Source organism: Actinoplanes sp. NPDC089786 (assembly GCF_040684855.1).
Taxonomy (GTDB): domain Bacteria; phylum Actinomycetota; class Actinomycetes; order Mycobacteriales; family Micromonosporaceae; genus Actinoplanes.
The window spans coordinates 1,637,072-1,694,742 of sequence record NZ_JBFBGU010000001.1; the positions used below are offsets into that span (position 1 = coordinate 1,637,072).

At 71.2% G+C, this 57,671-nt stretch carries 48 protein-coding genes (1 of these 48 cut by a window edge); 38 read left to right on the plus strand and 10 right to left on the minus strand.

What is annotated here, in order from left to right; all coding sequences use genetic code 11:
* The 6 genes from AB0O15_RS07930 to dapB form a co-directional block, all read left to right on the plus strand.
* Window positions 1-491: the 3' portion of a bifunctional riboflavin kinase/FAD synthetase gene (locus tag AB0O15_RS07930; RefSeq protein ID WP_364315517.1), read on the plus strand. It extends 442 nt beyond the left edge of the window; 491 of the gene's 933 nt are visible here — the last part of the coding sequence; its start codon lies beyond the left edge, outside the window; its stop codon occupies window positions 489-491.
* 157 nt (window positions 492-648) lie between these two features.
* Window positions 649-918, plus strand: coding sequence for a 30S ribosomal protein S15 (gene rpsO / locus AB0O15_RS07935; RefSeq protein ID WP_221378653.1), 270 nt, complete (start codon window positions 649-651; stop codon window positions 916-918).
* 172 nt (window positions 919-1,090) lie between these two features.
* The gene (locus AB0O15_RS07940) at window positions 1,091-3,436 is read left to right on the plus strand and encodes a polyribonucleotide nucleotidyltransferase (RefSeq protein ID WP_364315520.1); all 2,346 of its coding nucleotides are present in this window, start codon (window positions 1,091-1,093) and stop codon (window positions 3,434-3,436) included.
* Between the two features lie 5 nt (window positions 3,437-3,441).
* Window positions 3,442-4,776, plus strand: a complete 1,335-nt coding sequence (locus tag AB0O15_RS07945) for a pitrilysin family protein (RefSeq protein WP_364315522.1) — start codon at window positions 3,442-3,444, stop codon at window positions 4,774-4,776.
* Window positions 4,773-5,717, plus strand: coding sequence for a phosphatase PAP2 family protein (locus AB0O15_RS07950; RefSeq protein WP_364315525.1), 945 nt, complete (start codon window positions 4,773-4,775; stop codon window positions 5,715-5,717). The genes AB0O15_RS07945 and AB0O15_RS07950 overlap by 4 nt, the downstream gene beginning before the upstream one ends.
* A gap of 10 nt (window positions 5,718-5,727) precedes the next feature.
* Entirely contained in the window at window positions 5,728-6,483 is a 756-nt protein-coding gene (gene dapB / locus AB0O15_RS07955) for a 4-hydroxy-tetrahydrodipicolinate reductase (protein ID WP_364315527.1), read from the plus strand.
* A 99-nt stretch (window positions 6,484-6,582) separates the two neighbouring features.
* Here dapB and AB0O15_RS07960 read toward each other — a convergent pair whose 3' ends face one another.
* On the minus strand, window positions 6,583-7,356 hold the full coding sequence (locus AB0O15_RS07960) for an aminoglycoside phosphotransferase family protein (RefSeq protein WP_364315530.1): 774 nt from the start codon (window positions 7,354-7,356) through the stop codon (window positions 6,583-6,585).
* 461 nt (window positions 7,357-7,817) lie between these two features.
* Entirely contained in the window at window positions 7,818-8,378 is a 561-nt protein-coding gene (locus AB0O15_RS07965) for a GNAT family N-acetyltransferase (protein ID WP_364315531.1), read from the minus strand.
* Between the two features lie 56 nt (window positions 8,379-8,434).
* On the opposite strand from AB0O15_RS07965, the gene AB0O15_RS07970 reads away from it, so the two are divergent.
* The 14 genes from AB0O15_RS07970 (at window position 8,435) to AB0O15_RS08035 (ending at window position 23,247) form a co-directional block, all read left to right on the plus strand.
* Window positions 8,435-9,667 carry a crosslink repair DNA glycosylase YcaQ family protein gene (locus AB0O15_RS07970; RefSeq protein WP_364315534.1) on the plus strand — a complete coding sequence of 411 codons (1,233 nt, stop codon included), beginning with the start codon at window positions 8,435-8,437 and terminating at the stop codon, window positions 9,665-9,667.
* Between the two features lie 5 nt (window positions 9,668-9,672).
* On the plus strand, window positions 9,673-10,164 hold the full coding sequence (locus AB0O15_RS07975) for a DUF2752 domain-containing protein (protein ID WP_364315536.1): 492 nt from the start codon (window positions 9,673-9,675) through the stop codon (window positions 10,162-10,164).
* Window positions 10,165-10,178: 14 nt separating this feature from the next.
* Window positions 10,179-10,979, plus strand: a complete 801-nt coding sequence (locus tag AB0O15_RS07980; RefSeq protein WP_364315539.1) for a thymidylate synthase — start codon at window positions 10,179-10,181, stop codon at window positions 10,977-10,979.
* 56 nt (window positions 10,980-11,035) lie between these two features.
* Entirely contained in the window at window positions 11,036-11,518 is a 483-nt protein-coding gene (locus tag AB0O15_RS07985; RefSeq protein WP_364315541.1) for a dihydrofolate reductase, read from the plus strand.
* Between the two features lie 24 nt (window positions 11,519-11,542).
* Window positions 11,543-12,436, plus strand: a complete 894-nt coding sequence (gene dapA / locus AB0O15_RS07990; RefSeq protein ID WP_364315543.1) for a 4-hydroxy-tetrahydrodipicolinate synthase — start codon at window positions 11,543-11,545, stop codon at window positions 12,434-12,436.
* A 17-nt stretch (window positions 12,437-12,453) separates the two neighbouring features.
* Complete coding sequence (locus AB0O15_RS07995) at window positions 12,454-14,142, plus strand: ribonuclease J (RefSeq protein WP_364315546.1); 1,689 nt, start codon at window positions 12,454-12,456, stop codon at window positions 14,140-14,142.
* Between the two features lie 76 nt (window positions 14,143-14,218).
* Window positions 14,219-15,745: a S1 family peptidase gene (locus AB0O15_RS08000; protein ID WP_364315549.1), complete on the plus strand. Its 1,527-nt coding sequence runs from the start codon at window positions 14,219-14,221 to the stop codon at window positions 15,743-15,745.
* Between the two features lie 120 nt (window positions 15,746-15,865).
* Window positions 15,866-18,352: a DNA translocase FtsK 4TM domain-containing protein gene (locus AB0O15_RS08005; protein WP_364315551.1), complete on the plus strand. Its 2,487-nt coding sequence runs from the start codon at window positions 15,866-15,868 to the stop codon at window positions 18,350-18,352.
* A 24-nt stretch (window positions 18,353-18,376) separates the two neighbouring features.
* Entirely contained in the window at window positions 18,377-19,828 is a 1,452-nt protein-coding gene (gene rimO, locus AB0O15_RS08010) for a 30S ribosomal protein S12 methylthiotransferase RimO (RefSeq protein ID WP_364315553.1), read from the plus strand.
* On the plus strand, window positions 19,825-20,400 hold the full coding sequence (gene pgsA, locus AB0O15_RS08015) for a CDP-diacylglycerol--glycerol-3-phosphate 3-phosphatidyltransferase (protein ID WP_364315556.1): 576 nt from the start codon (window positions 19,825-19,827) through the stop codon (window positions 20,398-20,400). The genes rimO and pgsA overlap by 4 nt, the downstream gene beginning before the upstream one ends.
* Entirely contained in the window at window positions 20,397-20,879 is a 483-nt protein-coding gene (locus tag AB0O15_RS08020; RefSeq protein ID WP_364315558.1) for a CinA family protein, read from the plus strand. Before pgsA ends, AB0O15_RS08020 begins: the two co-directional genes overlap by 4 nt.
* A gap of 166 nt (window positions 20,880-21,045) precedes the next feature.
* A complete protein-coding gene (locus AB0O15_RS08025; protein WP_364315561.1) occupies window positions 21,046-21,435 on the plus strand; it encodes a helix-turn-helix transcriptional regulator in 390 nt (129 codons plus the stop codon).
* 165 nt (window positions 21,436-21,600) lie between these two features.
* A complete protein-coding gene (locus AB0O15_RS08030; protein WP_364315563.1) occupies window positions 21,601-22,473 on the plus strand; it encodes a PspA/IM30 family protein in 873 nt (290 codons plus the stop codon).
* 6 nt (window positions 22,474-22,479) lie between these two features.
* On the plus strand, window positions 22,480-23,247 hold the full coding sequence (locus AB0O15_RS08035; protein ID WP_364315565.1) for a hypothetical protein: 768 nt from the start codon (window positions 22,480-22,482) through the stop codon (window positions 23,245-23,247).
* On the opposite strand, the gene AB0O15_RS08040 is transcribed toward AB0O15_RS08035, so the two are convergent.
* Window positions 23,233-24,030 carry a DNA-formamidopyrimidine glycosylase family protein gene (locus tag AB0O15_RS08040; protein ID WP_364315568.1) on the minus strand — a complete coding sequence of 266 codons (798 nt, stop codon included), beginning with the start codon at window positions 24,028-24,030 and terminating at the stop codon, window positions 23,233-23,235. The two genes, AB0O15_RS08035 and AB0O15_RS08040, sit on opposite strands and share 15 nt — an antisense overlap.
* An 18-nt stretch (window positions 24,031-24,048) precedes the next feature.
* Between AB0O15_RS08040 and AB0O15_RS08045 the strand changes: the two genes are divergently transcribed.
* The gene (locus AB0O15_RS08045; RefSeq protein WP_364315571.1) at window positions 24,049-24,783 is read left to right on the plus strand and encodes an N-acetyltransferase; all 735 of its coding nucleotides are present in this window, start codon (window positions 24,049-24,051) and stop codon (window positions 24,781-24,783) included.
* 18 nt (window positions 24,784-24,801) lie between these two features.
* On the opposite strand, the gene AB0O15_RS08050 is transcribed toward AB0O15_RS08045, so the two are convergent.
* Window positions 24,802-25,590: an SAM-dependent chlorinase/fluorinase gene (locus AB0O15_RS08050; protein WP_364315574.1), complete on the minus strand. Its 789-nt coding sequence runs from the start codon at window positions 25,588-25,590 to the stop codon at window positions 24,802-24,804.
* A gap of 72 nt (window positions 25,591-25,662) precedes the next feature.
* On the opposite strand from AB0O15_RS08050, the gene AB0O15_RS08055 reads away from it, so the two are divergent.
* The gene (locus tag AB0O15_RS08055) at window positions 25,663-26,595 is read left to right on the plus strand and encodes a TIGR03560 family F420-dependent LLM class oxidoreductase (RefSeq protein WP_364315577.1); all 933 of its coding nucleotides are present in this window, start codon (window positions 25,663-25,665) and stop codon (window positions 26,593-26,595) included.
* Between the two features lie 415 nt (window positions 26,596-27,010).
* Here the strand turns inward: AB0O15_RS08055 and AB0O15_RS08060 are convergent, their stop codons facing one another.
* On the minus strand, window positions 27,011-27,505 hold the full coding sequence (locus AB0O15_RS08060; protein WP_364315580.1) for a hypothetical protein: 495 nt from the start codon (window positions 27,503-27,505) through the stop codon (window positions 27,011-27,013).
* A 313-nt stretch (window positions 27,506-27,818) separates the two neighbouring features.
* Window positions 27,819-32,384: an ATP-dependent helicase gene (locus tag AB0O15_RS08065; RefSeq protein ID WP_364315583.1), complete on the minus strand. Its 4,566-nt coding sequence runs from the start codon at window positions 32,382-32,384 to the stop codon at window positions 27,819-27,821.
* 204 nt (window positions 32,385-32,588) lie between these two features.
* Here AB0O15_RS08065 and AB0O15_RS08070 point away from each other — a divergent pair, with 204 nt between their 5' ends.
* The 6 genes from AB0O15_RS08070 to AB0O15_RS08095 all read left to right on the plus strand — a co-directional run bounded on the left by AB0O15_RS08070 (window position 32,589) and on the right by AB0O15_RS08095 (window position 41,150).
* Window positions 32,589-33,440, plus strand: a complete 852-nt coding sequence (locus AB0O15_RS08070) for a DUF4397 domain-containing protein (protein ID WP_364315586.1) — start codon at window positions 32,589-32,591, stop codon at window positions 33,438-33,440.
* A gap of 700 nt (window positions 33,441-34,140) precedes the next feature.
* Window positions 34,141-34,788: a sortase gene (locus AB0O15_RS08075; RefSeq protein ID WP_364315589.1), complete on the plus strand. Its 648-nt coding sequence runs from the start codon at window positions 34,141-34,143 to the stop codon at window positions 34,786-34,788.
* 61 nt (window positions 34,789-34,849) lie between these two features.
* The gene (locus AB0O15_RS08080; RefSeq protein WP_364315592.1) at window positions 34,850-36,844 is read left to right on the plus strand and encodes a protein kinase; all 1,995 of its coding nucleotides are present in this window, start codon (window positions 34,850-34,852) and stop codon (window positions 36,842-36,844) included.
* Window positions 36,845-36,940: 96 nt separating this feature from the next.
* Window positions 36,941-38,449 carry a M28 family peptidase gene (locus AB0O15_RS08085; RefSeq protein WP_364315594.1) on the plus strand — a complete coding sequence of 503 codons (1,509 nt, stop codon included), beginning with the start codon at window positions 36,941-36,943 and terminating at the stop codon, window positions 38,447-38,449.
* Window positions 38,450-38,736: 287 nt separating this feature from the next.
* On the plus strand, window positions 38,737-40,098 hold the full coding sequence (locus AB0O15_RS08090) for a hemolysin family protein (RefSeq protein ID WP_364315597.1): 1,362 nt from the start codon (window positions 38,737-38,739) through the stop codon (window positions 40,096-40,098).
* Entirely contained in the window at window positions 40,095-41,150 is a 1,056-nt protein-coding gene (locus AB0O15_RS08095) for a hemolysin family protein (protein WP_364315599.1), read from the plus strand. The genes AB0O15_RS08090 and AB0O15_RS08095 overlap by 4 nt, the downstream gene beginning before the upstream one ends.
* Window positions 41,151-41,212: 62 nt before the next feature.
* On the opposite strand, the gene AB0O15_RS08100 is transcribed toward AB0O15_RS08095, so the two are convergent.
* A complete protein-coding gene (locus AB0O15_RS08100) occupies window positions 41,213-42,517 on the minus strand; it encodes a bifunctional pyridoxamine 5'-phosphate oxidase family protein/GNAT family N-acetyltransferase (protein ID WP_364315602.1) in 1,305 nt (434 codons plus the stop codon).
* 76 nt (window positions 42,518-42,593) lie between these two features.
* On the opposite strand from AB0O15_RS08100, the gene AB0O15_RS08105 reads away from it, so the two are divergent.
* Window positions 42,594-43,940, plus strand: a complete 1,347-nt coding sequence (locus tag AB0O15_RS08105) for an aminotransferase class I/II-fold pyridoxal phosphate-dependent enzyme (RefSeq protein WP_364315605.1) — start codon at window positions 42,594-42,596, stop codon at window positions 43,938-43,940.
* A gap of 67 nt (window positions 43,941-44,007) precedes the next feature.
* Window positions 44,008-44,673, plus strand: coding sequence for a UdgX family uracil-DNA binding protein (locus tag AB0O15_RS08110; RefSeq protein ID WP_364315607.1), 666 nt, complete (start codon window positions 44,008-44,010; stop codon window positions 44,671-44,673).
* Window positions 44,674-44,719: 46 nt separating this feature from the next.
* Here the strand turns inward: AB0O15_RS08110 and AB0O15_RS08115 are convergent, their stop codons facing one another.
* Window positions 44,720-45,466, minus strand: a complete 747-nt coding sequence (locus AB0O15_RS08115; protein ID WP_364315610.1) for a TetR/AcrR family transcriptional regulator C-terminal domain-containing protein — start codon at window positions 45,464-45,466, stop codon at window positions 44,720-44,722.
* Between the two features lie 76 nt (window positions 45,467-45,542).
* Between AB0O15_RS08115 and AB0O15_RS08120 the strand changes: the two genes are divergently transcribed.
* The 8 genes from AB0O15_RS08120 to rny all read left to right on the plus strand — a co-directional run bounded on the left by AB0O15_RS08120 (window position 45,543) and on the right by rny (window position 56,000).
* Window positions 45,543-46,493, plus strand: a complete 951-nt coding sequence (locus tag AB0O15_RS08120; protein ID WP_364315613.1) for an ATP-binding cassette domain-containing protein — start codon at window positions 45,543-45,545, stop codon at window positions 46,491-46,493.
* Window positions 46,490-47,269, plus strand: a complete 780-nt coding sequence (locus AB0O15_RS08125) for an ABC transporter permease (protein WP_364315616.1) — start codon at window positions 46,490-46,492, stop codon at window positions 47,267-47,269. The genes AB0O15_RS08120 and AB0O15_RS08125 overlap by 4 nt, the downstream gene beginning before the upstream one ends.
* Window positions 47,270-47,498: 229 nt before the next feature.
* Window positions 47,499-47,699, plus strand: coding sequence for a DUF3046 domain-containing protein (locus AB0O15_RS08130; protein WP_364315619.1), 201 nt, complete (start codon window positions 47,499-47,501; stop codon window positions 47,697-47,699).
* A gap of 213 nt (window positions 47,700-47,912) precedes the next feature.
* Window positions 47,913-48,959, plus strand: a complete 1,047-nt coding sequence (gene recA, locus AB0O15_RS08135; RefSeq protein ID WP_364315622.1) for a recombinase RecA — start codon at window positions 47,913-47,915, stop codon at window positions 48,957-48,959.
* Between the two features lie 923 nt (window positions 48,960-49,882).
* Complete coding sequence (locus tag AB0O15_RS08140; RefSeq protein WP_364317128.1) at window positions 49,883-50,374, plus strand: regulatory protein RecX; 492 nt, start codon at window positions 49,883-49,885, stop codon at window positions 50,372-50,374.
* 207 nt (window positions 50,375-50,581) lie between these two features.
* A complete protein-coding gene (locus AB0O15_RS08145; protein ID WP_364315624.1) occupies window positions 50,582-51,298 on the plus strand; it encodes a hypothetical protein in 717 nt (238 codons plus the stop codon).
* Window positions 51,299-52,805: 1,507 nt separating this feature from the next.
* A complete protein-coding gene (locus AB0O15_RS08150; RefSeq protein WP_364315627.1) occupies window positions 52,806-53,444 on the plus strand; it encodes a hypothetical protein in 639 nt (212 codons plus the stop codon).
* Window positions 53,445-54,299: 855 nt separating this feature from the next.
* Window positions 54,300-56,000, plus strand: a complete 1,701-nt coding sequence (gene rny / locus AB0O15_RS08155; RefSeq protein WP_364315629.1) for a ribonuclease Y — start codon at window positions 54,300-54,302, stop codon at window positions 55,998-56,000.
* On the opposite strand, the gene AB0O15_RS08160 is transcribed toward rny, so the two are convergent.
* The gene (locus AB0O15_RS08160; protein WP_364315632.1) at window positions 55,997-56,965 is read right to left on the minus strand and encodes an amino acid ABC transporter permease; all 969 of its coding nucleotides are present in this window, start codon (window positions 56,963-56,965) and stop codon (window positions 55,997-55,999) included. The genes rny and AB0O15_RS08160 overlap by 4 nt on opposite strands.
* Window positions 56,962-57,669 carry an amino acid ABC transporter permease gene (locus AB0O15_RS08165; protein ID WP_364315635.1) on the minus strand — a complete coding sequence of 236 codons (708 nt, stop codon included), beginning with the start codon at window positions 57,667-57,669 and terminating at the stop codon, window positions 56,962-56,964. The genes AB0O15_RS08160 and AB0O15_RS08165 overlap by 4 nt, the downstream gene beginning before the upstream one ends.
* Window positions 57,670-57,671: the final 2 nt, after the last annotated feature.

Here is a 57,671-nt window from a genome sequence, read left to right on the forward strand (position 1 = left end):
TCGCCGTGGAAGAGGCGCCGCTGGTCGCCGACGACGACGTGGTGTTCTCGTCGACGTACATCCGCAGCTGTGTCGACGCCGGCGACGTCCGGGCCGCGGCGGCCGCGCTGGGCCGGCCCCACCGCCTCGGCGGCGTGGTTGTCCGTGGCGATCAACGGGGCCGTGAGCTGGGCTTTCCCACCGCCAACCTGATGTGTCACCGGTACGCGGCGATCCCGGCCGACGGGGTCTACGCCTGCTGGCTGGTGCGCGGCGGGGTGCACGCCGGCCGGCAGATGGCCGCGGTCTCGGTCGGCACCAACCCGACCTTCTCCGGCCGCGAGCGCCGGGTCGAGGCGTACGTGCTCGACTTCGACGGCGACCTCTACGGCGAGCGGGTCTCCCTCGACTTCGTCGACCACCTGCGCGAGCAGCGGGCCTACGAGGGCATCGAGCCACTGGTGGCGCAGATCCGGGACGACGTGGAACGGACCCGCGCGCTGTTGAGTTAGGCGCTTCAGTCCGGTTTCGGGCGGCGGGCGGGGCGGTCGGATGGGGCTGGTAATGTTGGGTGCGCTGGGTTCACCAGCGACCGGTCTCGCCTGCCTGCCCGACGCCGCGGGCCGCGAGAAGATCCGGCAGAATCGGCAACACAGAATCACGGAGATTATGGCGCTCGATCAAGAGACCAAGACCAAGATCATCGACGAGTACAAGGCGCAGGACGGCGACACCGGGTCGCCCGAGGTGCAGGTCGCGATGCTGACCAAGCGGATCGCCGACCTCACCGAGCACCTCAAGGTGCACAAGCACGACCACCACAGCCGCCGTGGGCTGCTGCTGCTGGTCGGCCGCCGCCGCCGACTGCTCAACTACGTGCAGAAGAAGGACATCGCGCGCTACCGGACGCTGATCGAGCGTCTCGGCCTGCGCCGATAACTTCGCCGGGGGAGCGACCCACACGGGGTCGCTCCCCCGCTCTACAACACCCACGGACCCGCCGCGGCCGGTCCTCGGTAGTGGTTCCCGAGCTCGCCTCGGGCACTTCGATCGAAGACCGGCGGAGAAAACAACCCCGTCGGGTCCTTTGACGAAGGAGTTCCACACCAACATGCCAGAGCAAAACACCGCTCTCGGGACCGAGTCCCGCACCGCCGTGATCGACAACGGGGCCTTCGGCACCCGTGAGGTCACGTTCTTCACCGGCCGGCTGGCCCAGCAGGCCGCCGGTTCGGTCATCGTCCAGCTCGGCGAGACGACCGTCCTGTCCGCCACCACGGCCGGCAAGACGCCCCGCGAGGGCTTCGACTTCTTCCCGCTCACGGTGGATGTCGAGGAGCGGATGTACGCCGTCGGCCGGATCCCCGGCTCGTTCTTCCGCCGTGAGGGCCGCCCCAGCGAGGACGCCATCCTCACCTGCCGGCTGATCGACCGGCCGCTGCGCCCGTCCTTCACCAAGGGCCTGCGCAACGAGGTCCAGGTCGTCGAGACCGTGCTGGCGCTCGACCCGCAGCACCCGTACGACGTGGTCGCCATGAACGGCGCCTCGATGTCCACCAAGCTCTCCGGCCTGCCGTTCTCCGGCCCGGTCGGCTCGACCCGCGTCGCGCACGTCGAGGGTCAGTGGGTCGCCTTCCCGACCCTGGAGGAGATCGAGCGCGCCACCTTCGACATGGTCGTGGCCGGTCGCGTCACGGCCGACGGCGACGTCGCCATCATGATGGTCGAGGCCGAGGCCACCCCGCACGCCATCAAGCTGATCCAGGCCGGCGCCACCGCGCCGACCGAGGAGGTCGTGGCCAGCGGCCTCGAGGCGGCCAAGCCCGCCATCCGCGAGCTGTGCCGCGCGCAGAGCGAGCTGGCCGAGATCGCTGCCAAGCCGATCGCCGAGTTCCCGGTCTTCCTGGACTACCAGGACGACGTCTACTCGGCCGTGTCCGACCTGGTCCGCGAGGAGACCGCCGAGGCCCTCAAGATCGCCGGCAAGGCGGAGCGCGAGGAAGCCCTCGACCTGATCAAGGCGAAGGCGCACGACCAGCTCGACGGCCAGTTCGAGGGCCGCGAGAAGGAGATCTCGGCGGCCTTCCGTTCGGTCACCAAGACCGAGGTCCGGCAGCGGGTGCTGCGCGAGCAGGTCCGCATCGACGGCCGCGGCCCGCGTGACATCCGCCCGCTGAGCGCCCAGGTCGGCATCCTGCCGCGGGTGCACGGCTCGGCGCTGTTCGAGCGGGGCGAGACCCAGATCATGGGTGTCACCACGCTGAACATGCTGCGGCTGGAGCAGGCGCTCGACACGTTGGCGCCCGAGAAGTCCAAGCGCTACATGCACAACTACAACTTCCCGCCGTACTCGACCGGTGAGACCGGCCGGGTCGGTTCGCCGAAGCGCCGCGAGATCGGTCACGGCGCGCTGGCCGAGCGGGCCCTGGTGCCCGTGCTGCCGACGCGTGAGGAGTTCCCGTACGCGATCCGTCAGGTCTCCGAGGCCCTCGGCTCGAACGGCTCCACCTCGATGGGCTCGGTCTGCGCCTCCACCCTGTCGCTGCTGTCCGCCGGTGTGCCGCTGAAGGCGCCGGTCGCGGGCATCGCGATGGGCCTGATCTCGGACGAGGTCGACGGCAAGACGCAGTACGTCGCGCTGACCGACATCCTGGGCGCCGAGGACGCGTTCGGTGACATGGACTTCAAGGTCGCCGGCACGGCGGAGTTCGTCACCGCGCTCCAGCTCGACACCAAGCTCGACGGCATCCCGTCGGACGTGCTGGCCGGCGCTCTGCAGCAGGCGCACGACGCCCGCACCACCATCCTCGAGGTGATGGAGCAGGCGATCAACGCCCCGGCCGAGATGTCGGAGTACGCCCCGCGGGTCACCTCGGTGAAGATCCCGGTCGACAAGATCGGCATGGTGATCGGGCCGAAGGGCCAGACGATCAACGCTATCCAGGACGAGACCGGCGCCGACATCTCCATCGAGGACGACGGCACGATCTACGTCGGCGCGACCAACGGCCCGTCGGCCGAGGCCGCGGTCGAGCGGATCAACGCGATCGCCAACCCGACGCTGCCCAAGATGGGTGACAAGTTCCTCGGCACCGTGGTGAAGACGGCCGCGTTCGGCGCGTTCATCTCGCTGCTGCCCGGCCGCGACGGCCTGCTGCACATCTCCAAGGTGGGCGACGGCAAGCGGGTCGAGAAGGTCGAGGACTTCCTCAACGTCGGCGACAAGGTCGAGGTGTCCATCGCGGACATCGACGCCCGCGGCAAGATCTACCTGGACAAGGTCCGGCCCGAGGGCGCCGAGGCGCCCGCGGCCGAGGCGGCGTCGGGCGAGTCCCGGCCGCCGCGCGAGGACCGTGGTCCCCGCGAGGACCGTGGCCCGCGTGAGGGTGGCGGCGAGCCCCGCCGGCGCCGGCGGTCCCCGGGTGGTGGCGGCGGAGACCGCGGCCGCGACAGCTGACCGGAATGACAACAACTGACCGCGGGCCGGCCGGCAGGCCGGCCCGCGTTCTTACCAAGACCCTCACCGACGGCATACGCCGGACGGTGCTGCCCAGCGGCCTGCGCATCGTCACCGAGAGCATCCCGACCACCCGCAGCGCCTCGGTCGGCGTCTGGGTCAACGTCGGCTCCCGGGACGAGACCGCGACCATGTCCGGCGCCTCGCACTTCCTCGAGCACCTGCTGTTCAAGGGCACCGCGAAGCGCACCGCGCTGGACATCTCGGCCGACATCGAGGCGGTCGGCGGCGAGACCAACGCGTTCACCACCAAGGAATACACCTGCTTCTACGCGCGGGTGCTGGACGCGGACCTGCCGCTGGCCGTCGACGTGCTGTGCGACGCGGTGGCCTCGTCGGTGCTCGCCCCGGCCGACGTCGAGGTCGAGCGTGGCGTGATCCTCGAAGAGATCGCCATGCACGAGGACGAGCCCGGCGACGAGGTGCACGACGTCTTCACCGAGACGGTCTTCGGGGCGGGCAGCCCGCTCGGCCGGCTGATCTCCGGCACCGAGGCGACGATCTCGCCGATGACGCGGACCCAGATCAACGGGTTCTACCGCAAGCGCTACATCGCGCCGCGCATCGTGATCGCGGCCGCCGGCAACCTCGACCACGCGGTCGTCGTCCGGCTGGTCCGCAAGGCCCTGGCCGGCACCGCGCTGGACACCCCGGCCGCGTCGCCGGAGAGCCGCCGCTCCTCGGCCAAGAAGGTGAAGACCCTCCCGGTCCGCACCGAGGTGCGGACCCGCGACACCGAACAGGCCCACCTGGTGCTCGGCGGCGTCGGCATCGGCCGGACCGACCAGCGCCGGTTCGCGCTGGGCGTGCTCAACAACGTGCTCGGCGGCGGCATGTCCAGCCGGCTGTTCCAGGAGATCCGGGAGAAGCGCGGGCTCGCGTACTCGGTCTACTCCTACGACACGCAGTACGCGGACGCCGGCGTCTTCGGCGTCTACGCGGGGTGCGCGCCCGGCAAGGTCGACGAGGTGCTCGACCTGACCCGCACCGAGCTGGCCGCGGTCGCCACCAAGGGTGTCACCGTCGAGGAGGTGGCGCGCGGCAAGGGCATGGTCAAGGGCGCGTACGTCCTGGGCCTGGAGGACACCGGCTCGCGGATGAGCCGGATCGCCAAGTCCGAGATGCTCTACGACGACCTGATGCCGGTCGACGAGCTGCTGGCCCGGGTCGACGCGGTCACCATCGACGACGTCAACGAGGTCGCGCTCGAACTGCTCGCCCAGCCGATGTCGCTCGCCGTGGTCGGCCCGTTCGAGGCGGGTGCCTTCGGCGACCGATGACGACGACCCTCCCTCCCCCCGACACCAAACCCGATCTGCGCCGGCGCCGCATCATCGGCATGGCCGTGCTGGCCGTCGTGTTCGCGGTCGGCACCTACTTCATCGGGGTGCCGACCAGCGACCCGCTGATCGCCTTCGGCTGGCTGTGGCTGGCCACCGTCGCCTGGAACAACCACTGGCCGCTCAAGCGGCACCTGTTGTTCCTGCGCGACTGGCTGCCGATCTCGCTGCTGCTGATCGTCTACAACGTCTCCCGGGGCTACGCCGACAACCTGTTCGCCCCGCACGTGCACGAGCTGATCGACGCCGACGAGTTCCTGTTCGGCTGGCTGACCGGCGGCCAGGTGCCGACCCAGTGGTTGCAGGAGCACCTGTACCAGCCGGGTGTTGTGCAGTCGTGGGAAGTGGTCGTCTCGATCGTCTACTTCTCGCACTTCCTGACCGTGCCGACCATCGCCGTGCTGCTGTGGATGCGCTCGCGGGAGCAGTGGGCCCGGTTCATGCGCCGGTGGTTCACGCTGTGCGTGTTCGGGCTGATCACGTACTTCCTCTACCCGGCCGCGCCGCCGTGGTGGGCGGCCCTCCCCGAGAACGGCTCGCTGATCCAGGCCACCCGCATCTCCACGAACGGCTGGGACGCGATCGGGCTGCACGGCGCCGGCAACACGCTGAACGCGCTCCAGGTCGAGGCGTCCAACCCGGTCGCCGCGATGCCGTCGCTGCACACCGCGTTCGCGATGATGGCGGTGGCGTTCTTCCTGCCGTACGTGAAGAGGCGCTGGTGGCCGCTGCTGCTCGCCTACCCGCTGGCGATGACCTTCACGCTGGTCTACACGGCCGAACACTGGGTGATCGACGTACTGGTCGGCTGGGCGTACGTCGGCCTGGTCTTCATCGGGGTGGGGCTGGCCGAACGCTGGTGGCGGTCGCGGGCTCAGTAGGATCGAGCCCGTGACGGACGTGCAGCAACCGATCCGCGTCGGGGTTCTCGGCGCCCGCGGCCGCATGGGCCTCGAGGTGTGCAAGGCGGTGGACGCCGCCGACGACCTCGAACTGGTCGCCATGATCGACCAGGACGACTGGCGCTTCAACGCGGCCGACGCCGGCGCCCAGGTGCTGGTCGACTTCACCACCCCCGACGTGGTCATGGACAACCTCCAGTGGGGCATCGACCAGGGCATCAACATGGTCGTGGGCACGTCCGGCTTCACCGAGGAGCGCCTCGGCGAGGTCCGCGACCGGCTGTCCGGCAAGCCCGGGGTGGGCGTGCTGATCGCCCCGAACTTCGGCATCGGCGCGGTCCTGATGATGCAGTTCGCGGCCCGCGCGGCGCGGTACTTCGAGTCGGTCGAGATCATCGAGCAGCACCACCCGCGCAAGCTGGACGCCCCGTCCGGCACGGCCACGCACACCGCCCGGCTGATCGCGGCGGCGCGGGCCGAAGCCGGGTGCGCGCCGATGCCGGACGCGACCAAGGAGTCGCTTCCGGGGGCGCGGGGCGCCGAGGTCGACGGGGTGCGGGTGCACGCGGTGCGGGCGGCGGGGTTGGTCGCCCATCAGGAGGTGTTGTTCGGCACGGCCGGCGAGACGCTGACCATCCGGCACGACTCGCTGGATCGCGCTTCTTTTATGCCGGGCGTTCTTCTGGCCGTGCGAGCGGTGGTTTCCCGCCCCGGCCTCACAGTTGGGCTGGATTCACTTCTTTAACGATGTCGTAGCGGGGTGGGTGGTGCTGACCGTCGCTCCCGCCGAGGCCGGGCGCGCGGCTCCAAGGCCGTGACCGGCCAGAACAGAGCCGCCCACCCTTCATTCTGATTGCAACTCACCCTCGAAAAGAGCGCGGTGGGTGTCGGTCCATTTGATGCGCGCGGCCCATTCGGTGTGGACTTCGGGGCCGTAGGAGGCCTGCGGCTGGTAGCCCTGCTTGCCCAACAGGGTGGAGCGGGCGATGACCTCCCGCTGCTGGGTGCGGACGGCGTCGTAGAGGCCTTCGGTCGAGGTCAGGCCGTAGGCGGTGGCGAAGGTCTCGACGCGTTCGCGGCGGTCGGGCGGCTCGGGATAGCGCAGCCAGCGGAGGCTCTCGGCGTCGGAGCGGAACGGGGCCACGTATTCGAGGGCGTAGGCCACGTCGTGCAGGGGTGGTTTCGGCCAGGCGTAGTCCCAGTCGAGGATGCCGACCGGGGTGGTGCCCCGCCAGACCAGGTTCCACGGGCCGAAGTCGCCGTGGCAGATCAGCTCGCCCTCGGCCGGTGCGCCGGAGGCGCCGGCCCAGTCGGTCGCGGGCCGGTAGGTCGCGATCGCCTCGTGGTAGTCGCGCAGCAACCGGGCCATCGCCACCAGCCCGGCCGCCGGCACCACCGACGACCAGCCCTCGGGCCCGGAGTCACCCTCGAGGTAGGTGAGGATCTCGCGGCCGTGCTCGTCGATGCCCAGCACCCGCGGCGAGTAGGGGAAGCCGATGTCCGCCAGATGTCGCAGCAGCGCGTGGACACTGCTCGACCAGGCGTGCAGGGGCCGGCGCACGGTGTCACCGACGCGTTCCACCCGCCGGTGCGGGTCGTCCTGCAGCACCTCGTTCACAGCTCGCGACCGTACCGGCCCGCCCGATGACCGGCCGCCCATTTCCCACCGGCGCGGCACAATGGCCAACGAGCCGCACTTACCGTCATGGTCTGGCCTACGTCTCCGACCAGGACTACGGCTTCCACGCCGAGGCATGCGCGCCGGGGATCCTGCCCGGCCCGCCCGCTTGAGTTGCGTGTCGGCCTTGGCTGCGTGATCGGCTGGGCCGACAGAGTGGGCTTGGGAAGGGTGACCACTTACACAGAATGAAGCGTTGCCGGCTCGTTCTGGACGCGTCAGCGGCCAGAGCCGGTCACGCGGCCTCGGGGGAGCGACGGTCAGCACCACCCGGTCAGGTGCGACATGAAGTTCTTGACCTTGATCTGGGTTGGGAAGAGGAAGGCGCCTCGGCGGGAGCGACGGTCGGCACCACCCACCCGGCTACGACATCCGGATCTTGATCTTGGTTTTACAGAACGTCAGGGTTCCAAGGAGACATGCATCCTGAGCTGCGGAACCAGCATGTCGTCGACATCCAGGGCGCGGCCGGCGCCGTCGGGTTCCCAGCCCGTCGTGGTGAGGAACTTGCGCATCGCCGGATCGGCCTCGTAGACCCAGGCGACGGCCGATTTGAAGCCGTCTTCCTTCCATAGGTCGACCGTGGCGGCCAGCAGCCGGCTGCCGTGGCCCCGGCGGCCCCAGCGCGGCTCGATCAGGATGTCGGTGATGGCGGCCACGTCGTCGCCCAGCGGGGGCTCCTCGGGGGACAGCGCCTGCTCGTCGGCGGGCCCCGCGGCGGCGAAACCGACCGTGGTCGTGGCCGAGTCGCCCTGCTCGATGGCGATCAGCACACGATGACGGGGCGACGGCGGCGCCTCGATGGCCTCGGTCCAGCCGCGCGTCAGATAGGCCTCGTCCAGGTTGGCCAGGACGTGCGCCGGGAACATCCGGCGGTAGGCCGTACGCCAGGTGGTGAGCTGAACGCGGGCGATGTCCGCGGCGTCCGACGGGCGTGCGGGACGGACGTAGCCGAGTGCCATTCTCTGAGCCTACCGAGGGCCCCCAATGTGTCGTACCCCCGCACTAGATTTCCAGGGTGACCATCCCCGACACCTTGAGCGTCGCGCAGGCCCGGCGAATCACGCTGGCCGCGCAGGGCTTTCTCGACCCCAGGCCGGGCGGCGCCACCGACATGCGCCACCTGCGCCGGGTGCTGCGCCGGCTCCACCTGATCCAGATGGACTCGGTCAACGTGCTCCAGCGGGCCCACTTCATGCCGCTCTATTCGCGGCTCGGGCCATACCCGGTCGAGCTGATCGACCGGGCGGCCTACCGCCGGCCGCGCGAGCTGTTCGAGTTCTGGGGCCACGAGGCGTCGCTGATCACCACCGATCTCCAGCCGCTGTTCCGGTGGCGGATGGCGCGGGCCCGCGACTTCGCCTGGGGCAACATGACACGCATCGCCCGTGAGCAGCCCGAACTCGTGCAGTGGGTGCTCGACGAGGTGCGTGCTCGCGGGCCGATCACGGCGGCCGAGATCGAACACGACGCGCCGCGGACCAAGGACAACTGGGGGTGGAACTGGTCGGTGGTCAAGCAGGCGCTCGAGTGGCTGTTCTACTCGGGGCAGGTGACCGCGGCGGAACGGACGACGTCGTTCGCGCGCCGGTACGACCTGACCGAGCGGGTGCTGCCGCGGGCGGTGCTCGACGCGCCGACCCCGGCCTATGAGGACGCGATCCGGGCCCTGGTGCGGCTCTCGGCCCAGGCCTTGGGCGTGGCGGCCGAGGGTGAGCTTCGTGACTATTTCCGGCTGCCGGTGGCCGGGTTCAAGCAGGCGGTGGCCGAGCTGGTCGACGACCAGGTGCTCCAGCCGGTGGCCGTGCAGGGCTGGAAGCAGCCGGCCTACCTTCATCACGAGGCGCGGCGGCCCCGCTGGGTGCGCGCGTCGACGCTGGTCAGCCCGTTCGACCCGCTGATCTGGGAGCGTTCCCGCACGGAACGGCTGTTCGACATGACCTACCGCATCGAGATCTACGTGCCGGCGCCGCAGCGGACATACGGCTACTACGTGCTGCCGTTCCTGCTGGGCGACCGGTTCGCCGCCCGGGTCGACCTCAAGGCCGACCGCAAGGCCGGTGTGCTCCAGATCCCGGCGGCCTGGATCGAGCCGGCGGCCGACCAGGCCGAGACGGCCGTGGCGCTGGCCGCCGAGCTGCGCCGGCTGGCCGGCTGGCTGGGGCTGACCGAGGTCGCGGCGCCCGAGCGGGGCGACCTCGCCGGCCCGTTGGCGGCCGCGCTGGCCAGCAGCCCGGCGGGTGTACCGTGACGACCATGACGACCGAGACGGCGCAGCCGCCGCCTCCTTACTATGGCGGCCCCGACCGGGGCTCCCGGTTCCTCAACAAGCTCTGGTACCGGTCGCCGGTGTGGATCGCCCCGGCCGCGATGCTGGTCTGCATGGCCAGCGCGCTGGCCTACACCGAGGTCACCCATCCGACCGCCGCCGGCGCCGGCGACCCGCCGAGCTGCCTGTTGAAATACACCACCGGCTTCGTCTGCCCGGGCTGCGGCGGCACCCGCGCGGCGTGGTACCTGATGCACGGTGACGTCCCGGCGGCCGCCCGTCATCACGCGCTGTTCGTCTTCGCGGTCCCGTTCCTGCTCTACATGTATGTGGCGTGGGCCGGTCGGCGCGTCTTCGGCTGGAAGCTGCCCCCGCTCACCCTGGGGCCTAAGGTGCTCGGAGCGTTCCTCGCGGTGTGGTTCGTCTGGAGCATCCTCCGCAACCTGCCGTGGGCGCCGTTCACCTGGTTCTACGTCTGATTGCGGGGGAGTCGATGACGGTCGACACGCAGTACGAGCAGTTGCTGCGCAAGGTCCTGGAGACGGGCACGCCGAAGGGTGACCGCACCGGCACCGGGACGGTCAGTCTGTTCGGCGAGCGGCTCCGCTACGACCTGTCGGCGAGCTTCCCGCTGATCACCACCAAGCGGGTGCACTTCAAGTCGGTGGCGGTCGAGCTGCTCTGGTTCCTGCGCGGCGACCAGAACACGGCCTACCTGAAGGAACACGGCGTCAAGATCTGGGACGAGTGGGCTGACGAGAACGGCGACCTCGGCCCGGTCTACGGCTATCAGTGGCGCAACTGGCCGACGCCGGACGGCGGCCACATCGACCAGATCAGCAAGCTGCTCGACACCCTGCGGAGCAACCCTGACTCGCGGCGCATGGTCGTCTCGGCCTGGAACGTCGCCGACCTGCCCGAGATGGCGCTGGAACCGTGTCACGCGATGTTCCAGTTCTACGTGGCCGACGGGCGGCTGAGCTGCCAGATGTACCAGCGCAGCGCCGACATGTTCCTCGGCGTGCCGTTCAACATCGCCAGCTACAGCCTGCTCACCCGGATGATCGCCGACCAGGTCGGGCTGCGGCCGGGCGAGTTCGTCTGGGTGGGTGGCGATTGCCACATCTACGCCAACCACGTCGACCAGGTGCGCGAGCAGCTGACCCGCGAGGCCTACCCGTTCCCGCGGCTCGCCCTGGCGCCCCGGCCGTCGCTGTTCGATTACTCGTTCGACGACTTCGAGCTGGTCGACTATCAACACCACGCCACGTTGAAAGCGCCTATCGCGGTCTGACCGGGCGAAGCGAGGGTCAGATCCGCTTTCCCGGTTTCGGCCTCTGGAGACACAGCATGACAATTCACATGATCTGGGCCGAGGCCCGCGACCATGTGATCGGCGCCGAGGGCGGCATCCCGTGGCGGATTCCGGGCGAGCAGGCGACGTTCAAGCAGCGCACGATGGGCGCGACCGTGGTCATGGGCCGCGGCACCTGGGAGTCGCTGCCCGGGCGGGTGCGACCGCTGCCGGGCCGGCGCAACGTCGTGCTGACCCGGGCCGGTGTCGAGGGGGTCGAGACGGCGGCGAGTGTCGACGAGGTGCTGACCAAGCACGACGACTTCTGGGTCATCGGGGGCGGGGCCGTCTACGCGGCCTTCCTCCCGTACGCGAATCATGTGGTCCGCACCGAAGTTGATCTCGAGGTGCCGGGGGACACCTTCGCGCCGGCGCTCGATGGCTGGCCGGCGTCGCCCGGCGAGTGGCAGATCACCGACACCGGGGTCAGATGGCGGGTGGTGGAGCACGTCCGCGCGGAAGCGCCGCGAAATGGCTGAGCCACGTCCGATAGGTTGTGGGGTATGAGCACGGACCCGCGGCCGTTCGGCCGGCTGCTGACCGCCATGGTGAGCCCGTTCACCCCGGACGGCGCGCTGGACCTCGACGGGGCGCAGGCGCTCGCCGTCCATCTGGTCGATGAGCAGCGCAACGACGCGCTCGTCATCAGCGGCACCGGCGGCGAGTCGCCGACCACCACCGACGCCGAGAAAGACGCCCTGATCCGGGCCGTGGCCGAGGCGGTCGGCGACCGTGCCAAGATCGTCGCCGGGGTGGGCACCAACAACACCGCCCACACGGTCGAGCTGGCCCGGGCCGCCGAGAAGGCGGGCGCACACGGCCTGCTCGTGGTGACGCCTTACTACAACAAGCCGCCGCAGGCCGGCGTGGCCAAACACTTCACCACGGTGGCCGACAGCACCGGCCTGCCGGTGATGATCTATGACATCCCCCACCGCACGGGCATCCCGATCGAGACCGAGACGCTGATCCGGGTGGCGGCTCATCCGAGCATCGTGGCGGTCAAGGATGCCAAGGGTGACCTGGCCGGCACCTCCGAGGTGCTGCGGCGCACCGATCTCGCCTACTACGCCGGCGAGGACAACGCCACGCTGCCGTGGCTGTCCATCGGGGCGGTCGGCCTGGTCGGCACCTCGACCCATTTCGTCGGCGCCACGGCCAAGGACATGATCCTCGCGTACGAGCGGGGCGACGTGGCCGAGGCGCTGGCGCTGCACCGCAAGGCGTTGCCGCTGTTCACCGGCATCTTCCGCGCACCCGGCACGGTGCTGGTCAAGGCCGGGCTGAACGCCCTCGGCCGGCCGGCCGGCCCGGTGCGCCTGCCGCTGGTCGACGCCACCGCCGATCAATTGGACCAACTGCGTAAGGACGCCGCCGAGGCCGGCATCGTCCTCTGACAATCGGAAAGAAATACATGAGTCAAGCTCACGTGGAGCTGCAAACACCACCGCCACTGCCCGAGGGTGCGCTTCGCGTCATCCCGCTCGGCGGACTTGGTGCGATCGGCCGCAACATGACCGTCTTCGAGTTCGACGGCAAGATCCTGATCATCGACTGCGGGGTGCTCTTCCCCGATGTGGAGCAGCCCGGCGTCGACCTGATCCTGCCCGACTTCGCGTCGATCCTGGACCGGCTCGACGACGTACAGGCGATCGTGCTCACGCACGGTCACGAAGACCACATCGGGGCCGTGCCCTACCTGCTGGCCCACAAGCCGGACATCCCGCTGGTCGGGTCGGAGTTCACGCTGGCCCTGGTCGAGGCCAAGCTGGCCGAGCGCCGGCTCGACCCGTACACGCTGACCGTGCGGGAGGGCCGCCGCGAGCAGCTCGGGCCGTTCGAGTGCGAGTTCTTCGCGGTGAACCACTCGATCCCGGACGCGCTGGCCGTCGCCGTGCGCACCCCGGCCGGCCTGGTGCTGCACACCGGCGACTTCAAGATGGACCAGGTGCCGCTGGACGGCCGGATCACCGACCTGGCCGGCTTCGCCCGGCTCGGCGCCGAGGGCGTCGACCTGCTGCTCTCCGACTCGACGAACGCCGAGATCCCGGGCTTCGTGACCCCGGAGCGTGAGATCGGCCCGGTGCTCACCACGATCTTCGGCAAGGCCCGCGGCCGCATCATCGTGGCCAGCTTCGCCTCGCACGTGCACCGCGTGCAGCAGGTGATGGACGCCGCGTACGAGTACGAGCGCAAGGTCGCCCTGATCGGCCGGTCGATGGTCCGCAACATGGGCATCGCCCGCGACCTGGGCCTGCTGCGCATCCCCGAGGGCCTGCTGGTCGGCATGGACGAGGCGATGGGCCTGCCGCCGGACGAGGTGGTCTTCATGTCCACCGGGTCGCAGGGCGAGCCGATGAGCGCGCTGGGCCGGATGGCCAACGGCGACCACCGGCACATCGCCATCGAGTCCGGCGACACCGTGGTGCTGGCCAGCTCGCTGGTGCCGGGCAACGAGACCTCGGTCTACCGGGTGATCAACCGGCTGGCCCGGGCGGGCGCCACCGTCGTCCACAAGGAGACGGCGAAGGTGCACGTCTCCGGTCACGCGCCGGCCGGCGAGCTGCTCTACCTGCTGAACGTGACCCGCCCCAGCAACCTGATGCCGGTGCACGGCGAGTGGCGACACCTGCGCGCGCACGCTCAGCTCGGCATCGAGTCGGGGGTCGCGCCCGACCGGGTCGTGCTGTGCGAGGACGGCGACGTCGTCGACCTGGTCGAGGGCCACGCCCGCCACGTCGGCAAGATCGAGAGCCGTTATGTGTACGTCGACGGCCTGGCCGTGGGCGACGTCAGCGAGTCGCTGCTGACCGAGCGGCGGATCCTCGGCGACGGCGGCTTCATCTCGGCCACCGTGGTCATCGACTCGGTCACCGGCAAGGTGGTCGGCGAGCCCAGCGTCTCCGCGAAGGGCTTCTCCGAAGACCCCGAGGCGTTCAGCCCGGTCATCCCGCTGCTGACCCAGGCGCTGCACCGGTCGGCCGAGGACGGCATCACCGACCCGCATCAGCTGCAGCAGGTGGTCCGCCGGACGGTGGGCCGCTGGGTCAACGACGCCTATCGACGGCGGCCGATGATTGTGCCCACTGTCGTGGAGGTTTGAACCCAACGACGCTCATCTCCGTATTCCCGGTCACGGCGCCGCCCCCACGGCGCCCGTGTCGAGGGGAGTGCGGAGTATGCAGCGCAAGCGGATCGCCATTGCGGCGGTTGCGGTAGCGGCGACCGGAGCGGCGGTGGCGTTCACGCTGCCGTCGATGGCGGGCACCAACCCGTCCGGCGGCGCGCCCCAGTCGGTCGCCGCCGGGGATGTCGCCCCGCAGCTGCTCGCCGTGATGAAGCGAGATCTGGGCCTCGACGGTGACCAGGCGCGCGCCCGGCTGAAGCGGGCCAAGTGGGCCAGCGGGGTCTCGTCGACGCTGGCCGCGCAGACCGGCAAGGAGTACGGCGGCGCCTGGCTGACCAAGGACGGCATGACGCTGAAGGTCGCGGTCACCGGCCAGGACCAGGCCGCGCTGGTGAAGAAGGCCGGCGCCGTCCCGGTGCTGGTCGAGCGCAGCGCTCAGACGCTGGACACGGCCAAGCAGAAGCTGGACGAGGCGCGGTCCGCCGCCGGTGACCTGACCGGTTGGTACGTGGACGCCCCGACCAACAAGGTCGTGGTCGTGGCCCAGCCCGGTGACACCAAGTCGGCGTGGGCCTTCGCCGAGGACGCCGGCCTGGACATGGACGCCGTCGCGGTGAAGACCGCCCCGCGGGCCAAGCCGCTGGCCGACGTCCGCGGCGCCGACCCGTACATCATCAACAACAGCGCGCGCTGCTCGATCGGCTTCGCGGTGCAGGGCGGGTTTGTCACCGCCGGTCACTGCGGGGTGGAGGGCGACACCACGACCGACATCGACGGTGGCGCCCAGGGCACCGTGCAGGCCTCGGTCTTCCCCGGTGACGCCGACATGGGCTTCGTCGCGGTCGACGCCGGCTTCGCCGACGAGCTGCTGCCGGTGGTCAACGACTTCGACGGCAACCTGCTGCCGGTGGCCGGCAACACCGAGGCGCCGGTCGGCGCCCCGGTCTGCCGCTCCGGTTCCACCACCGGCACCTTCTGCGGCGTGATCCAGGCCAAGAACCAGACCGTGAACTACCCCGAGGGCGCGGTCACCGGCCTCACGCAGACCGACGTCTGCGCCGAGGGTGGCGACTCGGGTGGCTCGTGGCTCTCCGGCGACCAGGCCCAGGGTGTGACCTCGGGTGGCTCCGGCGACTGCACGGTCGGCGGCACCACCTTCTTCCAGCCGGTCAACGAGATCCTGGCCACCAACGACCTGACGCTGCTGGTCAGCGGGGGCGAGGCGGCCCCGCCGGCCGAGGAGGAGCCCCCGGCCGACGCGGCGGCCGACTGCGCCGGCCTGCCGGTGAACGGCCAGAGCTCGATCGGCCGGGAGGGCGCCACGCAGCTCCAGCCGCAGGGCGGCGCGTTCCAGGCCAACGCCGGTGAGCAGAGCGCCTGCCTGCAGAGCCCGGAAGGCGCCGACTTCGACCTGGTGCTCCAGCAGCGGACCGGGCAGGGCTTCCGGACCGTCGCCACGGGCGAGGGCGAGAACGGCACCAAGACCCTGACCTTCAACGGCCAGGCCGGCACCTACCGCTACATCGTCGCGTCCACGTCGGGCAGCGGCACCTACACCATGGGCATCAGCGTTCCGTAGGGGTTGATCGGCTGCCCCGCACCCCGGTCTCCTCCGTCCGGGCTGCGGGGCAGCATCATGTTCGATGCGCTGCGGTGCGGCGTACCGATGGACGGGCTTCGTCCGATTACCGTGAGGACCATGGCGGGCCGTACTCCTCCGGCGAGCCGGGGCCGGAACGCGTCCAAGACGCGCGGCGCCGCGTCCTCCCGTGCCCGTAAACAGCCGGTGCGTCAGCCCAGCCGCCGCGCGCCGGCCAAGCGGGCCCCGGCCCGCAAGCCGGCCGGCTCGGGCGTGCTGGTCCGCGGCGTCGGCGCCCTGTGGATGGGCGTGGCGCACAGCGTCGGCTGGGTGGCCCGCAGCGTCGGCCGGCAGGCGGCCACGGCCAAGGACATCGATCCGGAACACCGCCGCGACGGCGGCGGCCTGCTCATGCTCGGCCTGGCCATCCTGGTCGGCGTCGCGGTCTGGGCGGGCAGCGCCGGTCCGGTCGGCGCCCGGCTGGCCGACGCGGTCCGGCTCTTCTTCGGCGCCCTGTCCGTGCTGCTCCCGCTGCTGCTGCTCTACGGCGCCGTCCGGCTGATGCGCAAGCCGGCCGACCCGGAGCACCGCGGCCGGTCGGTGGTCGGCTGGAGCGCGATCATCGTCTCCACGGCCAGCCTGCTGCACGTCTCGCAGCGGCCCGAGGACGACCTCGCGATGGACAAGGCGGGCGGCCTGATCGGCTACGCGATCGGCGGCCTGCTCGAGCGCGCGGTGACCGCCTGGGTGGCCGTACCCCTGCTGATCCTGCTGTTGATCTTCGGTCTGCTGGTCATCACGGCGACGCCGATCAACAAGATCCCCGAGCGGGTGATGCTGCTCGGCGACCTGCTGATGGGGCGTTCGCCGAAGGCTCCGGCCGACCTCCGGGACGACGACGAGGACGAGGAGCCGGCCGAGGTCGAGGAGGAACCGGCCCGGACCCGCCGCCCCGCTCGCCGCCGGCAAGGGTCGCTGGCCGACATCGGGCTGGCCGACGAGCCCGAGGAAGACCCGATCGTGCACGACACGATCGTGCTGCCGAAGTCGCGGAAGCCCCCGGCGCCGGCCCCGCCCGAGCATTCCGAGCCGCTGCCGACCCGGGCCGAGCAGCTCGACATCTCGTCGCTGCCGGGCGACTACCGCCTGCCCCCGCCGGACCTGCTCGGCAAGGGCAGCCCGGCGAAGACCCGGAGCAAGGCCAACGACGAGGTGATGACCGCGCTCACCGGCGTGTTCGACCAGTTCAACATCGACGCGCAGGTGGTCGGGTTCACCCGCGGCCCGACGGTCACCCGCTACGAGGTCGAGGTCGGCCCGGGTGTGAAGGTCGAGCGGATCACCCAGCTCTCCCGCAACATCGCGTACTCGGTGAAGAGCCCCGACGTGCGCATCCTGTCGCCGATCCCGGGCAAGAGCGCGGTCGGCGTGGAGATCCCGAACACCGACCCGGAGAACGTGTCGCTCGGCGACGTGCTGCGCTCCCGGGCGGCCACCGGTGATCACCATCCGATGCTGGTCGCGCTGGGCAAGGACATCGAGGGCGGCTTCGTGGTGGCCAACCTGGCCAAGATGCCGCACATCCTGATCGCGGGCGCGACCGGCGCCGGCAAGTCGTCCTGCCTCAACTCGCTGCTGGTGTCGATCCTGACCCGGGCCACCCCGGACGAGGTGCGGCTGCTGCTGGTCGACCCCAAGCGGGTCGAGATGACCTCCTACGAGGGCATTCCACACCTGGTGACGCCGATCGTGACCAACCCCAAGAAGGCGGCCGACGCCCTCGAGTGGGTGGTCCGCGAGATGGACATGCGCTACGACGACCTGGCCGCCAACGGGGTCCGGCACGTCGACGACTTCAACCGCAAGGTCCGCTCCGGCGAGATCGTGGCGCCGCCGGGCAGCGAGCGCGTGATGAAGCCGTACCCCTATCTGCTGGTGATCGTCGACGAGCTGGCCGACCTGATGATGGTCGCGCCGCGGGACGTGGAAGACAGCGTGGTGCGGATCACCCAGCTGGCCCGGGCGGCCGGCATCCACCTGGTCCTGGCCACCCAGCGGCCGTCCGTGGACGTGGTGACCGGCCTGATCAAGGCCAACGTGCCGTCCCGGCTGGCCTTCGCCACCTCGTCGCTGGCCGACTCCCGGGTCATCCTCGACCAGCCCGGCGCCGAGAAGCTGCTCGGCCGCGGCGACGGCCTGTTCCTGCCGATGGGCGCGAGCAAGCCGGTCCGCATCCAGGGCGCCTGGGTCGACGAGAAAGAGATCGCGGCGGTCGTCAAGTTCTGCAAGGACCAGCGCGAGGCCGAGTTCGCCACCGGCGTCACGGATGCCCCGCCGAGCAAGAAGAAGGAGATCGACGAGGAGGTCGGCGACGACCTGGAGGTGCTGATCCAGGCCATCGAACTGGTCGTGACCTCCCAGTTCGGCTCCACCTCGATGCTCCAGCGCAAGCTGCGGGTGGGCTTCGCCAAGGCCGGCCGGCTGATGGACCTGATGGAGACCCGGGGCATCGTCGGGCCGTCCGAGGGCTCCAAGGCGCGCGAGGTGCTGGTCAAGCCGGACGAGTTGGAGGAGACCCTGGCCACCCTGCGGGTGGATGGGGACTGACCGCCCGCCCGGTACGCTCTTGAGGTGTCCGTCTCACCCGCTCCGCGCCGTGTTGCCCTGCTCACCCTCGGCTGTGCCCGTAACGAGGTCGACTCCGAGGAACTCGCGGCCCGCCTCGACGCGGGCGGCTGGCAGGTCAGCACCGATGCCGACGGGGCCGACGTGGTGCTGGTCAACACCTGTGGCTTCGTCGAGAAGGCGAAACAGGACTCGATCGAGACGCTGCTCGCCGCGTCCGAGACCGGGGCCAAGGTGGTCGCGGCCGGGTGCATGGCCGAGCGGTACGGCAAGGAGCTGGCCGCTTCGCTCCCGGAAGCCCAGGCGGTGCTCGGCTTCGACGACTACACCGACATCGCCGCCCGCCTCGACGGCGTGCTGGCCGGCGAGCGGTTCGACGCGCACACCCCGCGCGACCGGCGCGAGCTGCTGCCCCTGACCCCGGTGCAGCGCCAGTCGGCCAAGGTGGTGGTGCCCGGGCACGCTACGGTCGACGAGCACACCCCGGCCCACCTGCGCCAGGTGCTGCGCCGCCGGCTCGACAGCGGCCCGGTGGCGTCGCTCAAGCTGGCCAGCGGCTGCGACCGGCGCTGCGCGTTCTGCGCGATCCCGGCCTTCCGCGGCGCGTTCGTCTCCCGTGACCCCCAGGAGCTGCTGGCCGAGGCCGAGTGGCTGGCCAAGACCGGGGTGCGCGAGCTGGTGCTGGTGAGTGAGAACAGCACGTCGTACGGGAAGGATCTGGGCGATCCCCGGGCCCTCGAGAAGCTGCTGCCCCAGCTGGCCGCGGTGGACGGCATCGTGCGGGTGCGGGCCAGCTACCTGCAGCCCGCCGAGACCCGGCCCGGCCTGGTCGAGGCGATCGCCACCACGCCCGGCGTCGCGGCGTACTTCGACCTCTCCTTCCAGCACTCCAGCGAGCCGGTGCTGCGCCGGATGCGCCGGTTCGGCTCCACGTCGAAGTTCCTGGATCTCCTCGCATCCGCGCGTGCGCTGAAAGAGAGCGCCGGCGCCCGGAGCAACTTCATCGTCGGCTTTCCCGGCGAGACCAAGGCCGATTTCGAGGAGCTGGTGCGCTTCTTGTCGTCGGCGCGCCTGGATGCGATCGGCATCTTCGACTACAGCGACGAGGACGGCACCGAGGCCGCCGGCATGACCGGCAAGGTGCGCAAAGACACGATCAAGCGGCGGTACGACCGGATCACGGCGCTGGCCGACGAGCTGTGCACCCAGCGGGCCGAGGAGCGGCTGGGCTCCACCGTCGAGGTGCTGGTCGATTCGCTCGCCGACGGCGAGGTCGAGGGCCGGGCCGAGCACCAGGCTCCGGAGGTCGACGGTTCGACCACCCTGGTCGCCGGGGACTCGGGCGTCGACCTGGCCGTGCTGCGCCCCGGCGACCTGGTCAAGGCGCGGGTCACCGCGACCGAGGGCGTCGACCTCGTCGCGGTCCCGTTCGAGATGATCTCCGCGGCCGCGAAGTGACCGAAAAGCCGGTGCCGGCGGTCGTCCCGCTGCTGAACCCGGCGAATGTCCTCACGCTGGTCCGGATCATCCTGGTCCCGATCTTCGTGGTCACCGTGGTGGTGTCCGAGATGGTCCACCCCGGCTGGCGGATCGTGGCCTGCCTGACCTTCTGTGTGGCCTCGGCGACCGACTTCGCGGACGGGTGGATCGCCCGCCGCTACTCGATGATCACCTCGTTCGGCAAGGTGGCCGACCCGATCGCCGACAAGGCGCTGACCGGCACCGCGCTGGTCCTGCTGTCGCTCTACGGCGACCTGGCCTGGTGGGTCACGATCGCGATCCTGGTGCGCGAGTGGGGGGTGACGGCGCTGCGCTTCTGGGTCATCCGGTACGGGATCATCCCGGCCAGCCGCGGCGGCAAGCTCAAGACGGCGCTGCAGATCGCGGCCATCGCCTGGTACCTGCTGCCGATGCCGGCGCCGCTGCACCTGGTCGGGCCCTGGCTGATGGGCGTCGCGCTCGTGGTGACCCTCGTCACCGGCGTCGACTACGTGCTCCAGGCGTTGCGGCTGCGGCGCGGTCGCGCGTGACCCTCGTGGCCGAGGCGGTGACCCGGCTGATCGCGCGACGCGAGACCGTGGCGACCGCCGAGTCGCTCACCGGCGGCGCGCTGGCCAGCACGTTCGTCGAGGTGCCCGGGGTCAGCGCGGTCTTCCGGGGCGGTCTGGTGGTTTACGCGACCGACCTCAAGCACGTCCTGGCCGGTGTCTCATCGGCTCTGCTGGACGACCGCGGCCCGGTGGATCCGGACGTCGCGCTCGCGCTGGCCGGGGGCGCCCGCTCGCGTTGCGGCGCCGACTGGGGGATGGCCACCACGGGAGTCGCCGGACCCGATCCGCAGGGCGGCAAACCGGTCGGGCTGGTCTATGTCGCCGTCGCCGGGCCGGGCGCCTCGGCCGTCGAGGAGCTTCACCTGACCGGTGATCGGGCCGCGATCCGCGCCGGAAGCGTGACAGCGGTGTTAAACCTCCTCGTCACCCAGGTTGACCGCGCCGGCCCACCCGCCTAGGCGCGGCCTGCGGGAATGGCGTTATCACAGAGATCGTTGTGCCGTGGGTGCCAGGCGGGCCCGGTTCCGGATTTCGGCGGGGCGGTATGTCGGCGTGGCTCACAGCGGGTACGGTTGCGGGAAGCCTCCGGCGGATGCCGGTGGCCCCGCCGCAGGAGGAGGTGCCATGGTCCTGCTACGCCGGGTTATCGGTGACGCACTTCGGGCGCGCCGGCAAGGACAGCACCGCACTCTGCGCGAGGTGTCCACCGCCGCCAACGTCAGCCTGGGTTATCTCTCCGAGATCGAGCGCGGGCAGAAAGAAGCGTCGAGCGAGCTGCTCGCCGCGATCTGTGACGCCCTGGGCGCTCACCTGTCCGAGGTGCTGAGTGATGTCAGCAACACGCTGTCCATCGCCGAGGGCATGGAGGGCGTGCTGAGCCCCGTCCCTGAGCAGCAGTCCGTCGAGAAGGTCGCCGACGGGAACGTCCAGGTTTCGGTGCGCCAGGATTCGCCGCTCAAGGCGACTCTGCGGACGACGCGCAAGCGTGGCCGCGACATGATCTACGCCGCCTGATCCTCGGGATCGCTCGTGTGCGTCACCAGGCGTAGCCTCGATACCGGAGGGCCCAGGGGAGACCCTGATAACTCCCTGAGGTCACGTGACGACGGTGGCAATGGCCTGCAACCATGGGACGCATCCATCGGGCCGACCAGAGCGACATAGAGGAGAATCGGCGATATGGCGAACCCGTTCGTCAAGGGCTGGCGTTACTTTCTGGCGCTCTTCGGCGCGAAGATCGACGAATACGCAGACCCGAAGGTCCAGATCCAGCAGGCGATCGAGGACGCCCAGCGCCAGCACCAGGCGCTCGTCCAACAGGCCGCCGCGGTCATCGGCAACCAGCGTCAGCTCGAGATGAAGCTGTCCCGGCAGATGTCCGAGGTCGAGAAGCTGCAGGGCATGGCCCGGCAGGCGCTCGTGCTGGCCGACCGGGCGCGGGCCGGGGGTGACGAGGCCGAGGCCCAGAAGTACGAAGCCACGGCCACGACGCTGGCCACCCAGCTGGTCTCCGGCGAGCAGTCGATGGAGGACCTCAAGACCCTCCACGACCAGGCGCTCTCCGCGGCCGGCCAGGCGCGCAAGGCGGTCGAGAACAACGCGATGGTGCTCCAGCAGCGCATCGCCGAGCGGTCCCGCCTGCTCAGCCAGCTCGAACAGGCCAAGATGCAGGAGACCGTGGCGCGGTCGCTCGAGTCGATGTCGTCGCTCGCGGCGCCCGGCAACACCCCGTCGCTCGACGAGGTGCGCGACAAGATCGAGCGGCGGTACGCCGACGCGATGGGTCGCGCCGAGCTGGCCTCCAACTCGGTCGAGGGCCGCATGCTCGAGGTGCAGAAGTCGAGCCTCGACATGGCCGGCTCGTCCCGGCTCGAGCAGATCCGGGCCTCGATGGCCGGTGACCAGCTTGGGGCCAAGCCGGGCACCCCGGCGGTCGAGCAGGGCACGCAGGCGCAGGCGGCTCCGGCCTCCGACCCGGCCAGCGTGGCCCGTCTCGACGAGATCCGCGCCAGCATGAACAAGCAGCGCGGCGACACCTCAGCGGCGGGCTGACCGGCGATGGACGAGCGGACCCGCTACTTCCGCCGGCTGCGCAGGTTGCGCAGCGCGGCGAGGCGCTGGAGCGTCATCGGTGGCGGCCTGGCCGCGGCAACCGCCGTCCTTACGCCGTACGCGGGAATTGGCATCCCCGACGCGATCTGGGCCGCCGCGGCCGGCGGCTCGGTCGCGCTGGCCGTCTGGCGACATCGTGACCATCGGGAGCTGGCGGCGATCGAAGCGCCGCCGGCCCCGCCGCCGCAGCTGCCCGGGGCCAAGCTGGTCGCCGCGGTCGAGCGGTTCCCGGCCGGCAAGAACGTGCTCAACGAGGTCCGCCGGCAGCGCGAGCGGTATGCGCTGCGGGGCTCGGCCGTGGCCAAGTCCTGGGACCGGCTCGACGGCGCGAGCGGCACGCTCCACCAACTGAGCACCCGGCTCACCGGCCCCGGCTCCGAGGCGGTCCTCGAGGCGGCGTCGGCCGAGGAGTGGCTGCGCGACCTGGGCCACCGGGCGGCGAGCGTCGAGCGGGCCATCCCGCTCAGCCCCGCCGACCAGCAGGACGCGTTGCGCACCTCGCACGAGAGCCTGTCGGCCCAGTTCACCGACGGGGTGACCGCCTACGAGCGGCTGGTCTCGGCCGCCGCGAGCTGGGTGGCCGAAGACGGGCAGCCGATCGCCGACGACCGGCACCCGAGCTTCTTCCGGCTGATCGAGGCGACCGACCGGCTGCGGGGTCTGGCCGACGGCCTGTCCGAGCTGCGCCGGTACGGCAACTCAAGCGCCGCCTGAGCCCGGTTCGGGCTGGCAGTAGGGGCACCAGTAGGTCACGCGTTCGCCCAGTTCGGCCTTGCGGATGGCCGTCCCGCAGCGGCGGCAGGGCTGGGCCTTCCGGCCGTACACGTAACTGGTCTCACCGCGCCGCAGCGAACCGGTCGTGGTCTGGGTCCACCGGCCCTTGTTGTTGGCGACCAGCTTCTGGGCCAGGGTGACCATGCCCGTCAGGTCGTCGACGTCGCGGACCGGCCGCCACGGCCAGACGCCGCGCAGGAACAGCGTCTCGGCCTTGTAGAGGTTGCCGACGCCGGCCAGGTTGCGCTGGTCGAGGAGCGCCTCGGCGATGGTCAGGTCGGGTTGCGCGGCGATCCGACGGGCCGCCTCGTCCGCGTCCCAGTCGGCGCCGAGCAGGTCGGGGCCGAGGTGGTCGAGCTGCGACTCGTCGGCGGTGGGGTAGAGCGCCACCTCGTGCAGGTGGTAGCCGACCGCGACGGCCTTCCGGGTGTGCAGCGCGACGCGGATCAGGTGGGCCGGGCGGGCGGTCCAGCGTTCGCCGGGGCGATAGGCCCGCCAGGCGCCGTCCATCCGCAGGTGGGAGTGGAGGGTGTACTTCTTGTCGCCGTTCTGCAGGCGGAGCAGCAGGTGCTTGCCGCGGCTGGCCGACTCCGCCACCGTCCACCCGGACAGATCGGTCGTCGCGAGCTGAGGCACGCGGAAGTCCGACTTGGTCAGCACCTCGCCGACGATCGCGCGTTCCAGCACGCGCGCGGTGTTATATACGGTGTCGCCCTCCGGCATGTTCCCTATCCTGCCCTGATGGACCTCGACATAACGTCCCTGGCGGATGACCCTTCGCTCTGGGCGGTGTGGGAGGAACTCGACGGCTTCTGGCCCCCCTTCATGACGCAGGACCCCACCGGCGACCTCTACTTCGGCTACCTCCGTGACCACTTCGCGGCGCACTGCCTGCTCGCGGTGGACCGTTCGTCGGGGCGTCCCATGGCCAAGGCGCATTCGGTGCCACTCGCGTATGCGATCGACGGGCCGCTTCCCGACGGCGGCTGGGACTGGGCCATCCAGCGCAGTGCGCACGACCGGCTCAGCGGGGCGACGCCGACCATCGCCTCGGCGCTGGAGATCCTGATCCGGCCCGACATGCGCGGCCGCGGGCTCTCCTCGGTGATGCTCGGCGCGATGCGTGACAACGTGGCCCGGTTCGGCTTCCGGGACCTGATCGCGCCGGTCCGGCCCACCGGCCGGTCCGGGCCCATCCGCGAGTACGCCCACCGCACGCGCCCCGACGGCCTGCCGGTCGACCCGTGGCTGAGGGTGCACGTGCGCGCCGGCGGCCGGATCGTCAACGTGGCCCCGAGCAGCATGGTGATGACCGGAAGCCTCGCCCAGTGGCGGGAGTGGACCGGGCTGCCGTTCGACACCGACGGGCCGGTGGACGTGCCGCAGGCGCTGGCGCCGGTGCACGTCTCGCTGGCCGACGACACAGCGGTCTACGTGGAGCCCAACGTCTGGGTCCACCACCGCGTCAGCGGGTGACCCGAACGCCGCGCCACGTCACCGGTTCGACACCCGGACCAGGTCGCCCGGCATGACCGACAGGACGACGACGGCGCGGCCGTTGTTCACCGCGATGGCCACCTGGCCGGCCGAGTCCTCGTACACCAGTAGATCGCCCTGCTCGACATCGGCGAACGTGGCGCCGCGCCGGGCCCGCACCCCACCGTTGAGGACCAGGTCATGGCCCAGGCCGTCGAGCGCGCCACCGGTCGCGGCGAGCTGCACGTTGCCGAAGCGGTCGACGGTCAGCACCTCGGCCTCGACGTAGCCGTCGCCCAGCGACACCACCGGGGCGGGCAGCCGGACCAGCGTGGTCACGTCCACCGGCGGGCCGGCGTCGGCCAGGTCGGCGCCCAGCGCGATCCGGGCGGCGGCCGGCGCGAAGAGGTCCCGCCCGTGGAAGGTGCGTGACAGGTCGCCGAGGAACCAGTCCTTGTTGGACAGCTCCACCACCGTGTCGATGCCGCCGAGCGCCTCGGCCGCCGGGATCAGCAGGCCGTTGTCCGGGCCGACCAGCACACCGCTCGGGGTGGCGATGGCCAGGCCGCGGCGGGCGGTGCCGACACCCGGGTCGACGACCGCGCAGTGCACCGACTCGGGCAGGTAGGGGGCGGTCTGCGCCAGCACGTGCGCGCCGCGGGTGACATCGGCCGGCGGCACGTGGTGGGTGACGTCGATGACACGCACATCCGGCGCGATGCGGGCGATGGAGCCGTGACACGCCGCCACGAATCCGTCGAAGGTGCCGTAGTCGGTGGTGAGGCTGATCCATCCAAAGCGACCCATGGTCGTCAACGTTATCGTCTGCGCACACAGAGTGCTGGGGAGGGTTCCCGACTTTGTGGCAGGCTGGTGATCATGCGTCTCGTCACCTTCATCGAGCCCCAGCTCGGCGCCACCTACGACCAGCAGCGGCGGGTCGCCCAGCTGAGCGAAGACCTGGGCTTCGACGGCTTCTTCCGGAGCGACCACTTCACCGGCAACTCCGCCTCCGACGACCGCCTTCCCGGCCCGACCGACTCGTGGGTGACGCTCGGGGCCATCGCCGTGCAGACGTCCCGCATCCGCATCGGCACCCTGGTCTCGTCGGCCACGTTCCGCCTGCCCGGCCCGCTGGCCATCAGCGTCGCCCAGGTCGACGAGATGAGCGGCGGCCGCGTCGAGCTGGGCCTCGGCGGCGGCTGGCTCGAGCGCGAGCACACCGCGTACGGCATTCCCTTCCCGCCGACCGGCGAGCGGTTGGACCGCCTGGAGGAGCAGCTCGAGATCGTCACCGGCCTGTGGACCGCCGATGGCCCCTACACGTTCCAGGGCCGGCATTACCAGCTCGCCGACTCGCCGGCGCTGCCCAAGCCGGTGCAGACCCCGCGGCCGCCGGTCATCGTCGGCGGCAAGGGCAAGAAGCGGACGCCCGCCCTGGCCGCCCGCTTCGCCGACGAGTTCAACGCCCCGTTCAGCTCCCTCACGGAGGCGTCGGCCCTGTTCGACCTGGTACGCGAGGCGTGCACAGCGGCCGGCCGCACTTCGGCGCCAGCCTTCTCCGCGGCCGTCGTCCTCTGCGTCGGCCGCGACGAGGCCGAGTTGGCGCATCGCGCGAACGCGATCGGCCGCAGCGTCGACGACCTGCGCACAGCCGGCGACGCCGTGGCCGGCACGGTCGACGAGGTGGTCGACAAACTCGGCCGATGGGGCGAGGCGGGCGCCGGTCGCATGTTCCTGCAGACACTCGACCTGTCCGACCTGCACCACCTCGAGTTGGTCGCCTCCGGCGTCGCGCCCCAGCTCTCCTAGAGCGGCCCCTCAAGATCCAGATCAACTGCCGGTCGTAGCGGGGCGGGTGGTGCGGACCGCTGCTCCCGCCGAGGTCGGTCCGGGCGGCCGCACGCTTCGCTTCCGCGGCCACCCTCCCTGCGACGTGCTGGTGAGTGGTTGCGCCCGCCGCTGACGCGGCCGAGCCCTTGCCGCGCCCCGTCCCCTGACGCGGCCCGAGCCCTCGCCGCGTCCCGCCCGGGTCCTGTTCGTGGCCACTGCCTCGCTCCGGTCGCCCCCCGGAACCAGACGCCGGCCTGGCGAGACGTGGCCCGTACCCCGGTCGCGATCCGCCGGATCCTGTTCTGTGGCCCTGCCGCCCCGCCCGGGTCCTGTTCCGTGGCCTCTGCCTTGCTCCCTATCACCCCGCCCGGTGTGGAGAGGGCGTGCTTGCCGCCTAGGGTCGCTCCACGATGGTGGGGATCTGGTCGCTGCCGGCCAGGACGGTTTCGCAGTGCTTGCAGGTCAGCTCGACCGGCTGAACCTGATTGGACTGAATGCTGGCCTGTCCGGCGGCCTGACCGTTGTCCGGGCACTGATAGCGCAGGTCGAAGCGCACCCACCCGGTGCCGAGCGGCTTGGAGCCCTGATTGCGCTTGGCGTCATGAAACGGCGCCCACCACTGCTGCACCACAGCCTGAAGCGACCTCCGGTCCTGCCCGGTAAGCGCATCAAACCCGGCAACCCGTGCCGGAGCGAAGTGCCTCCCGCCGTGCGCCTGATCCCCCGTGCAAACCGCCCGCTCATCGCCCACGGTGAGAAAGGTCGTGCGACCCAGCCGCTCACACACAAAACAGTCAAGGCTCAACTCGAACGAGCGCCCGAAGTAGACGTTATGAAACGGCGCCTCAGTCACAGAGATGGTCGCAGTGATCTCCAACGTCCGCAGCATGCGCACGATCGTGACACGGCCCCGCCATCGTCCCAATCCACCCGGCGCAGCCGGTAGGGCACCCCTGCCTCACCTCGCCCACGCCGCCTCGGCCTCGTTGGGTGCGGCCGGTGCGTTTTCCGCGCGCCCACCGGGGCGCGACCAGTAGGGGCGGCTTCGCCCCGCCAGGCGTGGCCCCGTCAGGGGCGGCTCGCCTTCCCTTGCGCAACTCGCGTCGACCCAGCCTGACCACTCCTCACCCCAGGCGGCCCTTGACCCACCACACACTCCGGCCCCCGGGGGCGGCCCCACCGAACCGGACCAAGTCGCCACATCACCCCCGCAGGCGCAACCCCCTCGGCGTCGCGCGGAAACCCGCTGCCGTCAAGGCGTCGCGCAACGGCGAAGAGTTGACCGATTCGCCGTCGGCTCGTTCGACCGACATCGCCCCCAACGCCCCGGACCTCACCGCCCGTGCCAGACCCTCGCCGGCCGCGATCAGTGCCTCCTGGTCGTCCAGGAAAGACAGGAGGGTCTTGCCGCCCCGCTCGACGTAGATGACCAGCTCGCCGCCGACCAGCACGACCAAGGCGCCGGCCTTGCGACCGGCTCGGTGGCCGGCGGCGGCGACCTTTTCGCCGTCGCCGCTGTCGACCACGCGTTCGGGCCACGGCAGCGCCGCGCCGTAGGGGTTGGCCGGGTCGGTTGACGCCAGCACCACCGCCGACACCCCGGCGCGCCGGGTCAGCTCGGCCGGCTCGGCCAGTGCGCGCAGGCGGTCGACCGCGCCGGGCACGGCGAACTGGGCCGCGCCCAGACCCTCGACGAAGTAGCCGCGCCGCGCGGCCCCGCGTTCCTCCAGGGCGCCGAGCACGGGGTAGACCGCCGCGAAGCCGCCGGTCACACCCTCGGACATGACCGCGCCGCGGGTCACCACGCCGTGGCGTTCCAGCAGCAGGTCGGCCAGGGCGGCCGCGCGCCGGGTCGGGTCGAGATCGCGGTCGGGGAGCCGGGACCAGCGGCCGGCCATCGCGGGCGGGCCGGTGCGGCTCGGCATGGCCGCACGCCCCAACCGGCCGGGGCGGCGATAGCGGGTGCGGGCCGGCGCGGCCTTCGCACGGTGGGCGCCGCTGCTGCCGAGCAGGGCCCGCAGCGGCGCGAACGTGTCATTGGTCAGGTGTCCGGCCCAGACCAGGTCCCACACCGCGGACGTCAGGGCCGGGTCGTCGGTCGAGCCCACCCGGTCGGAGAGCGACCGGAAGAACAGCGCCTGCCCGTCGCCCAGCGTCTCGAGCACCGACTGATGCAGCGGGGTCAGCGCCAGCTCGTCATCCGGAGGTGGCAGCAGGAGGGGCGCCGTTTCGGCGTACGCCAGCGTGATCCACCCGTCGTTGCCACCCACCGAGCCGGCGCCGGCCCACACCAGCTCACCCGACCCGGTCAGTTCGTCGAGCATCGCCGGTGAATAGTCGGCGACCCGCGCCGGCAGCACCAGCCGTTCCCAGGCCGACGCCGGTACCGCGAGGCCCTGCAACTGCTCGACCGTGGCCGCGACCGCGTCGACGCCGCGCGCGTTGCCGCCCACCTGGTGCCAGCGGGGCAGGAACGCGGCCAGCACCTTCGGCGGCACCGGCTCGATCTCACGGCGCAGCGCGGCCAGCGACCGGCGGCGCAGCAGGCGCAGCACCTCGGCGTCGCACCACTCGGCGCCCGCGCCCTCGGGCGAGAACTCGCCGCTGACCACCCGGCCGGTCGCGCTCAGCCGCTTCAACGCCTGCTCGACCACGAACACACCGAGCCCGAAATGCGCCGCACACGTCGCGGCGGCGAACGGCCCATGGGTACGCGCGTAGCGAGCGACCAGGTCACCGAGGGGATCGGCGACCGGTTCCAGGTAGGCCTCGGCCACGCCCACCGGTAACGCCACGCCCAGCGCGTCGCGGTAGCGGCCCGCGTCCTCGATGCCGATCCAGCGTTCCTCACCGGCGACGCGCACCCGCAGCGCCCGGCGGGCCGCCTCGAGAGAACGCACCCATTCCAGGTCGACATGCCGGGCCGCGAGCGCGGCGTCGGACAGGTCGCCCAGCAGCCGCAGCAGCTCGGCGGCGTCCTCGGCGTCGCGTGGCGTCCGCTGTGGGGTCAGCCACTGCAGCTGCTGTTCCGATTCGGTCACCACCGCCGGGTCGAGCAGCTCGCGCAGGTCGACCCGGCCCAGCAACTCGCCGAGCAGGGTGGAGTCGAGGGCCAGGGCGGCGGCCCGGCGCTCGGCCAGCGGTGCGTCGCCCTCGTAGAGGAACGCTCCGACGTACCCGAAAAGCAGTGACCGGGCGAACGGCGACGGCCGCGGCGTCTCGGTCTCGACCAGCCGGACCTTGCGGCCCGCGATCTCGCGCATCAGCCCGACCAGGCCGGGCAGGTCGAAGACGTCTTGCAGGCACTCGCGGGCGGCCTCGAGGGTGACCGGGAAGTCGGCGAACTCGCGCGCCACGTCGAGCAGTTGCGCCGACCGCTGGCGCTGTTGCCAGAGCGGCTGGCGCCGGCGCGGGTCGCGGCGGGGCAGCAGCAGCGACCGGGCGGCACACTCGCGGAACCGGGACGCGAACAGCGCCGACGTACCCACCGACTCTTCGACCAGCTGGCTGATCTCCTCGGGGTCGAAGGCCACCAGATCGGCGCCCGGCGGTTCCTCGGCGGTGTCCGGCAGGCGCACCACGATGCCGTCGTCGGAGGGCATGACCTGGCCGTCGACGCCGTAGCGCTCACCCAGCCGGCGGGCGATCGCGAGCGCCCAGGGCGCGTTCACCCGCGCGCCGAGGACACAGTGCACGGTCATCCGCCAGTCGCCCAGCTCGTCGCGGAAGCGCTCGACCACGATCGTACGGTCGTCGGGCAGGTGACGGGTCGCCTCGCGCTGTTCGCGCAGGTAGGCGATCAGGTTGCCGGCCGCCCACTCGTCGAGGCCCGCGGCGCGCAGCGAGGCGGTCGCCTTGTCGTCGTCGGCCCTGGACAGGGTGCGGAGCCGGGCGCCGATGGCCCGGCCCAGCTCGACCGGGCGGCCGAGCGCGTCGCCCTTCCAGAACGGCATGCGGGCCGGGGCGCCCGGGGCGGGCGTGACCAGCACCCGGTCGGGCGTGATGTCCTCGATCCGCCAGGACGTCGAACCGAGCAGGAAGACGTCGCCGACGCGGGACTCGTACACCATCTCCTCGTCGAGCTCACCGACCCGCGAGGCCTTCTCGGAGCCGGCCAGGAAGACCCCGAACATGCCCCGGTCGGGGATGGTGCCGCCGCTGGTCACGGCCAGCCGCTGTGCGCCCGGCCGGCCGGTGAGCTGGTCGGTGCCGCGGTCCCAGACGAGGCGCGGGCGCAGCTCGGCGAAGGCGGTCGACGGGTAGCGCCCGGACAACATGTCGAGCACCGCCCGCAGGGCCGAGTCGGGAAGCTCGGCGAACGGGGCCGCCCGCCGGACCAGGGCCGCCAGGTCGTCGAGCTGCCAGGCGTCCAGCGCGACCATGGCCACGACCTGCTGGGCCAGCACGTCGAGCGGGTTGCGCGGGTAACGCAGCTCTTCGATCGCGCCCTCGGTCATCCGTTCCGACACCACCGCGCAGGAGACCAGGTCACCGCGGTGTTTGGGGAAGACGACGCCACGGGACACGGCGCCGACCTGGTGGCCGGCCCGGCCGATGCGCTGCAGCCCGGCCGAGACCGACGGCGGCGCCTCGATCTGCACGACCAGGTCGACCGCGCCCATGTCGATGCCCAGCTCGAGGCTCGAGGTGGCGACGACGGCGGGCAGCCGGCCGGACTTCAGCGCCTCTTCGATCTGTTTGCGTTCCTCACGGGACACCGAGCCGTGATGGGCGCGGGCGACGATCGGGTCGGCGCCGCGCGTGCCGCCGGCCTGGGCCATGATCTCGGCGGGCAGCCGGCTCGCCTCGGGTGGCGGCTCACCGGCACGCTCGACGGCCAGCTCGTTGATGCGGGCGCACAGCCGTTCGGCGCCGCGGCGGGAGTTGGTGAACACGATCGTCGAGCGGTGGGCCTCGATGAGGTCGAGCACCCGTTCCTCCACCGCGGGCCAGATCGACGGCTGACGGCGTACCCCATCGGGGTTGTCTGGATCTTCCTCGGGAGCCTCGTCGAGCCGGGTCATGTCTTCGACCGGCACCTGCACCTCGACCTCGATCGTCTTGGCGCTGGGCGGCTGCACGATCTCAACCTGGTGTGCGCCGCCGAGGAAGCGGGCGGTGTCGTCGATCGGCCGGACCGTCGCGGACAGACCCACCCGCTGCGCCGGCTTGGGCAGCAGCGCGTCGAGCCGTTCGAGAGAGAGCATCAGGTGGGCGCCGCGCTTGGTGGCCGCGACGGCGTGGACCTCGTCGATGATCACGGTCTCGACGCCGCGCAGCGACTCGCGGGCGGCCGAGGTCAGGATCAGGAACAGCGATTCCGGTGTGGTGATCAGCACATCGGGCGGGGTGCGCTGGAAGCTGCGGCGCTCGTCGGCCGGGGTGTCACCGGTACGCATGCCGACGGTGATGTCGGGCGGCGGCACACCGAGCCGGCCGGACGCCTGCCGGATGCCGGTCAGCGGCGCGCGCAGGTTGCGCTCGACATCGACCGCCAGGGCCTTGAGCGGGCTGACATAAAGGACGCGGCAGCGCTGCTTAGCGTCGTTGGGCACGGGCTCGCGGGCCAGCCGGTCGAGGGACCACAGGAACGCGGCCAGTGTTTTGCCGGAACCGGTCGGAGCCACGACCAGCGCGTGGTGCCCCGCGCCGATCGCTCGCCACGCGCCCGCCTGAGCCGCGGTGGGCGCGGCGAAGGCGGCCCGGAACCACTCCCTCGTGGCCGGCCCGAACTGCTCCAACACCTGCTCTTCCTGCACGCCAACCATGGTGCTCCTCGGGTACGACAAGAACGCCACGACGCCGTCGGACCATCTGTCCCGGGCGTCATCTATCGGTCATCCGAGCATGAGTAGGACCTTCGACCAGCGCTTCCGGCTGACCGGACGGACCATGGTGCCGTTCCGTGGTCTGCGGCACATTGACAGGGATCGCGTTCGATGTGTCATACAGCCGAGTGCAGAGGAGGCTCCGTGTTCACCCCGAAACCCCAGGTACGGCGCCTCGGCAGTGCCGCGGCGGCGCTCGCCGTGTTCGCGGGCATTGCCTTCAGCGCATCGCCGGCCGCCGCGGCGGATGACGGCTACGTGCGGCTTGCCCACCTTTCTCCGGATACACCCCAGGTGGACGTTTATCTCAAGGCCGCCTCGGGCGGTAAGGAGCAGACGTTCCCCGGTGTCGGCTACGGCATCATGTCGCCCTACCTGCGACTTCCGACAGGCACGTATTCGGTCGCCATGCGCAAGGCGGGCGCCAGCCCCAAGACCAAGCCGGTCCTTACCACCCAGGTCAGTGTGGAGAGCGGCCAGGCGTACACGGTCGCGGGCGTCGGTCGCTACGCGGACCTGGGGCTCCGCGTCCTCCAGGACGACCTGAAGCTGCCCAAGCCGGGCGAGTCCAAGGTCAGGATCATTCAGGCTTCGGTACGCGCACCCGTGCTCGATGTCGGCGTCAACGACGGACCGAAGATCGCCGACGGGGTCCAATTCGCCACCACGACCGACTACCGGCAGGTCAAGCCGGGCAAGTGGACGGTCAAGGTGCAGCCGAGCGGCGGCGGCCGGAGCAGCAGCCTGCCCTGCACGCTGGGCGCGGGCAGCGTCTACTCGCTGCTGGTGCTCGACGCCAAGGGCGGCGGCCTCAAGCCGGAGCTGCACATCGACGCCGGCGGCCAGGGCCAGGTGCCGCAGGGCGGCGTGGCCACCGGCGTGGGCGGCACCCAGCCCGAGTCGCCGATGCCGATGGCGCTGACGGTGGCGGGCGTGGCCGCGGTGCTGACGGCCGGCCTGGTGGTCTTCCTCCGCCGCCGGCCCCGGACGGTCTGACCCGGCGGTCTGATCCATGACCGCGGAGTCTCCGGAGGCGTCGGTGCCGGACGGACTGACGCCTCCGCCCACCGCGCGTGCGGTGGTGCGGGTCGAGCCGGTCGACGAGCTCCCCGCGCGTGGGCGTGCTCATGTGCCGGGATCGATCGATCCGGCGTTGCGTGACGCGCCGTTGTACGTGGCGCCGGCGCCTCGGCGTCGCAGCCCTGGGCGGTCGCCGTCGGCGTTGGCTGGTGGATCGTCGCCGGGTACTGCGCCGCATGGGTCGCCGTGGGTCGGGCCGGCCATGCCGTTGTCGCCGCTGGTGCGTCCTTCGCCGGCTGGTCCTTCGCCCCCAGCCGCCGCGCGACCCCCAGCCGCCGCGCCGCCTTCCGCCGCCGCGCCATCTGCCGTTGGTCCACCACCTTCCGCTCCCGCGTCACCTAGCGTCGCTGTATCGCCTTCCGACGGCGCGTCACCTAGCGCCGCGAGCGCATCGCCTTCCGCCGTAGCGTCACCTTCTGTGAACGCGTCGCATCCCGTCGAGCCTGCCCTTCTCGACGACGAGGATGCGAGCGACTGCTCGCGCGTTGCGGCGGGCGGCTCGGCCGGGCCTGCTCACGACGATGATGACCCATCCGATGTGAGCTCGGCTCCGAATTCCCCGGTGCCGCCGAAACCAGGAAAGCTCCGCCGTTTCGGCCGGCGCGCGCTCATTCCCGTGATCGCCGGGGTCGTGGCGGCGTTCGTCGCGGGCACGGCCTACGTGGCCCTCAAGGAGCAGCCGGCCACCGACGACGTGGGCCGCTGGACCGGATTGCCCCAGTCCGCGCCCTCCGTCGCCGCCTCGAGCGCCAGCGACGAGGCGCCGTTCGCCGTGCCGGCCGACGGCAGCGCGCCGGACCCGTTCGCCGCGCTCAACCCGACCTATTCCGGCACGCCGACCCGGCTGATGGTGAAGGCGATCGGCGTCGACACCCCGCTGGAGACGCTGCGCCTCGGCCCGGACGGCGCCCTGACCCCGCCGAAGGACTTCGCCAAGGCCGGCTTCTACTCCGGCGGCACGCTCCCGGGCGACACCGGCCCCGCGGTCGTCGCCGGCCACGTCGACTCGAAGCGAGGACCGGCCGTCTTCTACAAGCTCCGCGAGATGCAGAAGGGTGACCGCATCGAGGTGGTGCGCGGCGCCAAGACCATCACCTTCACGGTCACGTCGACCGCCTGGTACCCGAAGAGCAAATTCCCGACCGATCGGGTGTACGCCCCCACACCGGACCGCCAGCTCCGCCTCATCACGTGCGGTGGGGTTTTCGATCACAGCCTGCGGTCATACAAGGACAACCTCGTGATCTACGCGGTGGCCGGGTGATCGCCGTTCCCCCGTTTCCGGGCGAATGACTATTCTTGAGCCAAGCGACGGGTGGGGGCTGATGGCGGTCAGGCGCATGCTCATCGCCGGGCGGTATCGATTGCACGAGCCGGTCGGCTCCGGCGGCATGGGCCGGGTCTGGATGGCACGTGACGAGATGCTGGACCGCGATGTGGCGGTCAAGGAGTTCGTGCCACCGGACTGGATGACCGACGACGAGAAAAACCGGCTTCGCGACCGTACGCTCCGCGAGGCCCGCAGCGCCGCCCGGCTCAGCCACCCCCATGTGGTCCGCATCTACGACGTGGTGCACGCCGACGGCCTCCCGTGGATAGTCATGGAATACGTCCCGTCCCGCTCCCTTCATCAGGTGATCGCCGAGGACGGCCCGTTCGAACCCATCCCCGCGGCGCGCATCGGCCTGCATGTGCTCGACGCGCTGACCGCCGCCCACCGCGCCGGCGTGCTGCACCGTGACATCAAGCCGCACAACGTGCTGATCGGCGACGGCCGGGTGGTGCTGACCGACTTCGGCCTGGCCACGTTCGTGGACGACGGCACGGTCACCGGCCCCGGCATGATCGTGGGCTCGCCCCAGTACGTGTCGCCCGAGCGCGCCCGGGACGGCGCGTCCACCGTGGAGTCCGACCTGTGGTCGCTGGGCGCCACGCTCTACGCCGCCGTCGAGGGCCGCTCGCCGTACGCCCGGGAGAGCGCGATGGCCACGCTGATGGCGCTGGCCACCGATCCGCCCGATCCGCCGGTGCTGGCCGGCCCGCTGGCCCCGGTGCTGGTCGGGCTGCTTCAGCATGATCCAGCCGCCCGGCTGACCGCCGACCAGGTCGAGGAGCGGCTCCGCGCGGTGGTGGCGACCGCCCGTACCCCGGACAAGGCCCGCCTGACCAGCAACCGCGCGCGCGTCCCGGCGCCGCGCACCCCGGCCGAGGTGGGCAACGCGGTGCAGCCGCGGATGAGAAGCAGCCTGGCCGGCGCGCCCGCGCACACCGATGCCGAGCCCGCGGTCGAGCGGAACGGGACACCGGTCACCACCGAAGAGCCCGGGGGCGAGCGGAACGCGACGCCGATGACCGCGGGGGAATCCGCGCTCGAGCGGAAGCCGTCGCCGGTCACCGCTGGTGAGCCCGCGGTCAAGATGGCCCCCCGTCGCGGTAACGGAGCACCGCTGGCCGCGGAGCCACGCATGGCCGCGGAGCCACGCATGGCCGGCGCCAAGCCGTCGTCCGTCCCGGCGTCGTCGTCGGGCTCGGACGGCCCGCCGCCCGAGCCGGTGACCGTGGTGCGGCCCGGCGCCAGCCCCCGGCGGGGGCGCCTCGCGGTGGCCGGCGTGCTGCTGGTCGCCCTGCTGGCCGGCGCCGGTCTCGCGGCCGGCTACCTGCGCCGGCGTGACGATGACCGCACCGGCCCGAGCGTCGTCACGCCGACCGGAGCGCCGGCGCCGGACCCGACGGCCGCGGCGCCCGCGATCACCGGGTTCAGCCCGGTGGTCTGCGATCGCGAGCCGGCGGCCGACGCGCCGCGCACTCCGCAGCCCGGCGCGAAGACCAGCGTCAACGGCTGGGAACTGGTATCGGGTTTCTCCTACTTCGCCGACCCCGCCGGGTTCCACATCGGCGTGCCGGACGGCTGGACCTACGAGAAGATCGGCACCACGATCTGCTTCCGCGACCCGGACAACGTGCGCATCCTCAGCATCGACTACGGGCGGAACCCCAAGGGTGATCCCGTGGTGGCCTGCCGAACCGAGGCGAACCGGCTGGTGCGGGCGGGCGCGCTGCCGAAGTACAAGCTGGTCGGCCAGATCGAGCGGGTGCCGCTGCTCAACCGCGCGGCCGACTGGGAGTACCGCTACGACAACGCCTCGGCGGTGGGGATGCACGCCATCACCCGATGGTTCGCCTCGGGCGAGCACGCCTACGCCATCGGCTGGATCACCCGCGACTTCGACTGGGATCAGAACCGGGCGACGTACGCCCTCCTCCAGAGCTCGTTCTACCAGCAGACGCCGACCGGCATCCGGGCCACGCCGAAACGCTAGGTCCCGTATGTTCACCAGGCGATATGGCGCAAGCGATATGACAGTCATCGATCTGTAGCGTGACATTCTCAGGTTCCCCCTAGCGCGGAGGAACCTGTGAGAACACTCCCTGTCATCGGCGCGACCGTCCTCCTGGGCTCGCTGATCGCAGCGCCCGCCCAGGCAGCCGTGGCCGTCGCCGCGCCCGACATCCCGGTCGCCAACGTCAAGGCCCACCTCGCCCAGTTGCAGAGCATCGCGACCGCGAACGGCGGCAACCGGGCGCACGGACGCCCGGGCTACCTGGCTTCCGTCACGTACGTGAAGAACCTGCTCGACCAGGCCGGCTTCGTGACGCAGCAGCAGTCGTTCACCTACAACGGCGCGACCGGGTACAACCTGATCGCGGACTGGCCGGGCGGCGACACGAACGACACGCTGATGGTCGGCGCGCACCTGGACAGCGTCACCGCCGGACCGGGCATCAACGACAACGGCTCCGGCTCGGCGGCGAACCTCGAGGTGGCGCTGGCCGTGGCCCGGACCGGCTTCCAACCCGACCGGCACCTGCGCTTCGGCTGGTGGGGCGCCGAGGAACTCGGCCTGCGCGGCTCGACCGCCTACGTGAACTCGCTGACCTCCGCGCAGCGGGCGGCGATCGGCGGCTACCTCAACTTCGACATGGTCGGCTCGCCCAACCCCGGCTACTTCCTCTACGACGGCGACAACTCCGACGGCACCGGATCTGGTCCGGGCCCGGCCGGGTCGGCGGAGATCGAGCAGACCCTGGCCGACTACTTCACCACGATCGGTGTGCCCACCCGCGGCACCGACTTCGACGGGCGCAGCGATTACGGCCCGTTCATCGCCAACAACATTCCCGCGGGCGGCATCTTCACCGGCGCGGAGGGGCGCAAGACCGCGGCGCAGGTCCAGCTCTGGGGCGGTACGGCCAGCACGTTCGACCCCTGCTACCACGCCTCCTGCGACACCACGGCGAACATCAACGACACCGCGCTGGACCGCAACTCGGACGCGATCGCGTACTCCGTCTGGAACCTCGCCTCGCCGGGTGAGGACCCGCCGCCCACCGGCGACACCGTCTGGCAGGACACCTTCGAGACGGCCACCGGCTGGACCGTGGGCAGTGGCGACGCGGCGACCTCGGGCCGCTGGGAGCGCGGTGACCCGCAGGCCACCAGCTCGGGCGTGGCGACTCAGCTCGGCACCTCGGTGAGCGGCACGTACGACCTGGTCACCGGGGCCACCGCGGGATCGAGCGCCGGCGCCAACGACGTGGACGGCGGGGCCACCACGATCCGTTCGCCGAACATCACGCTGCCGACCGGCACCCTGACGCTGTCCTTCGGCTGGTACCTCGCGCACCTCAACAACGCGAGCAGCTCGGACTACTTCCGGGTGCGGGTGGTGTCGGGCAGCACCGCTACGACGGTCTTCACCCAGGCCGGCGCGGCGAGCAACCGGGCCGCCGCCTGGCAGACCGCGACCGTGAACCTCTCCGCCTACGCCGGGCAGACCGTGCAGCTCAGCGTCGAGGCCGCGGACCTCTCCACGGCCAGCCTGGTCGAGGCCGCCGTCGACGACGTGACCATCACCCGAAGCTGACCGGCGACCCGTTTCTGACCGGCGACCCGTTTCTGACTGACGTCCCGTTTCTGACCGGCGACCCGTTTCTGATCGGTGCGCCCGGGAGAGTGGCCCTCTCCCGGGCGCCCACCAGTGATGTGTGCCACCGATGACGCGGCACCACCAGCAAGCTCCCAGGCAGCGTTCAGTCATTCTTGTTAGCTTTCCGGGATGAATGGCAGTACCCAGCCGGGCTCGGCCCGGCTCGCACAAGCCCCGGGCATGGCCCGGCTCCGCCCCGGGCCGTCGAGGCCGTCGAGGCCGTCGTGCTGATCCTCATCGGTCTCCTCCTGGTCCTCGTCGTCACGGCCTTGACCGGGTACTTCGTCGCGCAGGAGTTCGGGTTCGTCGCGGTCGACAAGGGCCGCCTGCGCCGCCTGGCCGACGAGGGTGACGAGGCCGCCGCCCGCGCCCTCAAGGTCACCGAGCGCCTCTCCTTCATGCTGTCCGGCGCCCAGCTCGGCATCACCGTCACCGCCCTGGTCGTCGGATACGTCGCCGAGCCGTACATCGGCGAGGGCCTGGCCGACCTCTTCGACGTGGCCGGAGTGCCGGGCGCGGTGAGCGTTCCGCTCTCGGTCTTCCTCGCGCTACTCATCGCGACGGTCGTGCAGATGGTTTTCGGCGAGCTCGCCCCGAAGAACCTCGCGATCGCCCGCTCCGAGGGCCTGACCAGGGCGCTCGCCCGGTCGACGCTGATGTATCTGACGGTCTTCGGGCCGATCATCCGGCTCTTCGACAAGGCGTCGTCCAGGCTGCTGCGCCGGGTCGGCATCGAGCCGATCGAGGAGTTGCCGGAGGGCGCGACCAACGAGGACCTCGAGCAGATCATCGCCGAGTCGCGCCAGCAGGGGCACCTCGACCCGGAGCTCTCCACGCTGCTCGACCGCGGGCTCGACTTCCGTGGCCGTACCGCGATCGAGGTGATGGTGCCGCGGGTCGACGTCCAGACGGTCCGGGCCGACGACCCGCTGACCCGCGTCGTCGACCTGCTCGACACCGGCCGGTCCCGGTTCCCGGTGCGTTCCGACGCCGGCGTGGACGAGATCGTCGGCGTGGTCGGCATCACCGACGTGTTGGCCGTGCCGCCGGCGCGGCGCGGGTCGACGACCGTGTCGGAAGTGGCGATCCCGCCGCTCATGGTGCCGTCGTCGTTGCGGCTGCCGGCGGTCCTGGACCGCATGCGCGGCGGGCATCGCCAGCTGGCCTGCGTGGTGGACGAGTACGGCGGCTTCGCCGGCATCGTCACCCTCGAGGACATCGCGGAGGAACTGGTCGGCCCGATCCGCGACGAGGACGACCTGCCCGAGCCGGCGCCGGTGCGGCAGGACGACGGCAGCTGGGTGGTGCCGGGCCGCTGGCGGATCGACGAGGTGGCCGACGCGACCGGTGTCGAACTGCCCGAGGACCCCGCGTACGACACGGTTTCCGGCCTGGTCATGTCCCGGCTCGGCCGGGTGCCGCTGATCGGGGACGAGGTGCAGGTCGAGCCGCAGCCGGCGCTGGACGCCACCCCGGGCCCGCTGGTGTTGCGGGTGCTGTCGGTGGACCGGCATGTGCCGGGCACCGTACGCGTCTCCGAGGCCGTGCCCGCCCCCGAGGCCGAGCGCGCGGAGGTGACGTCGTGAGCACCACCTGGGCGGTCGTGATCTCGCTGCTCCTGCTGGTGGCGAACGCGTTCTTCGTCGCCGCGGAGTTCGCGCTGGTGGCCAGCAAGCGTTACCGCCTCGAGCACGCGGCGGCGGAGGGCAGCCGCGCTGCCCGGGCCGCGCTGGACGGAACCCGCGAGCTGTCGGTGATGCTCGCCGGGGCGCAGCTCGGCATCACGCTCTGTTCGCTGGGACTGGGCGCGCTCGCCGAGCCGGCGCTCGAACACCTGATCAGCCCGCTGCTGCACGCGGTGGGTCTGCCGGAGGCGCCGAGCCACGTGATCGCGTTGCTGATCGCGCTGATCCTCGTCACCTTCCTGCACCTGGTGATCGGCGAGATGATGCCGAAGTCGTGGGCGATCACCCACCCGGAGCGGTCGGCCACGATGCTGGCGTTGCCGTTCCGCGCCTTCACGCGGGTCGTCCGCCCCGGCCTCAACGCGTTGAACGGCCTGGCCAACGCGGCGCTCAAGGTGGTCGGCGTGCAACCGCAGGACCAGCTGGCCCAGGCGCACGGCCCGCAGGAGATGAACATCCTGCTGGAGCGCTCCGAGGCCGAGGGTCTGATCGAAGCGGAGCAGACCGCCCTGCTGACCAGCATGCTGCGCCTGCAGGAGAAGAAGGTCAGCGACGTGCTCATCCCGGATGACCAGCTGGTCACGGTCACGCCGCTGACCGGAGCGGCCGAGATCGAGGCGGCGTCGCAGCACAGCGGACGCTCCCGCCTCGCCGTGGTCGGCCCGGACGGTCTGGTCGCCGGTGTCGTGCACGTCCGCGACGCGATCCGGGCGACCACGACGGGCCGGGAGGCGACCGCGGCGGACCTGATGGACTCGCCGTTCACGCTGACCGCGGACACCAGGGTGACGAACGCGGTCACCGCGATGCGGGCCGGTCGGGCTCAGCTGGCGATGGTCACCAGTGGCGGGCGCCGGGCCGGGTTTGTGGCCCTCGAGGATCTCCTGGAGCAGGTCATCGGCGAGTTCGACGACGAGACCGACCCGGTCCCGGTGGGCCGGCGCATGCGCTGACCGCCCTCCCGTGACCACCCGGCCTGGCCGGCGCACGCCACCCCCGTGTGGTGTGCGCATGGTCAGGCCCGCTGCGTCGTCCGGCCGGCGTCGGCATCCGCCCCCGCCGCCGCTTTCGCCTCGGCCGCCGTCTCGGCCGCGGCGAGGCGTTCGCGGAGCCGGCCGCGCGCCGCCGGCCATTCGTCGGCGGTCATCGCGAAGTACACCGAATCGCGCCACGTGCCGTCGGGCCGCAGCCGATGTCGCCGGATCAGCCCGTCGCGGCTGGCCCCGAGCCGGCCGATCGCGCGCTGGGACCGCTCGTTGCGGATGTCGGTGTACCAGAACACCCGCTCGGCCCCGAGCACCTCGAAGGCCCGCTCGAGCAGCAGCAGCTTGGATTCCGTGTTCACCCCGCTGCGCCACCAGCGCCGGCCGAGCATCGAGTGGCCGATGGCGACGACCCGTCCCGGCTCATCGACGTCGTGGTACATGGTCGTGCCCATGACCTCACCGGTCTGCGGATGCAGTTGCACCCACGGCACCCGCTCGCCGAGCCACTGCGCCCGCAACGCGCCGGTCACCAGCTCGCCGATCTGGTCGCGGTGGGCCGGGCGCGGCGCGGACAGGAACTCCCAGGTCTCGGCGTCGTCGAGGGCGGCGAACAGGCCGTCGACGTGACCCGGGGTGAGCTGCTCGAGACGGACATGCCGGCCGGTCATGGTCGCCGCCGTCTGCCACGGCGAGGACGTGCCGCCGAGATAGGCCGGCGGCGCCGCGGCCACGCCCTCGTCGGTCTCGGGTGGCCCGCCGACGCGGCGGATCGGCAGCACACCGGCCCAGTGGGGCAGGGTGAGATCGGCTTCCTCATCGACGACGCCGCCGGTGCGTACCCGTGCCGAAACCTCGTCGAGCACGAGCGCCAGCAGGCTGGTCTCGGCCATCTCCTTGCGGGTCGGCGGCCGGCTGTCCGCGGCGCGGCCGGAGCCGAACTTGTCGACCAGGGCGGTCATGGCCGCGAGCTTCTCCGCCGGATCGGTCACCAGGCGGGCCCGGCCGTGTGCCACGACGGACCGGTAGTTGGCGCTGTGGTGCATCTGCGACCGGGCGTACACGATGCCGTCGACGAGGGTGACCGACACACAGACCTGCGTGCCGTCGCGGGCCGACAGGCCCAGCCGGCCGCCGGACGAGCCGTGCAGGAACAGCGTTCCGCCGACCCGGGCATGCAGCGTGGGCAGCACGCGAGGCTCGCCATCCACAACGAAGGCGACGGAACAGTCGTACGCCTCGTCCAGAATCGAGTGGACCAGATCGCGGTCGTAACGCATGCGGGCGCGATTGCGGGTCGCCGTCGTCCGTGCGGTGGGTGAGTAGGTGTCGGTCACGTCGCCCTCCCGGAATTTCGGTCTGCGAAGACTGTAGCTCTTGCGCTCGTCTTTGTTCTAGTACAAAATCTGAGCTGTGCCAGAACATTATCAGGTGAGCGGCGCGAGCGCCTCCGCCATTTCCGCCAGCATCGAGACCGGCGTCCGCGAGGGCCGGCTCGAGGCGGGAGCGTCCCTGCCTCCGGTCCGGACTCTCGCCGACGAGCTGCGGGTCAGCCCGGCCACGGTGGCCAAGGCCTACAGCGAGCTCCGTCGGCGCGGCCTGGTCGAGGCCCACGGCCGGCGCGGCACCCGGGTGCGGCCGCGCCCGCCGGTCGCCTCGGCCCGCGCCACCATGCGCGTCGAGGTGGCGCCCGGGGTCTACGACCTGTCCGCCGGCGAGCCGAGCACGCTCCATCTGCCGCCACTCGGTCCCGGCCTGAGCGAGGTCGCGGCCGATCTGGGCCAGCCGATCGGCTACGCCCGTGGCGGGGTGCTGGCCGAGCTCGCCGAGGCGGCTCGCGAGCGGCTGGCCAGTGGCGGCGTGCCGTTGGGCAGCGCCCAGCTCACCGTCACCGGCGGCACCCTCGACGCCATCGAACGGCTGCTCACCGTCCACCTCGCGCCGGGCGACGCGGTGGCCGTCGAAGACCCGGGCTGGGCCAACCTGCTCGACCTCGTCGCGGCGCTCGGCCTGCGGGCCGTCCCGGTGGCGATGGATCAGAACGGCCCGGTGCCGTCCTCGCTGGAGCGTGCCTTGTCGCTCGGGGTCCGCGCCGTGGTGATCACCTCGCGGGCGCAGAACCCGACCGGCGCATCGGTGTCGGCCGAGCGCGGGCGAGAGCTGCGCTCGATCCTGGCGGAGCGTCCCGGTGTGCTGGTCATCGAGGACGACCATGCCGCCGAGCTGGCCGTCACCGGCCTGCATTGCGTCGGTCCGGTGACCGGTTCCTGGGCGTTCGTGCGGTCCGCGTCCAAGCCCTACGGTCCCGACCTGCGGATCGCGGTGGTGGCCGGCGACGAGACGTCGATCGCACGGGTGGCCGGCCGGATGCGGATCGGCAGCGGCTGGGTGTCCACCATGCTCCAGCGGTTGCTGCTGCGGGTGTGGCAGGACGAGTCCGTCGCCAACTGGGTCGAGGTCGCCGCCGGCGTCTACGAGAACCGGCGCGCGGCGCTGCTGAGCGCGCTCCACGAACGCGCGATCGATGCCTCCGGCGCCAGCGGCCTCAACATCTGGGTCCACGTGCCGGACGAAACCCGCGCCGTGTCGGTGCTCCGCGATGCGGGCTATGCCGTGGCGCCCGGCTCGTTGTTCCGCATCGACTCGCCGCCGGGCATCCGGATCACGGTCAGCGACCTCGCCCCCGAACAGGTCGACCCGGTGGCCGACGCGGTCGCCGCCGCGGTCCACCCGAACGCGATCGGGGCGCCGTCCCGATGAGCGGCCTCCGGCCGACTCGTTCGGGTGCGCCGGGATCGGTCGGACGTGAATGGGGTACAACTCCGGGATGGCAACGAACCAGGCGCCACCCGGCGCGGAGAAATGGGTTCCTTCCCACCCGGCCGATCTGGGTGAGCTCAAGCAGGCCGCTGCTCAGTGCGAGGGCTGCCAGCTGCATGTGGACGCCACCCAGACCGTCTTCGGCCGCGGCGCCCCCGACGCCCGCGTCGTCTTCGTGGGTGAGCAGCCCGGCGATGTCGAGGACCAGCAGGGCCTCCCATTCGTGGGCCCGGCCGGCCGCGTCCTTCGCGACGCGGTGGAAGAAGCCGGCATCGAGGTGCCCTGGGTCTACATCACCAACGCGGTCAAACACTTCCGGTTCGAGATGCGCGGCAAGCGGCGCATCCACCAGACTCCCGGCCCGGCCCACATCACCGCCTGCCGGCCCTGGCTGGTCGCCGAGTTCGCGCTGCTCAAGCCCGAGATCGTGGTGGTGCTCGGCGCCACCGCGGCCAAGGCCCTGCTCGGCCCGTCCTTCCGGGTCACCCGGTCGCGCGGGCAGCTCATGCCCTGGCCGGCCAGCGCCCACCATCCCGAGGACTTCCCGGTCGACGACGCCCAGGCGGTCGCCACCATCCACCCCTCCGCGGTGCTGCGCGCCGACGATCGTGATGCCGCCTATCGCGGGCTGGTCGACGACCTCAAGGTCGCACGGGCCGCGCTCAAGGGCTGACGCCGGGCCGGCGTGCGGTGCTCGTCGGCGCGACCGGGGCGTGGGCTCAGCGGTCGAGCAGCTCCTCCAGCCCGTCGATGATCCGGTCGAGGCCGAAGCGGAACGAACGATCCGGGTCGCCGACCGCGTTGTACTCGAGACCGGCCGCCGTGCCGACCCGGCCCGACAGTGGGTAGCGGTCGCCCGGCATCACCCGCTCCAGCACCGGGGCGTTGACCTCCCACCACTGCGCGTCCGAGATGCCCGAGCTCTCGACCGCTCGGCTCGCGGCGATCGAGGCGCGGGCCGACTGTGCGGCGAACCCGACGACCAGGGTGACCACCTGGTCCATCTCGAGGTCGGTGAACCCGGCGCCTTCGATGGCGCTGAGCTGCCACTCGTATCGGTCCGAGATGTTCGGGCCGATCCACGGGCGGCTCTCCTCCACCTGCAACAGCCACGGGTGCCGATGACACTCGTCCCATTGCTGCCGGGCCATCGCGGTGATCCGTTCCCGCAGGCTCCCGCCCAGCTCCGGCAATTGCTGCTCGCCGGTCACCTCGTCGACCATCAGCCCGACCAGCTCGGATCGCCCGGGGACGTAGGTGTAGATCGACATCAGCTTCAAGCCGAGCCGGTCGGCCACCTTGCGCATCGAGAACGCGGTCAGCCCCTCCTCATCGGCGACCTCGATACCCGCCCGGATGACCTCGTCGACGCTGACCCGCTGCTTGGGCCCGCGCGAGCCCTGTGGCGTGCCGAGGGTCCGCCGCCACAGCAGGGTGAGCGTGCGATCGACGTCCTGATTTTCCATGTGCGGAGATTACCCCGTGGGGTGTACGGTGTACCGCGCGTCTTATTCCGTGAGGCGTACGGAGTTAGGAGTTCTGGTGAGTACCGACCACACCCTGACCGCGATCGGACTACGCAAGCGCTACGGCGATGTGCAGGCCCTCGACAGCTTCGACCTGACCGTCGCGGCCGGCACCATCCACGGACTGCTGGGGCCGAACGGCGCCGGCAAGAGCACGGCGGTGAAGGCCCTGGCCACCCTGATCGACTACGACGAGGGGGAGGCGAGCGTGGCCGGCTTCGACGTGCGCCGTCAGGCCGTCCAGGTCCGCCGCCGGATCGGGCTGGTCGGCCAGCACGCGGCGGTCGACGAGATCCTCGGCGGCCGGCAGAACCTGGTGATGTTCGGACGGTTGTACGGCCTGAGCACCGCCGCCGCCCGCACCCGCGCGGACGAGTTGCTGGCCACGTTCGACCTGACCGGGGCGGCGGAGCGGCCGGTCTCCACCTACTCGGGTGGCATGCGCCGCCGGCTCGACATCGCCGCCGGCCTGATCCTCACCCCGGCCGTCCTCTTCCTCGACGAGCCGACCGCCGGCCTCGACCCGCGGGCCCGCAACGAGGTCTGGGAGAGCGTCCGGGAGATCGCCGGGCGCGGCACGACCGTTCTGCTGACCACGCAATACCTGGACGAGGCCGATCAGCTCGCGTCCCGGATCTCGGTGCTCAACCACGGGCGGGTGGTCGCGAGCGACACGCCGGCCGCGCTGAAACGGCAGGTCGGAGGCGATCGTGTCACCGTCACCCTGCCCCTGCGGCAGCCGCTCGACGAGCCGGCGAAGCGGCTGTCCGAGGCGGTCGGGGCTCCCGCGGTGATCGACGCCGAGGCCCACTCGGTCACCTTCGAGGTCGGCGCGGGGGTGACGGCGCTCGCCGAGATCGTGCGCGCGCTCGACACGCTCGGCATCACCCCGGAAGACCTGGTGCTGCGCCGGCCGACGCTCGACGAGGTGTTCCTCACGCTGACCGAGAAGGAGGTGGCGCGATGAGCACGCTGCGCGCCGGTTGGGTGATCACTCAGCGCGACCTGGCCCATTGGGTCCGCCAGCCCTGGGCGCCGATCTTCGGCCTGCTCTTCACGGTCATGCTGCTGCTGATCTTCGGGTTCCTGTTCGGCGGGGCGATCTCCGTCCCGGGCGGCGGTGACTACATCGAGTTCCTGCTGCCCGGCATGCTGGCGCTGAGCATGATGTTCGGGGTCGAGACCACGGCCACGGCGATGGCGGCCGACGCGCGGCGCGGCATCACCGACCGGTTCCGTTCGCTCCCGATCGGCAGCGCCTCGGTGTCGCTCGGGCGGGTCGGTGCGGACATGGTCAACTCGGCCGCCGAGCTGCTCGTACTCATCGTCGGTGGGCTGTTGATCGGCTGGCGGATCACCGGCGGCCCGGCGTCGGCGGCGCTTGCCGTCCTGCTCCTGCTGCTGTTGCGGTTCGCGGTGCTGTGGATCGGCATCTTCGTCGGGCTCTCCTTCCGCGGCGAGGGCGCGACGATGGCCGTGCAGGTGCTGGTCTGGCCGATCGGCTTCCTGTCGACCGCGATCGTGTCCGCCGAGACGATGCCGGGCTGGCTGGGCGCCATCGCCTCGTGGAACCCGCTGTCCGCCACCGCGTCCGCCACCCGGCAGCTCTTCGGCAACCCGACCGGCATCACGGACGGGCCGCTGGCCGACGGGGCGGTGTGGCTGGCGCTGGGCTGGCCGGTGCTGCTCATCGCGGTGTTCCTGCCGCTGTCGGCGCGCGCCTACCGCAAGCTGCGCGCCTGACGGCTGCCTCAACCGGCAGGCTCAGATCTTGATGTCGTAGCTAAGTGGTGCGTACAGACCGCAGCTCCCGAGGGTCGGCTCGCTTCGCTACGCCTCCACGTCCGTGCCCGCTCACCCTCTTGCCTGATCCCACAGCGTCCCGCCACCGGCACAGCGCCGCCCACCCACCGGTGGCGGGACGCTCTCGACCCGGCACCATGGAGGTCTGAACTACCGAAGGGATGGTTACGTGCGGCTGACGGATTTTTGGGCCCGGCTCGAGGAGTCGTTCGGCGGCGCCTACGCGCGAAGTCTGGCGGCGGATCACAGTTTCGCGGCACTTGACGACCGAACCATCAATGAGGCTTTCGCTCAGGGTGAGGATGCGGCCACTGTCTGGCGCGTAATTGTCGCCGCGTACCCCGATCGGATCCCATCGCGGCTGCACTGACCAGCGATTCGTACGTTTGTACGGCGTGTCGCTCGATCCTCGTACACCTGTTCGGCTATCGTCCACAGCGGCAAGGTCATACACAGGCCTCGGCAGGGCGGCGCGGTTTTGTCATACCCACCCCCTAGCGTGTGGCGCGTGATGAACAGAAGCTCATCGACTAAGACGCCTGCCAAGTCGAGTGCGGGTAAGGCGAGTACAGGGGTGGCGGCAATGGTTGCAGGACCTGACCGGGACAAGGCCCTCGATCTGGCGATGGCCCAGATCGACAAGCAGTTCGGCAAGGGCTCGGTGATGCGGCTCGGCGAACGGCCGGTCGTGGAGACCGCGGTCATTCCGACCGGCTCCATCGCCCTCGACGTGGCGCTCGGTGTCGGCGGTCTGCCGCGCGGCCGGGTCGTCGAGGTGTACGGCCCGGAGTCGAGCGGTAAGACGACGGTAGCGTTGCACGCGGTGGCCAACGCGCAGCGCGCCGGCGGAATCGCGGCGTTCATCGACGCGGAACACGCGCTCGATCCCGATTACGCGCGGGCGCTCGGTGTGGACACCGACGCGCTGCTGGTGTCCCAGCCAGACACCGGTGAGCAGGCGCTGGAGATCGCGGACATGCTGATCCGCTCCGGCGCGCTCGATGTCATCGTCATCGACTCGGTGGCCGCCCTGGTGCCGCGCGCCGAGATCGAGGGCGAGATGGGCGACAGCCACGTGGGTCTGCAGGCCCGGCTGATGAGCCAGGCGTTGCGGAAGATCACCGGCATCCTGAGCAACTCCGGTACGACGGCGATCTTCATCAACCAGCTGCGCGAGAAGATCGGCGTGATGTTCGGCTCGCCCGAGACCACGACCGGTGGCCGTGCGCTGAAGTTCTACTCGTCCATCCGCCTCGACGTGCGCCGCATCGAGAGCCTCAAGGACGGCACCGACGTGGTCGGCAACCGGACCCGCGTCAAGGTGGTCAAGAACAAGGTGGCCGCGCCGTTCAAGCAGGCCGAGTTCGACATCATGTACGGCAAGGGCATCTCGCGTGAGGGTTCGCTGATCGACGTCGGTGTCGAGCAGAGCATCATCCGCAAGTCCGGCGCCTGGTACACCTACGACGGTGACCAGCTCGGCCAGGGCAAGGAGAAGGCGCGGGAATTCCTCAAGGAGAACCCCGACGTCGCCGCCGAGATCGAGAAGAAGATCCTCGAGAAGCTGGGCGTCGGCCAGACGACCGGCGACGCGGCGGGCGGTGTCGAGCTGCCGCCGGTCGACTTCTGATGCCGGCCACGCTCCGTCACCCGAACATCCTGGGGTGCTGAGCCCCGATGCCCGGACGACGTGGGGCGCGGTCAGGACGCGGATGGGATGCCCTTCCGCCGAAACCGGCCCGTGAAGAAGAGCCTCTCGACGAGCTCCGGCCCGTCGACCCGGAACGCGGCAACGTTCCTGGCGGTCGACGCCGGAGTTCGTCGAGTCGACGCTCGTCTGCTCGGCGCTCGGCGTCCGATGTGGCGGATTTCGACGAGGCCGAATCCGACCTGGCCGAATCTGGCCTAGCCGAATCGGGCCTAGCCGAATCTGATCCGGCCGAATCCGGCCTGGCCGAATCCGGCCCGGCCGGGGATGACTGGGCCGGGCCTCCGCCGGACGACGACGACCAATGGGCCGGCGTTGACGCCGTGCCGGCGGGGAAGCACCGTGAGGGCGCGGAGCAGTCCGGCGATCTGGCCGGGCTGAGGGCCGCACTCCTCGACCTCCGCTCGGGCGGCGATCTGGCCGCGGTGCGAGAGCGGCTCGCGCATGCGGACAAGAGTTCTGGCAGTGCGTCTCCGGAGGATCCCCTCAGCGAGGCCGGCGAGCAGCGGGGGAGCCGGTCCGTCGGTGGCCGTGGGTCGAACCGGCAATCCGACGGTGCCGGACGCAAATCGGACCCGGCAGGCAGGCGTAGTCGAGGCTCGGCGTTCGGGAAGCGTAATCCCGGCGATGCGATCGGATCGCGCTTTGGCGGCGGGAGTGGCCGGGGCTCGGGATTTGGGGATGAGCGCGTGTCTGGCGACGAGGGCGAGCCGGGGCGCGCGTCCGGGCGGCGCGGGCGCGGCGGTGGGCGGCGTCAGGCGGGCAGCCGGGAGAGCGATGGCGCGCGGGGGCGGAAGCCTCGGGACGAGGGGCCGCCGCGGAGCGAGGGCGAGGTTGCCCGGGAGATCTGCCTGCGGCAGCTGGCGGTCCGGCCGCGTACCCGGGTGGAGCTGGCCAAGGCCCTGGCCAAGCGGGAGATCTCCGACGAGGTGATCGCCGAGGTGCTCGACCGGTACGACGAGGTCGGGATGATCGATGACGCGGCGTTCGCGCGGGCGTGGGTGAGCACCCGGCACCAGGGACGTGGACTGGCGCGCCGGGCCCTGGCCAATGAGCTGCGACAACGCGGTGTGGACGCCGAGGTCGCGGGCGCGGCGCTGGAGAGTGTGGACGATGACGCCGAGGCGGCCACCGCCCGGGCGCTGGTCGACCGGAAGTTGCGCACCGTCCGGGGCGAGCCCGATGCGGTCTTCCGGAAACTCGTCGGCATGTTGGCGCGAAAAGGTTACTCCGCGGGCGTTGCCATTCGCGCGGTGAAGGACGCATTGGCGGACCGTGATGCCGAAGCGGCCGAATTCGCGGCCCAGATCGATGCCGACGCCATGCCGGATGAATAGACCGATACAATTTTGTGACTTAATGCTCACCCGGGTGACCGGGCTCTCACGCATGGGCGCTGACCAGCCACTGTCCGGTGTGTCCGTATTGTCAATCATGGATGGCGCGACCGGCGTGAAGTCGGTAGGTTGCACGTCTGAACGCATCAAAGAATCGAGCGTCCGATAGGGACAATGGATTCTGAGTTCGACACAACGGGGAGGAACATGCGTACCAAACACCTCGCGCGCGTACGCGGTATGCGAGCAGTCGCGCGATTGGGCCTACTGGTCGGCGCCATGGGTGTGGCCGCGTTCGCGGGTGCCCACTCCGCTTCCGCCGCGACCCTGCCTGAGGCCGCCGTCAGCACCCTGGCTCTCGAGCCGGCCACGCCCGGCGGAGCGGAGGGCACCGCCGGCACCGTAAAGAAGGACCCGCCGCCGGACCCGGATCCCGACCCGGACCCGGATCCCGACCCCGACCCCGACCCGGACCCCGACCCCGACCCCGACCCGGATCCCGATCCCGACCCGGATCCCGACCCGGACCCGGACCCGGATCCCGACCCGGACCCGGATCCCGACCCGGACCCGGATCCCGACCCGGATCCCGATCCCGATCCGGACCCGGGTGAGAATCCGGGCGGCGGCGGTGGTGACGGTCCTGGTGAGAACCCGCCGAACAACCCCGGCAACGGTGGCGGTAGCGGCAACACCGGCGGCGGAAGCAACAACGGCGGCGGCAGCGGGAACAACGGCGGCGGCGGCAACGGCGGCAACAACAACGCCGGCGGTGGCTCGGGCGGTTCGTCCGGCGGCTCGGAGCTGGCCCGCACGGGTGCGGATGTCGTCAGCGTCGCGGGCGTCGGTGCGGCGATCGCGGCCGGTGGCGTCGGCCTCATCCTGGTGACTCGCCGACGCCGGGAGACCCCGGCCGAGGACTGATCCACCTGGTCGCGGCGGCTGAGTCGCCGCGACCACGGATAGTGTCAACAAGCGAACTGCCCGGCTGCTCAAGCGGCCGGGCAGTTTCGTCAGAGGGCGATGGTCGCGGCGTTCAGATCGGGGCGTGGGCAGGCCAAGCGACGCTCAGGTGGAGTTTCGCGCAGGCCGTGTCCCGGGCGTTGCGGATCGACCGAAATCGGAAGTCCGCGATCACGGAATGGCGCGCGATAACGTCGACGGAGGGTGATCAATGACGGTCACAGACAGGGCCGGCGGTGACCTTTGACTCTGTTGCTGAGCGTTGATCTCTCGGGGCTCCCGGCATGGCGACCGGCTAGTAATATGGTGCAGCGTGACCGGTAATTCCCCTGATGTTTCGCGCGGCTACGGGCCCTTTCGGCGAGGGGACGATCCGCCTGCGCGTGAAGCCGGATCGCGACCGGACGAAGCGCCGTCCACATCCGATCAGACAAAGGCGGACGACGCTGACCGCACGGTGATCGTCCCGCCTCCGGCAGATTCGACGACGGTCATTCCGGCGCAGAACTCCCCGTCGCCGAGCAATCAGACCCAGGGCAATCCGCCACAGGGCAATCAGCCACCGATCGATACAACGCCGGCCACCACGGCCCCGTCCCACGGCGCGGCCCCGGCGAGCGCGGCCCCGAACAGTGCGGCTCCGGTTCACGAGTCCCCGGCAGGTGCCCATGGCGGGTCGGCGGCCGATCCGGCTCAGCTCGCCGTCGCTTCACCAAACGCGGCCGCTATGACCAACGACGATTCGCCGACCACGATGATGCCTGTGGGTTCGCCTGACGCGAGCCCCGCGGGCGTTGCTCAGACCGGCGGCTCAGCGAGTGTCAGCACGGCTCCGACCGGCGCGACCGCGATGCCGGCCAACGCGACCGCGATGCCGGCCAACGCGACCGCGATGCCGGCCGGTCATGACTCGCCGACGACGGTGGTGCCGGCCGGTCCGGCTGGCGCGGGCCCGGCGGGCGGTGGCGCGCCGACCGGTCCATCCCAGGGCGATCACAGTCAGCCTGGGTTGCCGCACTACGGTGCCGCGCCGGACGAGGCGCATTACGGCCCGTTCCACGGCGGCGATGAGCCCAGTTCCGGCGCCGCTTACGGCGCGGCGCCGGCCTCGGGCGGGCCCTATGCCCCTGACCCGAGTTCCGGCGCCCCTCAGTGGTCAGCGCCGCCCGGCGAGGGGCCCGTTGATGCCTACGGTCTCCCGGTGGCGCCGTCGTCGGGTGGGAGCTTCGATCAGTACGGTCTCGGCCCGTCGTCGGGCCCGCCCCGGTTCAGTGTCGGTGGCGAGGAGTCGCCGGGTGGTGTGGGGCCGTCGTCGGGAGGGGCGGATCCGCATGGGCTCGGGCCCTCGTCGGGTGGGCCTCGGTTCGGGGCCGGCGACGCCTACGGTGACGATCGGTTCGGGTTTGACACCTCGGGGCGCGGTGGGCCTCGGATCGAGCCTTCGCCGCCTCGGCGGCGGAACAAGCTGGTGCTCGGGGCTCTGGCGGGGCTGGCGGCGGGGCTTCTGATCTTCGGTTCGGGTGGGTTCTTTCTCGGGCGGGGTACGGCCGGTGGGGCCGGGCCCGAGCCGACCTCGCCGGGGCCGACGGTGTCGGCGGGGCCTTCGCTGGGGGTCTACGAGCAGTCTCAGGTTGAGATCAACCAGGCCAAGCTGACGGGGGCCCTGGCGCCCATCTCGCAGGGCTGGCTGTCGCGGCTGGCGAGTTGTGACCGCAGCGGCAAGGCGGGCGGCCCCTCCCTGAACAAGGGGGAGAAGGCGCGCGTCCGGTGCCGGGTCGACGGCATGACCATGATCTTCGTTGAGTACGCGACGGTGACCGACCGGGACAAAGCGCGGGTCAAGACGCTGAGTCAGAACGTCGACGCCCGGACGCTCACCCCTGGGGTGGGACCTGCGGGTGACAAGGCCGCCCCGAGCGGGCGGACCCTGGGGAGCTACGTCGAGTACGCCTACACGGTCGAAGAGAAGCAGGTGCGGCAGACGGTCGCCGGCATCTGGTGGGACGACACGAAGACTCCGGTCGCGGCGTACATGCTGGCCTTCTGGAAGTCGGGCGTGGGGGAGGACTGGGCCCCGATGCGGGACGTGTGGGGGCGGTACGCCTGAATTGCCCCACACGCCCTGAGCTGGGTCTGTGCGGGTCTGTGCCGTAAGTCCCATCCGCTGCCGAATCATGAGTCCTTGACCGGACCGGCTTCCGCGACCTAGCCTCGCGTTACACAAGCTTTATCCGACCATCGCAAGCAACACGCACAACATAGATCGCATTACATTCCGGCATCAAATACTGGGGCTGCTCGCTGACCGTGCGAGGGCCTGACGAGTTCTACCCAGCGGTCGATCACAGGCGCGACACCGGCGTCGATGGTCAGTCGTGCGTGCAAGGCCTTGGTCGGCCAAATCTTGTGAACCGGTACGCAACCTCGCGCGCCGGGCAGACGAGACAAGTGCACAGTCGCAACGATGCGGCCGGGCGGCTACCGCCACCACCGACGAGCCAACCGACGACCCGCCGACCACCCGCCAGACCGCCAGCACCACCCGAGCCCGAGCGAAGGCCCAGACCCCAGCGATGGCCGAGGCCCGCGAAGGCCGGCCCGCAACGGCCACGACCCTCACGGGTCAAGCCCCAAGACGGGCCGAACAGGTGCGGCGGCGAAAGGCGACGGCGAGCAGCCGAGGCACGCCGGCACGGAAGGAAGCCGCCAGACCCATCGGCGGGAGAGCGAGCCGCCCCGAATAGGGGAGGGCAAGCCGAGCAAGCCACCCGAAAAGGGAGGGCAAGCCCAGCGAGCCGCCCGTAAGGGAAGGCAAGCCGAGCGAGCCAACCCCGAGAGGGGCCGGCAAGCAGCCGCCAGCAGACCGGCACCGGCCCGGACGGCCGGAGCAGCGGCCCGCCGACTGTGCAGGGGAGCGCAGTCGCCCGCGGGCGGCGGCGCTGGCGAAGGGAGACGCGGCGACATGACCGCCCTGGATACGGTTCTCGTGGTGGCGATCGTCGTACTCGCCGGGTTCGTGATGGGTGGCCTGTATATCGGCTCCCGCGCGCTGCGCCAGATCCAGAGCAGCAAGGTCGAGGCCAAGGACCGCGCGGACCAGGTCGAGGACGCCCGGGCCAAGGCCGCTTCGGTACGCGCCGAGGCCGCCGCCGCGAAGGCCGAGGCGAACGCCGCCCGGGCCGAGGCGCGACGGGTTCTCGAAGCCGCCCACGGGGAGGCCGACACCATCCTCGAGCACGCCCACCGGCAGGCCGAGACCGACGCCGAGCAGGCGCGCACCGCCGCCCGCCGCAGCGGGGAGCGCGAGGTCGCCCTGCTCAACGCCACCGCCAAGGAGCAGGCGGCCGAGGTCGAGCGCCGGGCCGCCCGGATCGACGAGCGGGAACGCCAGCACGCCGACGAGGTCGAGCGCCTGGTCGAGCGGGAGCGGCGGCTGGGGGCGATGGACGCCGACCTGGCCGGCCGGGAGTCGTCGCTGTCGGGGCGGGAGGCCGAGCTGGCCATCGCCGCCGAGGCGCACCGCAAGGAGCTGGAACGGGTGGCCGGCCTGAGCGCCGAGGCGGCCCGGTCCGAGCTGATCGAGACGATCGAGGCGCAGGCCAAGCGGGAGGCCGCGATCCTGGTCCGTGACATCGAGGGCGAGGCGAAGCGTACGGCCGACACCCGCGCCCGGCACATCGTGGTCGACGCGATCCAGCGCATCGCCAGCGAGCAGACCGCGGAGAGCGTGGTCAGCGTTCTCCACCTGCCCAGCGATGAGATGAAGGGCCGCATCATCGGCCGTGAGGGCCGCAACATCCGGGCGTTCGAGTCGACCACCGGGGTCAACCTGATCATCGACGACACCCCGGAGGCGGTCCTTCTTTCCTGCTTCGACCCGGTACGCCGCGAGGTCGGCCGCCTCACCCTGGAGAAGCTGGTGCTGGACGGGCGCATCCACCCGCACCGCATCGAGGAGATCTTCGAGACGGCCAAGGGCGAGGTCGACCGGCTGTGCGAGCGGGCCGCCGAGGAGGCGCTGGTGGACGTCGGCATCACCGATCTCCACCCGGAGCTGGCCACCCTGCTGGGCCGCCTGCGCTACCGCACCAGCTACGGCCAGAACGTCCTGAAGCACCTGGTCGAGACCGCGCACATCGCCGGCATCATGGCCGCCGAGCTGGGCCTGGACGTGCCGACGATGAAGCGGGCGGCGTTCCTGCACGACATCGGCAAGGCGCTCACCCACGAGGTGGAGGGCAGCCACGCGCTGATCGGCGCCGACCTGGCCCGCAAGTACGGCGAGTCCGAGGACGTGGTGCACGCGATCGAGGCGCACCACAACGAGGTGCCGCCGCAGACCATCGAGGCCGTGCTGACCCAGGCCGCCGACGCCTGTTCGGGCGGGCGGCCGGGGGCGCGGCGGGAGAGCCTCGAGGCGTACGTGAAGCGGCTGGAGCGGATCGAGGAGATCGCGGCCGGCAAGGTGGGTGTGGAGAAGGTCTTCGCGATGCAGGCCGGCCGGGAGATCCGGGTGATGGTCCGGCCCGATGACATCGATGACATCGGCGCCGCCGTGCTGGCCCGGGACGTCGCGAAGCAGATCGAGGAGGAGCTGACCTATCCGGGTCAGATCCGTGTCACGGTCGTCCGCGAGTCCCGGGTCACGGAACTGGCGCGCTAGGCGAGCCCGCCGCCGGTGCCGGCACCGATCGCGGCCGGCGGCGCGGCTGTCTCCACCGGCAGGTTCTTGGTCTTGCTGCCCCGGGCGAGGCGGCGCTGCACGTAGCCGGCCAGCTTGGACAGGCCGTAGTTGATCAGGATGTAGATCGTGCCGACGACGATGTACATCTGAATCTGGTTGTCCAAGATCTGCACGACCTGGGTGGTGACCCGGAGGATCTCCTCGTACCCGATGATGAAGCCCAGCGACGTGTCCTTGAGCACCACGACCAGCTGGCTGATCAGCGCCGGCAACATGATCCGGAACGCCTGGGGCAGCAGGATCATGCGGATCGTCTGGCCGTCGCTCAGACCGATCGCGTCGGCCGCCTCGCGCTGGCCGGCGGGCAGGCCCTCCATGCCGGAGCGCAGGATCTCGGCGATCACCACGGTGTTGTAGAGGACCAGGCCGAGAACCAGGTACCAGAGCAGGTCGCCCAGTTCGACGCCGAGCGACGGCAGGCCGAGCCAGACGAACACGATGGTGATGACCACGGGCAGGCCGCGGAACACCTCGACGAAGATCCGGCTGAGCCAGTCGAGGGCGACCATGATCACGCGCAGCAGGATCGCGACCGGCGCCGGGAAGCCCACCCACCGGCGGTGGGAGGCGCGTCGCAGCCAGATGCGGGCCACGGCCAGCAGCGTGCCGCAGACCAGGGACGCGACCACGGCCATGGCGGCGGCGATCAGGGTGGCCTGGAATCCGTCCCAGATTCGCGCCCAGAGCAGGGCGAAGTCATCCTCGGACGGGTCGATCAGCGCCGCCCACTTCTCCATCTCGAACTCGCCGCGCGCGTCCAGCGGCTTGTAGACGAAGAAGTAGGCGCCGACCAGGACCAGCACGCCGACCGCGATGCTGCTGATGATCGTGATGAGGCGGGCGCGGGGGCCGGGCGCGTCGTAGAGCGTGGTCGGCTGGCTCATCGGGCCACCGCCCGGCGCTTCTCGATCCGGTCGAGCAGGACGCCCAGCGGCACGGTCATGATCAGGAAGCCGACCGAGATGCCGATCATCAGCGGGATGGCCGGTTCGCCGCCGACCGTGATCCGCTCGTACCCGCTGTTGGAAAGGTCTCCCACCACGCCGAAGAAGCCGGCCAGCGCGGAGTTCTTGATCATCGCGATGATCACGCTGCCGAGGGGCACGATGGCCGCCTTCCACGCCTGCGGGAGCACCACGAAGCGGAGGTTCTGGGTGAAGGTCAGGCCGATCGCGCGGGCCGCCTCGGCCTGGCCGGCCGGCACCGCGTTGATGCCGGAGCGCAGCGCCTCACAGACGAACGCGCCGGTGTAGAGGCTGAGCGCGATGATCGCGAAGCGGAAGTACGGCAGGTCGATGCCGAGCCGGGTGAAGATCTGGTCGAGCCCGGGGATGCGCAGGAAGCTGGCGTTGGAGCCGAGCGCCGGCAGGCCGAACGCGGAGAAGAAGAACACGATCGTGAGCGGTACGTTGCGGAACACCGTCACATACGCGGTGCCGACCGCGCGCAGCGGCGGCACCGGGGAGATCCGGAAGACCGCGATGACGGTGCCGATGACCAGCGCACCGATCGCGGCCAGGAACACGAGTTGCAGGGTGAGCCAGAACCCACCGGCTAAGACGTCGAAGTTGTCGATCACGGCGCCCATGA

Coding starts and splice junctions, on each gene's coding strand:
- rpsO (WP_221378653.1), top strand. CDS start 649: ATGGCGCTCGATCAAGAGACCAAGACCAAGATCATCGACGAGTACAAG.
- dapA (WP_364315543.1), top strand. CDS start 11,543: ATGAGCACGGACCCGCGGCCGTTCGGCCGGCTGCTGACCGCCATGGTG.
- AB0O15_RS08050 (WP_364315574.1), bottom strand. CDS start 25,590: ATGGGTCGCTTTGGATGGATCAGCCTCACCACCGACTACGGCACCTTC.
- AB0O15_RS07975 (WP_364315536.1), top strand. CDS start 9,673: ATGACGACCGAGACGGCGCAGCCGCCGCCTCCTTACTATGGCGGCCCC.
- AB0O15_RS08160 (WP_364315632.1), bottom strand. CDS start 56,965: ATGAGCCAGCCGACCACGCTCTACGACGCGCCCGGCCCCCGCGCCCGC.
- AB0O15_RS07950 (WP_364315525.1), top strand. CDS start 4,773: ATGACGACGACCCTCCCTCCCCCCGACACCAAACCCGATCTGCGCCGG.
- AB0O15_RS08165 (WP_364315635.1), bottom strand. CDS start 57,669: ATGGGCGCCGTGATCGACAACTTCGACGTCTTAGCCGGTGGGTTCTGG.
- AB0O15_RS08005 (WP_364315551.1), top strand. CDS start 15,866: ATGGCGGGCCGTACTCCTCCGGCGAGCCGGGGCCGGAACGCGTCCAAG.
- AB0O15_RS07995 (WP_364315546.1), top strand. CDS start 12,454: ATGAGTCAAGCTCACGTGGAGCTGCAAACACCACCGCCACTGCCCGAG.
- AB0O15_RS08000 (WP_364315549.1), top strand. CDS start 14,219: ATGCAGCGCAAGCGGATCGCCATTGCGGCGGTTGCGGTAGCGGCGACC.
- rny (WP_364315629.1), top strand. CDS start 54,300: ATGACCGCCCTGGATACGGTTCTCGTGGTGGCGATCGTCGTACTCGCC.
- AB0O15_RS08055 (WP_364315577.1), top strand. CDS start 25,663: ATGCGTCTCGTCACCTTCATCGAGCCCCAGCTCGGCGCCACCTACGAC.
- AB0O15_RS08060 (WP_364315580.1), bottom strand. CDS start 27,505: ATGCTGCGGACGTTGGAGATCACTGCGACCATCTCTGTGACTGAGGCG.
- AB0O15_RS08030 (WP_364315563.1), top strand. CDS start 21,601: ATGGCGAACCCGTTCGTCAAGGGCTGGCGTTACTTTCTGGCGCTCTTC.
- AB0O15_RS08045 (WP_364315571.1), top strand. CDS start 24,049: ATGGACCTCGACATAACGTCCCTGGCGGATGACCCTTCGCTCTGGGCG.
- AB0O15_RS08040 (WP_364315568.1), bottom strand. CDS start 24,030: ATGCCGGAGGGCGACACCGTATATAACACCGCGCGCGTGCTGGAACGC.
- AB0O15_RS08065 (WP_364315583.1), bottom strand. CDS start 32,384: ATGGTTGGCGTGCAGGAAGAGCAGGTGTTGGAGCAGTTCGGGCCGGCC.
- AB0O15_RS08080 (WP_364315592.1), top strand. CDS start 34,850: ATGGCGGTCAGGCGCATGCTCATCGCCGGGCGGTATCGATTGCACGAG.
- AB0O15_RS07940 (WP_364315520.1), top strand. CDS start 1,091: ATGCCAGAGCAAAACACCGCTCTCGGGACCGAGTCCCGCACCGCCGTG.
- AB0O15_RS07965 (WP_364315531.1), bottom strand. CDS start 8,378: ATGGCACTCGGCTACGTCCGTCCCGCACGCCCGTCGGACGCCGCGGAC.
- recA (WP_364315622.1), top strand. CDS start 47,913: ATGGTTGCAGGACCTGACCGGGACAAGGCCCTCGATCTGGCGATGGCC.
- AB0O15_RS08145 (WP_364315624.1), top strand. CDS start 50,582: ATGCGTACCAAACACCTCGCGCGCGTACGCGGTATGCGAGCAGTCGCG.
- AB0O15_RS08115 (WP_364315610.1), bottom strand. CDS start 45,466: ATGGAAAATCAGGACGTCGATCGCACGCTCACCCTGCTGTGGCGGCGG.
- AB0O15_RS08025 (WP_364315561.1), top strand. CDS start 21,046: ATGGTCCTGCTACGCCGGGTTATCGGTGACGCACTTCGGGCGCGCCGG.
- AB0O15_RS08035 (WP_364315565.1), top strand. CDS start 22,480: ATGGACGAGCGGACCCGCTACTTCCGCCGGCTGCGCAGGTTGCGCAGC.
- AB0O15_RS08110 (WP_364315607.1), top strand. CDS start 44,008: ATGGCAACGAACCAGGCGCCACCCGGCGCGGAGAAATGGGTTCCTTCC.
- AB0O15_RS08125 (WP_364315616.1), top strand. CDS start 46,490: ATGAGCACGCTGCGCGCCGGTTGGGTGATCACTCAGCGCGACCTGGCC.
- AB0O15_RS07980 (WP_364315539.1), top strand. CDS start 10,179: ATGACGGTCGACACGCAGTACGAGCAGTTGCTGCGCAAGGTCCTGGAG.
- AB0O15_RS07945 (WP_364315522.1), top strand. CDS start 3,442: ATGACAACAACTGACCGCGGGCCGGCCGGCAGGCCGGCCCGCGTTCTT.
- AB0O15_RS07985 (WP_364315541.1), top strand. CDS start 11,036: ATGACAATTCACATGATCTGGGCCGAGGCCCGCGACCATGTGATCGGC.